The sequence below is a fragment of the Rhodococcus sp. AZ1 genome (genome assembly GCF_054979605.1).
Genome location: NZ_JBUEQF010000001.1, coordinates 337,887 through 394,238, shown reverse-complemented (window position 1 = coordinate 394,238; position 56,352 = coordinate 337,887). Strand labels below are relative to the sequence as shown.

Sequence of the window (56,352 nt, the reverse complement as noted above, 5' to 3'; positions counted from 1 at the left end):
ATGATCGTCATCAACTCGTCGGTCTCGGCGGGGGTGAGCACCGCGGTCGGCTCGTCGAGCACCAGGATCTCGGCGTCACGGGAGAGCGCCTTGATGATCTCCACTCGCTGTTGCACACCGACGGGCAGATCCTCGACGAGGGCATCCGGGTCGATGTCGAATCCGAACCGAGCCGAGACCTGCCGCACGAGTGCGCGTGCGGCGTCGAGGTCGAGTCGTCCACCGGCTCTGGTCTTCTCGTTGCCCAGGACGATGTTCTCGGCGACGGTGAACACCGGGATCAGCATGAAGTGCTGGTGCACCATGCCGATCCCGGCACTCATGGCCTCGCCGGGACCGGCGAAGCTCACCGGCTCACCGTCGAGAACGATCTCGCCCGCATCGGGTCGGTAGAGCCCGCTGAGCACGTTCATCAGCGTCGACTTCCCGGCACCGTTCTCACCGAGAAGGGCGTGGATCTGACCCCCGTCCACCCTCAGATCGATGGCGTCGTTGGCCACCAGAGAGCCGAAACGCTTGGTGATTGCGCGTAGTTCGAGGTTCATCGGGCTGCGAACCTCATCGAGATGCGGTCGAGCACTACTTCGGCTGCGAGGGCGAGGTGACCGTGATCGTCTTGGCGACGATGCCCTTGCTGATCGTGTCGATCTCGCTCTGCAGCGCGGGATCGACCTTGGAGGAGAAGTCGTGGAACGGGGCGATCCCGACACCGCCGTTGCCCAGCGTGCCGACATAGGGGGTGTTGTCGAACTTGCCGGCACCCGCTGCGGCCACCACCTCGCTCGTGCTCTGCTTGAGCCCCTTGGTCACCGAGGTCAGGAGCAGGTCACCCACGCTCGGGTCGGAGAGGAAGACGTCGGCATCGGCGCCGATGAGGGCAATCGGCTTCTTCGAGTCGCGGATGGCCTGCGCGGCGGACTGATAGATGGGACCGCCCACGGGGAACACCACGTCCGCGTTCTGATCGATCAGGCCCTGCGCGGTGTTCTTGGCCACCTCGTTCGCCTCGAAACCGCCGGTGAACGAACCGTTCTGCGCACCGACGTCCCAACCGATCACGCGAACGGACTTGCCCTTCTGCTGGTTGAAGTAGTTGACGCCGTCGGCGAACCCGTCCATGAAGATCGTGACGGTGGGCAGTTGCATGCCGCCGAACGTTCCCACCACCCCGGTCTTGCTGTAACTCGCGGCGGCGTAACCGGCGAGGAACGCCGACTCGGCGGTGTTGTAGGTCAGGGGCTTGACGTTGGGGGCGGTGATGGACGAGTCGTCGATGATCGCGAAGTTCACGTCCGAGTGCTGCGCCGCACCGGCCTTGGTGGCGTCGGCGAGGTTGAAGCCGACGGTCACGATCAGCTTGCAGCCCTGATCGACGAGGTTGTTGATGTTCGGCTCGTAGTCGGTGGGCGAATTGGACTGCACCGTAATCGGTTTGACGTTGAGCTTCGTCGCCGCGTCCTGCAGCCCCTCGAAGCCGAGCTGGTTGAAGGACTTGTCGTCGAACCCGCCGGTATCGGAGATCATGCAGGGCAGAAAACCCGACGAACTCGAACCCGACGAGCTGGGGTTGTCCGGAGCCGAGCCGCACGCGACCACGAGGTTGGCGGCCCCGACCACCGCGACACCGGTGGTCAGGAAGGAGCGAGAGGATGTGCGGACATTCATGAGGGAGGAACCACCTTCACCGGTCGACATGATTGCCGATGACGGTACCCCGGCGGGCGGGTTCGTGAACGCTGAGCGAGCGAAATTGCTCGACCCACCAACTACACGACCCACCCACTGCACGACCCACCCACCACACGACCCACCAACGACTCGTGGGCCGCCTGCCGGAGCAGACGACCCACGAGTGGTGATCCGGTGAAACCGGATCGGGCGATCAGACGGCGCGAACTCCGCTGGCCTGCGGGCCCTTGGCGCCCGCGGTGACCTCGAACTCGACGCGCTGGTTCTCTTCGAGGCTCTTGAAGCCGGTGCCCTGGATCTCGGAGTAGTGAACGAACACGTCGGGTCCGCCCTCCTGCGCGATGAATCCGAAGCCCTTCTCGGCGTTGAACCACTTGACGGTTCCCTGAGTCATGATCAATCTCCCTACCGCTGAGGTGCACGGGGTCCACACCGTGTGGAATCCCGGGTCGGTACTGAACGCGACCACTTTCGAGTTACCTCGAGGCAGGAAGCGCGCTCGCAACTACAAGTTCCCAGCGAGCGTGCATGAAACACGAACACACAAAAACTACGACCTAGTCAGCGCTGACGAGCGTACCCGACTCGCGGGGCTTCTACGGCAACGGGCCCGCCGGTGTCACCCGCTGGGATCGGTCCGCGACGCGGTAGCTCGCGGCGAGGTAGACCCCCGACCGCGGGTCCTCCTTGGCGTCGAGGAACCAGTAGTCCATCTGGGCGCCGGTGCGCGAGACGTCGAACACCCCGAAACCGTGCGAGTCGAGCTCGACGTACTTCACGTGGTGGTTCAAGGTGGTGAACGCCGCCTCGGCGACCCTGCCGACGGTGTGCTCCGGAGTCCGGGTCAGGTCGTCGACGTTGGCCGAGCTGACACTGGTGACCACCAGTTCCGTCGCCACGGTGCCTGCGCCGGGGTAGTTCGCGGCGTCCACCGGCAGGTCACAGGCCCACGACGAGTGGATGTCGCCGGTGATGAAGACGGTGTTGTCGATCTTGTTCTGCCGCACGGTATCCAGCAGACGAGCCCGGTCGGCGCGGTAGCCGTCCCACGCGTCGGTGTTGTACGTCAGCCCGTCCTCGGGGACACCCAGCAGACCGGTCAGCGCCCGGGTCGTGGCCGGTTCGAGCGGCGGGATCAGCGTGGGGGTGATCATCACCGGGTTGCCGACAATCTTCCACTGCGTGGGCGAGGTGACGATACCGCCGGTGAGCCAGTCCATCTGATCGCGTCCGGTGATGGTGCGCGACGGCGAGTCGATGGCGCGGCCGTCGAGCGCGGAGGCCTGTTTGGTGCGGTAGGTGCGCAGATCGAGCATCGACAGTTCCATCAGCGTGCCGAAGCGGAAGCGGCGGTAGAGGTGTCGGTTGTCGGGAGTTCCCGCCGCCCGCACCGGCATCCACTCGTAGTAGGCCTGCACCGAGTTGGCCTTGCGGACACTCCACGGGCCTTCGGTGGCGGGCTGGTGGTTCTCGGCACCGCCGTCGTAGGCGTCGTTGGCGGATTCGTGGTCGTCCCACGTGCAGATCCACGGCACCGCCTGGTGCGCCGCCTGCAGGTCCGGATCACTCTTGTACTGCGCGTGCCGGCGCCGGTAGTCCGAGAGCGAGACGATCTCGGTGACCGGATCATGCACGCGCACAACACCGTTCTTGCCGGCGAACCCGCCGGTTCGGTACTCGTAGATGTAGTCGCCGAGGTGGACGATGGCGAAGAGGTCCTTGCGGTAGGACAGATGCCGGTACGCGCCGAAGTAGCCGGACTCCCAGTTCGAGCACGACACCACTCCGAACCGGATAGCGTCGATGTTCGCGTCGGCGGCCGGTGCCGTGTGCGTGCTGCCCACCGGTGACCTCGACCCCTTCGCTGCGAAGCCGTAGAAGTAGGACGTGCCGGCCTCGAGGCCGGTGACGTCGACCTTGACCGTGAAGTCGGACGCGGCCCGTGCGGTGACCGTGCCCGATTGCACGACGTCGCGCAGCGCGGAGTCGGTGGCGAGTGTCCAGGTGACAGCGGTGTCCGGCCCCACGCCCGAGCCGGGGGTGGCCTCCGGGGTCGGGGTCACGCGCGTCCAGAGGATCAGCGAGTCCGGTGCCGGATCGCCCGAGGCCACACCGTGGGAGAACACTGCGGGGTCCGCATCGGCGGACGCGGTGCCGGGCAGGGCCGCGGACACCAGTGTGGTGGTGGCGAGAGTGCCTGCGGCGGCGAGGGAGGAGGTGCGGAGGAAGTCACGGCGATCGATGCTCACACCGGTCAGTGCAGTGCACCGCGGCTCGAAGGTCAAGACACCGCCCGGTGCGTCCGGTACGTCCGAATCCGCTCCTGGCGTTCGCAGACCTCCGGTTTGTTTCGTCCGGCACAAGCGGACCCGACGATGCACACTGGAAGGAGAGGACAGTTTTTTTCGTAGACGAACGCCCGGCGCGGGCGGACACCACGGGGGGTGTTCGATGATCGACGCACACGACCACAACCAGGCCATCTTCGACGACGAGCGGGTGGCCACGAGTTACGAGCGCCTGAGGGCGAATGCGACGTCCTTCCTGGACGGCGGCGAACAGGCGGCGCTCGTCGCCGTGGCATCGCATTGCCGGGGCACCGCGATTCTCGACGTCGGTGTCGGCGCGGGCCGAACCACAGCACTGCTCCGCCTGATCAGCGATCGCTACAAGGCGGTGGACTACTCCCCGCGCATGGTCGAGGCGTTCCGCCACAACTACCCGACCATCGAGTGCACGGTCGGTGATGCTCGGGACCTCGCCGGCGAACCGGACGATCAATACGGGCTGGTCCTGTTCAGCAACAACGCGCTCGACGGCCTGGACCGCGACGACCGCTCGAGGGCGCTGCGAGAGTTCCGGCGCGTCGCCACCAGCGACGGGTTCATCGTGTTCTCGACGCTGAACAAGAACGGCCCGTCGTTCGGCGAGAGCCCATTCCAGCTGCATCGGCCGCATCGAGCCTTCTCCTGGCGGGAGTTGGCCATTCGCCTGGCTCGGTCGATCCTCGACCCGTACGGGGTGGTGAAGGCGGTGCGCAACTACCGCGTTCACCGGCACCTGGTGGTCGATCACGGATCGTGGGCGATCGGCCCCCTGGCAGCGCACTACTACGCGCCGATCTGCTACTTCACCTCGATTCCCGATCTGGTGGAGACGGTGGAGCGGGCCGAGTTGTCGGTGGAGCTGATCTTCGACGACACCGGCGCGGAGGTGGACCGCCACTCGGACACCTCGGTGGCGGACTACTTCACGGTGGTCGCCCGACCCGCCTGAGGCCGCCGTACAGCCCCATCCGTAACACCCGCAACTAGACCATTGACAAATGGCACGGTGGCGGGTGACGCTGTGGTCATGACCACACAGTCCGGCCTCCGCCTCCCCGGGATCCTGTCCCGCCGCGGCTCCAAGGCCTCCCACAACACCAGAGCCATCGTCACCGGCGCGGGCAGCGGAATCGGGCGCGCGTTCGCCCTCGCCCTCGCCGCGCGCGGTGGTGAGGTGATCTGCGCGGACATCTCGGGCGAACGCGCCCAGGAGACCGCCGACCTGATCAGCCGTATCGGCGCCACCGCGCACCCCTACTTCTGCGACGTCTCGGTCCGCGACGACCTGCTCGCCCTCGCCGACTTCGCCCACACAACCTTCGGCGGCGCCCCGACCCTGGTGATCAACAACGCCGGGGTGGGCATCGGCGGACAGGACGTCGGGTCGATCGGCTTCGAGGACTGGGACTGGGCACTCGGGATCAACCTCATGGGTGTGGTCAACGGCTGCGAGATCTTCACACCCGCCCTGCGGGCAGCGCGGTCGGGCGGGATCATCAACGTCGCGTCCGCGGCCGGGTTCGCCGCCGCACCGCGCATGGGCGCCTACAACGTGGGCAAGGCCGCGGTGGTGGCGCTGTCGGAGACGATGTACGCCGAACTGCGCGGCACCGGCGTGCGGGTGACCGTGCTCTGCCCGACGTTCGTCGACACCAACGTGGTGCGCGACGGGCGGATCAGCGGCGGCGCCGACAAGGTGGCCAGCGCTCTGATGGCCGGAACTGCATTGAACGCCAACCGAATTGCCGAGATCACCCTCGATGCCTACGACCGCGGCAAGCTCTACGTCGTCCCGCAACTCGACGCGAAGGCAGTGTGGCTGGCCAAGCGCCTGACCCCGGTGACCTACGCGCGCACCATCGGCTTCCTGGCCCGATTCCTCCCCCGCGACCGTGATGCCGCGACAAAGGCCGAGACCACCACCACCTCAGCGAACGGAGCATGACCATGGCATTCGACTTCGAGGCGATGCTGCAGAAGATCAAGGACAAGCAGTGGTCCCTGGCCGATATCGACTGGGACGCACCGGGTGCCGAAACCATGACCCCGGAGATCAAGGCGCGCCTGAAGCCGTTCCTGTCGGACCTGATGTGGATCGAGAACGTCGGCGCCCGCGGGTTCGCCGCCATGGCCACCAAGGCACCCACGCCGACCCTGCGGGAGATCTACCGCTACTTCCACGCCGAGGAACAGAAGCACGCCAACGCCGAGCTTGCCCTGATGCGCCGCTGGGACATGCTCGACGGCGACGAGATCCCCGAGCCCAACATCAACGTCAAGCTGGTGATCGACTGGCTCGACCGGCACTCCGACGCCACCCCGCTGACGGTGCTCGGCACCGTGATCCCCATGCTCGAGGTGGCCCTGGACGGAGCGCTGGTGAAGTTCATCGTCGACGAGATCGAGGACCCGGTGTGCCAGGAGGTGTTCCGCAACATCAACTCCGACGAGTCCCGCCATCTGGCCGTGGACTTCCAGGTGCTCGACCTGCTCGGCCACGCGCGCATGCGTCGTATCCTCATCGACACCGCCGGTGCGTGGATGACGCCGTCGCTGATCATCGGGACCCTGCGCTACCTGCCGCTGCTGAACAAGATGCGTGACAACGTCGTGTCCATGGGCATCGACGAGCAGAAGCTCTACACGGCCATGGGACGCTTCCGCAACGTGGGCGAGCGCAGCAGCCACACCCGCCGGCTGCCGATGTACCGCCTCATCAGCTGGCACGCGGGCGTGGTGGTCGATCGGACCCGGCGCTACCACTACCTGGCCGATGCCCTGGTCCGGATCACCGCTCACTACCCGTCGCGGCTGCTGCGCTCGGAGCCGAGCTGGTCCAAGGAACTGACCTACGAGCCCGTCGCATGAGCACACACGACGTGCTCGACGTGGCGGTGATCGGCGCCGGATTCGCCGGCATCGGCACCGCAATTCGTCTGCGGCAGAGTGGAATCGAGAACTTCGCCGTGTTCGAGCGGGCCGCCGAGGTGGGTGGCACGTGGCGAGACAACACCTATCCCGGCGCCGCGTGCGACATCCCGTCGCGGCTGTACTCCTACAGCTTCGCCCCCAACCCCGACTGGTCGCAGACCTACTCGGGCAGCCGAGAGATCCTCGGCTACATCCGAAAGATGGTCGACGACTTCGGTATCGGTGTACACCTGCGCTTCGACCACACGGTCGAGGGCCTGGTGTGGGACGAGTCAGCCGATCTGTGGGAGGTTTCCTTCGCGGGACGGCCGAGCGTGTACGCGCGCGCCGTGGTGCTCGCGTCCGGGCCGCTGGCCAATGCGAGCCTTCCGAAGATCACCGGCATCGACACCTACGAGGGCATCAAGATCCACAGCGCCCGGTGGGATCACGACTACGACTTCCGGGGCAAGAAGGTGGCGGTCATCGGTACCGGGGCCAGCGCCGTGCAAATTGTGCCGGAACTGGTGAAGGTGGCCGAGTCGGTCAAGGTCTACCAGCGCACCGCCGGGTGGGTGTTGCCGCGCACCAATTTCCGCACACGCGGCATCACGAGAGCCGTCTACCGCACGGTCCCCGGCGCGCAGGCGCTGGCTCGTCGTGCGTGGTTCTGGGGGCACGAGTCGGTGGCGCTCGGCGTGGTGTGGGAGTCACCGCTCACCCGCGTTGTCGAGGCGGTCGGCAAGGCCCACCTGCGCCGTCAGGTCAAGGACCCGTGGCTGCGCCGGCAACTGACCCCCGACTTCCGCGCCGGGTGCAAGAGGTTGCTGATGACCAGCCAGTACTACCCGGCTCTGCAAAGGGACAACTGCACACTGGTCACCTGGCCCATCGCCCGGTTGTCGCCGAAGGGCGTGCGGACGGTCGAGGGGATCGAGCACCAGGCCGACGTGATCGTGTTCGCCACGGGCTTCGACGTCTCCAAAACCGGGACCCCGATACCGATCCAGGGTCTCGGCGGACGACGGTTGGCCGACGAGTGGAGTACGGGCGCGGCGGCGTACCGGTCCGTCGCGGTGTCGGGATACCCCAACCTGTTCTTCACGTTCGGCCCGAACTCCGGGCCCGGACACAGCTCGGCGCTGGTGTACATGGAGGCACAGATCGACTATCTGGTCGACGCCATCGGCACCGCCCTGAGCCGCGATGCGGTGCTGGACGTCAAGGCCGACGTGCAGCAGACCTACAACGCCGACATCCAGCGGCGGCTGGCGCGCACCACCTGGAACTCCGGCTGCTCGAGCTGGTACCTCACCGACGACGGGTTCAACGCCACGATGTTCCCGGGCTTCGCCACGCAGTACGTGCGTCAACTCGATCGCGTTCGCCTCGAGGATTTCGTGGTGACGGCGCGCGCCGCGGGTCGACACGAGTCCGAGATGCTCACCGCGCCACCGCGCACTGGCACTAACGTGTAGGGGGACGGCGGCTGGGATCACGGGATGACGGGAAAATCGACCATGACGGTGGAGTACCGCATCGACGATCTCGCGCGCGCCGCGGGCACCACCACGCGCAACGTTCGGGCCTACCAGGAGCGCGGTCTGCTCCCCCCGCCGGAGAAGCGTGGTCGGGTGGGCATCTACCACTCGTCGCATCTCGAGCGGTTGCGGCTGATCGACCTGCTGCTCCAGCGCGGGTTCACCACCACGCACATCTCCGATTTCATTCACGGTTGGGAGAACGGCAAGGACCTCGCCGAGGTGCTCGGTCTCCAGCATGCCGTCTCCCGCCAGTGGTCCGACCCAGACGACGAGGTGAGTGTGCCGGTGGCCCTCGCCGCGGAGATGATCGGCGGGGGTCCGAACGCGCTCGACCGACTGGTGCGCATGGGCCTGGCCCGCATCGACGGCGACACCTGCGTGTTCACCGACCGGCAGCTGCTCGAAGGGTTCGCCGAGGTGGTCGAGTACGGGTACTCGCTCGACGCCCTGCTCGACGTGCAGGAGCGAATCCACGCCACCGTGGACACCCTGGCCCGCGACATGATCGTCGCCGTCAAACGCCAGATCGAGGCCGATCACGGCGAGGGCTGGTTGCCCGACGGCGACGAGGTGGCCCGCACCACCGACATGCTCAACCACCTGCGCGAACTCGCGGCCCGCTCGGTGCACACCATGCTCGACCGCGCGCTCGACGACAACCTGGTACGAGAATTGGGCGACTACCTCACTACCGCCATCGGGCACTCCGGGCCCGGCAGCGCCAGCGCCAGTTGACAGGGACCAGCGGATAGGGACCAATCGTGCACATCACCCCGCCCGGTCCGCACACCCAGTTTCGCCGCATCCTGGGCGCACGGCTGATCGACACCGCCGGGACCGCAATACTTCTCGTGCCCAGCCTCCTGCTGGCCACCACGCTGTGGGGCAGCAGTTCCGGCGGCGGACTCATGGCCTCGGCCAGTTCGGGAGCGGCGGTGGTTGTCGGTCTCTGGGGTGGGGTGATCGGCGATCGCTTCCCACGCCGCACGGTGATGACGGCATCCATGGGAGTGCTCGCGCTGTGCTCCATCGCGGTGGCGATCATCGCTCATTCCGCCGACGGCCGCGATCGTCAGGCCTTCGCGATCCTCATCGCCATCGTGCTGGTGGAGGGCGCGGCCACCGCAGCGTTCCTCCCGGCGTTCCGAGCAGCGTGGCGCTCGATCTCCGAGCCGGATCAGATCCCGTCGCGCCTGTCGACGATCCAGAGCGCAACCGGGCTCATCAATCTGGCGGGTCCGGTGGTGGGCGGCGTTCTCTACCAGGTCGATCGCGCGCTGCCGTTCCTCGTCGATGCCGTCAGTTTCCTCGCCGCGATGCTCATCATGGCCACCATCGGGCGCCTGCCCCGCACCCGTACGGCCGACTCCACCGGATTGCTCGACGACCTCCGCAGCGGGTGGCAGTACGTCCGATCACGACGCACCCTGATGACGCTCTACCTGCTGGGCCCACTGTTCGCGATCGGTACCAGTGGCGTCACCTTCGTGCTGCTTCTGGAGGTCGCGCGGCAGGACCGCAGTCCCCTGGCCATCGGCCTGATCCAAACCGCCTCGGTTGCGGGCCTGATCATCGGCGCACTCGCGGCACCCACACTGCTCCAACGCATCCCCATCGGGCGCCTCGGCGGGGCCACCGCGCTGCTCGTCGTGCCCGCTGTGGTGGCATTGGCGTTCACCATCGACGCACCGTACTTGGCCTATGTCGTTGTGCCGGTGACAGTTCTCGCGCCGATCATCGTCATCGCCTACGACACCTTCGAAACACGTTCGGTGCCCGACGAATACCAGGCCCGCGTAGGCAGCGTCGGCATCTTTCTCCAGCAGGCCTTCGAGCCCATCACACCTCTGCTGGCTGCAGCGGTGATCAGCGTCGCCAGCGGCACGGTGAGTGTGCTGGTGTTCGGGGCCTTCCTCGCGGCTGCCGCGGTGGCCGTCAACAGCTCATCGACGTTGCGCAACATCCCGCTCGCCTCGTCCATAACCGCACAACCGCCGAACGAGCGCCGGACACGCCCGGCCGACAAGTAGGTTCTACGGGACTGCTCCCGGTTTGGTTGACATCTGATCTGTGAGGCTCGTTCCTCACGGCGGAAGGAGGTTCCCCATGCCGAAGGCATTCCCCGAGGAGCTGACAGACATCACCGGGCACCGTACCGCTTGGATTCCAGCCGACGACGGCAAGCTCTGTACCTATCCCATAGGTTCGCCACGCGCCGGGTCCGGACCTATCCGGCTGATGACCATTCATCGGGTCGGCCGATGTTCCGAAAGGCGGGTGCCAGCACAAGCGGTGCGATACTCAACAATAGGAAGACCGAGCCGAGAAGCGCAGCCAAGGGAGCACCTATCGTATGAAGCGCAAGACCTCCGAGAGGTGGCGCGGCCGGTGCCAGGCCAACCGAGAGCACCCTTCCCGCAGCGTTCACCCGAGCTTGCATGTCGATCGGTGTTGCAGCTGCGACGTATGCCGATATTCCGGCATTATTCGCTGGTAGGAGAACAATGCCAACTGCTAGTAGCAATATCACGATAACGACATTCGTGGTTGTCCCGAGTGGGCCGGTTATTATGCTGAATGCAACGCCCGTCGCTATAGCCAGATAGCCAGTTCTCAATCGTGGCAGAATGCGGCTCGCAACGAAGGCTCCCAACAGACCCCCTAACGCGACGAAGGTGTCAACCAATCCAATCGCTAGCGGACTGACGCCCGCTTGCACCAGGTTGAGCGTGACGACTGTGACGACGTACGCCATTGCAAAGTTGAACAGTGCGCCCCACACTGTTGCTGCTCGCACAGCCTCTGATCGCCAGATGTACTGGAAACCTTCGCGCGCATCGTGAAGGTAGCTTCCGTTGCTGCTGTTTCCCGAACCAAGTTCAGGGAGCATTCGTCTGACAATCACAGCGTAGATGACGTAAGTTACAGAGTCCACCACAAAGGGAATGATTCGTCCAAGGGAGTACAGTAAGCCGCCTAGCGGAGGTCCGACCAAGTTCACAAAATGTTCGCGGATTTCCAGCCGAGTGTACGCAAACGATATCTGCTTGGCTGGGACCACTTGTCGAACCGCCGACGACACCGCTGGACTCAGGAAAGATTCCGATATTCCAACTACAAGGCCCACGGCGATAAGCTGTTCAATAAGTACGTTACTCAACACTGCAGAGACTGCCACATTCGAGAGGGCCACAGAAGCAGCGACGTTCGCCCATACGATGGTGGTTCGCTTCGACCATCGATCCACCAGCGGCCCAGACACGAGCCCGCCAATGAACTGGCCCAGCAAGACTCCTGACGCGGCAAGTCCCGCGAGAAATGTCGACCCAGTTAATGCGTACCCGTACAGGGGGAACACGAGTGTGCTCATGGCCGATCCCACGCCCGACACAGCGCTCCCGACCCAGAGGACTGTGAATTCCCGATTTTGCTGCAGCGGAAGGTCGGAGTCACCGTTGCTTGCGTGCATCTCTCAGTCCTCCGTATGAATCAGGTTGCAGTTACGCGTGGTCGTCCGAAGACGCCATCTGTCCGCGAGCACACCGCCCGCCGGACCGAAGGTCAGGACCGGCAACACGGCGCACATCGTGATCCCGGTGACGGCCAGCGGCCCCCAGCTCTGCCCGTCCGCTACGCGGGTCGCGATCCACAGGACGACCGTCACGTCGAAAACGACGTCCCCGGCTACGGATATCGCCGATCCGGCCCAGAGACGACGCCAATTGGGAATTCGCCAGACGGAGTCGGTCATCTACCGGAAATTACAAGAGCTAACCACCTTTGGCGCGGCAGTCAAGTAAAATCAACTCGGGTCGCTTCCCCGAATGGCGTTGAGCCACACTCCCACCGCGGCGGCGACGGCGAATGCCCCGGCGAACGCCACCACGGAACCGCCCGCCACGTAGACCCACAGCAGCGCGACCACCGGGGCGGGAACGGCGTACACCCCGTCCAGAACCAGCCGGCGCCGCAGGGCGGAGGCGGTGGTGGCGCGCTCGAGCGCATCCGGACCGGGGCGAGAGGTGTTGTCGTGCAACGTTCCCTCCGGCTCGGCCGCTCGCACCGCACCCGACCGGTAGAAGCGATGACCGTCGACGGTGATGCTGGGCGAGAGCGGTGTGCCGCCGATGATCGCCGGGACCGGCGACGGCATCGAGATCAGTGATGGATCGAAGAACACCGGCACCCACCGCCCCACGGTGCGGCCCTCGATCTCGATCCAGCTTCTGCTGGACAGGCCACGTTGGACGCGCACCCGCCGCACCTCGACGGTACGACCGGTGACATCACGCGGGCTCAGCGCCCGCACCACGACGAACACGGTGGTCACCACGACACCCACGGCCACCAGAACGAGGACGGCGAGCTGATCGGCGGCCACCGCAGCTCGCCCGAACGCCGGATCCGGTTGCGGCGCTGCGGGATCAGCGCCCCGAGCCAGTGCGTCGTCCCCGGCGCCGATCGCCAGGATGCAGAACACCGACAGCACCCCGACGATCAGGAGAACAGTACTGCCCGCGGCCAGGGGGTACCGCAGGGCCGCGGGCAGTGCTGCAACGCCGGGTGAGCGGGAGTTCTCCCCCGCTCCCCGGCCGGGTGTCACTTGGTGAAGCCCACGATCGTCCAGTCGGTGCTGGCGAGGCCGAAGGCGCCGTAGTTGGCCAGCTTCGGGTTCTGCGCGACGTTGCCAGGAGACTGCTGGAGCGGAACGTTGAACCCGATCTCCCAGAGCTTCTTGTCGATCTCGTTGGCTTCGTCCCGTGCCTTCTGCGGATCGAGCTCGCCGTTGACCTTTTCGATCATGGCATTGATCTCGGGCGAGCCGATGCGGCCGTAGTTGCCCTGGGTGTTGTCGTCGGTCAGCGAGTAGATCTGGTTCAACGCGGACAGCGGCGCCGCGCCGCCCTGCCACGAGAACTGCGCAATATCGAAGTTGCCCGGGATGACGAAGTTGGAGAAGTACCCGGTGGCCGGTTGGGCGTCGATGGTGAGCTTCACGCCGATCTGAGCAAGGTTCTGCTGTGCAATCTGCGCAATCTTGAGCGTCGAGGCCGAGTCGAAGACCACGTCACGAACCTCGAGCGGCTTGCCGTCCTTCATGCGGACATCGCCATTCATCACCCACCCGAGCGCGTCGAGCTCCTTCTTCGCTTCCTCGGGGTCGTACTTGCCGTAGTCACCAGCATTGTCCTGGTTGCCGATCTGGCCCTGGAGATAGACACGGTTGTTCGTCGGCTTGGGATCGGTGGCCAGGCCGTTCAGAGCGGCGGTGACGATGCCCTGACGGTCGATTCCCTTGGTGATCGCCACCCGAAGCTTCGGATCGGCCAGAATCGAACCCGGTGCTCCGTTGTAGGTGAGGTGGTACCAGCGAGGCAACGGAGCCGCGCGCACCACGACGTTCTGAGCACCCCTCGCGGTAGTCAACTCATCGAGGTCCTGCAACTCGGTGAAGTCGATTTCGTTGTTCTGCAGACCCGCAAGCTGGGCCTTCTCGTCCAGGGCGGAGTACACGATCGAGTCGAGCACCGGCTTGGCGCCCCACCACTTGTCGTTGCGATTCAAGGTGATGCGGTTCTGCGCCTTGTCGTACTTGGTGATGATGAACGGGCCACCTGATACCGGCGAGCCGTCGATCAATGACTTGTTGAACGAATCCGGTGTTGCCGTGACCTCTTTCGGGTAGAGCGGCGAGAAGAGTGTCTGCCACTCTGCGAACTTCCGGTCGAACGTCACCACGGCCTGACGGTCGTCGGTGCCACGCGTGACGTCCTTGATTCGCTCGTAGCCCGAGGACGAGGCAACCTCGAAGTCCTTGTTCTTGCCGTTCAGCGCGTTGAACTCGGAGGCAAGATCCTCCCAGGTGATCGGGGCGCCGGTCGACCACACCGCCTTCGGGTTGATCGTGAAGGTGACCACCTGCGGGTCGGTGCTCGTGAGCTCGATACTGGTGTAGAAGTCCGTGTTGGTGGTCAGGACACCCGAAGCATCCGCCTTCGCACTGCTGGGGAGCGTGGCATCGAGAACCGTGTTGGTGTCCACATCGTTACCGTCATTGGTGAGGGTGTTGAAGTTCGACGGGTACCCGTTGATCGGTAGCCGCAACGTGCCACCCTGCTGCAGGTTCGAGACGTCCTGCGGGTTGATGTCGCTGGTGGTTCCGATCGTTCCCGCTCCACCGGCAGGTGCAGCGGTGTTCGACCCCCCACATCCTGCGACGACGAGCCCGACCACGGCGATGGGGGCCGCGACCCGCATCCAGAGGGGCAGGCGCGAAGACCCTGCCCGATCGTGTGTTCTCCGTAGCGATGTCACGTGCTGATCCCTTCGTTCGTGCTGGCGAGTGTCGCAGCGACGGTCGTGAACGGCCGACGCCTGATGGTGGGGTCCGGGATGGGGATGGCAGCGAGCAGAGCCCGGGTGTACTCGTGCTGCGGTGAGTCGAACAACGCTGTCGTGTCACCGGTTTCGACGATCTTTCCGCGGTACATCACGGCGACCCGGTGGGCAAGGTGCTTGACCACCGACAGATCGTGCGAGACGAACAGGTAGGAGAGCCCGAGATCGCGCTGCAAGTCCTGCAGCAGATTGATCACGCCCGCCTGAATCGAGACGTCGAGCGCGGAGACCGGTTCGTCCAGCACCAGCAGCTCGGGGTCGAGCGCGAGCGCGCGGGCGATGGCGATGCGCTGCTTCTGACCACCGGAGAAATCCGCGGGATAGCGGCTGGCATGCTCCGAGCGCATGCCTACGAGCTCGAGCAGTTCGAAGACGCGCGCGCGGATGCGCTCCTTGTCCCACCGCGCCAGCACCAACGGCTCGGCGAGCACATCGAAGATCGGCATACGAGGGTCCAGCGAGGCCACCGGATCCTGGAACACCACCTGCAGTCGCCCGCGAACGCCCTTGCGATCGGCGGCCGTCATGGTCGCGACGTCCTGGCCGAACAGCTCGATGGACCCGGCCTCGGGCTTGGTCAACTCGAGGATCTGGGTGATGGTGGTGGACTTGCCGCACCCGGATTCGCCCACCAGGCCCAGGGTTTCACCCTTGGTGATGGAGAAGGAGATCCCGTCGATGGCCTTGACCTCACCGATCCGCCGCTTGAACACCACACCCTTGGTCAGCGCGTAGGTCTTCTCGAGGTCGGTGACCCGCAGAACCGTGGGGCCTGCCTTCTTGATGTCGACCAGTGCATCGTCGACGTGGTCGATCGCATAGACCTGCTCGGCTTCCTTACCTGCGACCCGGTCGACGTGGATGCAGGCTGCGGCGTGATCGGGGCCCACCGACGCCAAAGTGGGCTCGGCGGTGAGGCATTCGTCTGTGACCAGGGGACACCGCGGCGCGAAGGGGCACCCGGGCCCCAGATCCGTCATCGACGGCGGGGTGCCCGGGATGGGAACCAGGCGCCCACCGGTGGGTGCATCCAGCCGCGGGATCGACCCGAGAAGGCCGACGGTATAGGGCATTCGGGGCGCGGAGTAGAGCGTGCGGACCGGCGCGGTCTCCACGGCCCGCCCCGCGTACATCACGATGGTGCGGTCGGCGAAGTCCGCGACCACGCCCAGATCGTGGGTGATCATGATGATTCCGGCACCGGTGACGTCCTTGGCCTTCTGCAGCAGATCGAGGATCTGGGCCTGCACCGTCACGTCGAGAGCCGTGGTGGGCTCGTCGCAGATGATCAGATCGGGATCGTTGGCGATGGCGATAGCGATCACCACGCGCTGACGCATACCGCCGGAGAACTCGTGCGGGAAGCCCTTCGCCCGGGTGGCCGCGTCGGAAATGCCCACCAGTTCGAGCAGTTCGATGGCCCGCGCCTGCGCGGCAGCGCGATCGGTGTAGCGCCCGTGCACCATCAGGGCCTCGACGATCTGATCGCCGATCGTGTACACGGGCGTGAGCGCGGTCAGCGGATCCTGGAACACCATCGACACCGTCTTGCCACGGACCTTCGACAACTCCTTGTCACCGAGGCCGATCAGCTCGGTGCCCTGCAGCTTGATCGATCCGCTCACCCGCGCCTGATCGGGCAGAAGTCCCATCACCGCAAGCGAACTCACCGACTTGCCCGACCCGGACTCGCCCACGATGGCGAGCACCTCGCCCTTGGAGACGGTGTAGTCGATACCGCGGACCGCGTGCACGCGCCCGCCTTCGCCGGGGAAGCTGACCTCGAGGCCGCGCACCTCGAGCAGTGGAGCGCCCGTCACGAGCGGCCTCCTTCGGATCGAGCGGCAACGGAGTTGGGATCGAGTGCGTCACGCAGCCCATCGCCGACGACGTTGGCCGCGAGCACCGTGGCGATCAGGATGCCGCCGGCGAACAGGAACAACCACGGGAACGTCAGGGCCGAGCTGGTGCCGTCGGCGATCAGCGAGCCGAGCGAGACGTCGGGCTTCTGCACACCGAACCCGAGGAAGCTCAGACCCGTCTCGGCGAGGATGGACGCGCCCACGTTGAGTGTGGTGTCGATGATCAGCAGCGACGCCATGTTCGGGATGATGTGCCGGGCGATGATCACCCGCGTGGGCGCACCCATGTACCGCGCTGCCTGGACGAACTCGCGGTTCTTGAGCGTCAACGTCATTCCTCGGACGATGCGCGAGGTGATCATCCAGCCGAACACGGCGAGCAGGACGATGAGGATCACGATCGAGCCGGAGTCCTTGATGCGTGGGGTGAAGATCGCGATGATGATGAAGCTGGGCACCACCAGGAGCAGGTCGACGATCCACATCAGGATGCGGTCGGGCCAGCCGCCGAAGTAGCCGGCCGCAGCTCCCACCACGGCGGCGATGAGTGTCGAGAACAGGGCGACGGCCACGCCGATGATCAGCGACTTCTGCAGACCACGCAGCGTTTGCGCCAGCACGTCCTGACCGATGGCGTTGGTACCGAACGGGTGCTCGGCGCTGGGCGGCTGCAGCAGGGCGGTGTAGTCGAGCTGCTTGTAGTCGTACGCCAGAAACGGAGGCAGTGCCCACGCGGCGACGAACAGCAGGATCAGGAACACCGCCCCCGTCACAGCAATGCGGTTGCGCAGGAACCGTCGCCACACCAGCGCGCGGCGCGAGGTGCCGACCGGGGCCGATGCGGCCGTGACCTCGGGGGTGGACTCGGTGCTCATGAGGCACGCACCCGAGGATCGAGGGCTGCGTAGAGAACGTCGGAGAGCAGCCCGGAGAGAAGGATGATCAGCCCGGTGAAGGTGGTTAGCGCGGCCACGATGTTGGTGTCCTGGGTGTTGATGCCGATGACCAACCACTCGCCGACCCCGTGCCAGCCGAAGATGGTCTCGGTGAACACCGCGCCGGTCACCAGGGCACCGAACCCGTACGCGAAGATGGTGGCCATCGGGATCAGCGCCGTGCGCAGACCATGTTTGAGCAGCGCTTTTCGACGGGTGAGGCCCTTGGCCCTGGCGGTGCGAATGAAGTCGTTACCCAGCACGTCGAGCATCGCGTTGCGCTGGTAGCGGCTGTAGCTGGCAATCGAGATCAGGGCGAGGGAGAGCGTGGGCAGCACCAGGTGCTGAACGCGATCGACGAAGTGGGTCCAGAAACCGCCCTGCAGCCCGGCCGACGTCTCGCCGGTATAGAGGAAGATCTGGGCCCCGACAGGGAATTGATCTGCAGCGCGCCGTATTTGAGCAGTGTCGCCACCAGGAACACCGGGGTGCTGAGCAGCACCAGGGAGACCACCGTGGAGAAGTAGTCACTGAACTTGTACTGCCGGATCGCCCCGGCCGCGCCGATGAGCACGCCGAGCACGGTGCCGATCACCGATCCGATGATGAGCAGCCGGAGCGAGACCAGGATGCGGCGCCCCAATTCGTCCGTCACCGGTTGGCCACCGACGGTGTTGCCGAAGTCGCCCTTGGTGACCACATCCGACAACCACATGCCGTACCGAACGGTGATGGGCTTGTCCAGGCGCAGATCCTCGGCCTTGGCGTCGATGGTCGACTGCGGTGGCCGGGGGTTGCGCTGCATGAGGGAATCGAGCGGCCTGAAGGTCAGCGACGCGAGGCTGAACGTGAGAAACGACGCGATGAGCAGCAGCACCACGTAGTTGGCTGCCCGTCGCAGAAGAAAGCCGGTCATGCACTGCCTCTCGCTGAGTGGCGGGCGCTTCTGACGCCGCCGCTCGGTACTCGGGCGCTGGTGTTCAGCACCTTCCGAACCTGATCCTGCCGCCGACGGGTTACCCCGCCGTTACGTTGAAACCCGTACGTGTTACGCGCCGGTAAGTAAATTACACATGAACCGGCCAAATTCGACAGTTTCCAAAAACTTGCCCTGAACTGTTCTTTTTCCCCGATTCACGGCCTATTGTGGCCGACCTGTCCTACAGCCTTACAGCTTCCGGCAGGGTACTCCACGGGAAGTCGATCCACGCGTCGGTGGTCTTCCAGGAGAAGTCGGGGGCGAGGACCGACGACGGTTTGGTGTAGAGGACCGCGGTCTGCACGCGATCGGTGTGGGCGGCCAGCAACTCGCCGACCACCTCGAGGGTGCGGCCGGTGTCGGCGACGTCGTCCACCAGCAACACGCGCTTGCCGTCGATGGCTCCGGTGTCCAGATGCGGCTCGAGCACCACCGGATCGGGCAGGGTGATGCCCTCACCGCTGTAGAACTCGACGTTGATGGTGCCCACCGCCTTGATGCCGAGCGCGTACGCCAGCGCCCCGCCGGGAAGCAGACCACCGCGCGCGACCGACACCACCACCTCGGGCGCCGAGCCGTCCGCAGCGATGGACGCGGCGAGCGCACGGGTGGCCACACCGAACATCTCCCAGCTGAGCACCTCACGCATGTTGAGAAACTACAGCGAATTCACGGCATCTCCACCCGCTGCGCCCGTTCGATGTCCGTCACCGCCATGATGACGAACTGACCGGGCTCGGCCTGCAGGCGCTCGAGCAGGGCCGTCAGCAGAAGCGTTGCGGCCACGATTTTCTCGTCGTCGGAATACTGCGGGGGCGCCGGGCTCTCCTGGCCGTCGTCACCGTGGATGCCGGCCACCACCAGCGGATCGAGGTCTATGCCCAGCGCCCCGAGCAGCACCGCGGTCAGCAGCAGACGATCGACCTCGACCAGCGGCTGCGCCGAGGACTCGACATCGCGCAGGGCACACGAGATCAGCACGTCCTCCACGAGGAGGTCGACGTGCTCGGCGGTGAGGCCGTCGGGATGGGTGCGCTCGAGCACGATGCGCAGCACCGCTGCCTGCAGATCGAGCGCGACACCGTGCGGCAGTGCCGCCAACTCCTCCGTGGTGGCGGCGATCAGCCGACCATCGTCACGCCGGACCGCGTCGATGGCAGCGCAGACGGTGCGGGCAACGGTTCGGGCCTCGGTGGGCCAATGACTGGGCCATGTGGTCATCGGTCGAGAGTGGCACACGGGTCCGACAGGCAGGGTGCGGACCGGCGACAGGGCCGCTGTGGTCATCGATGCGTGCACCTGCTGTGAGCAGGGCCTCCTGTCACTCCCGTATGTGAGCATCGCCACGAGCACCACAGCCGAAGGCGGGCCCGACAGCCTGTGGTCACGGGGATTTGCTTGTTACTCTGTGTACCGCGACTCTCGCCTACCAGGCCGAGGGTCGAATTGGTACATTCAACCCGGTACCCAGCCCGAAAACCAACTCACGGACGGGAAGCAACGCTGTGACTCAATCACTGGTCGGTTCCGACGTTGTCGGCGGACGCGAGGACGTCGCCGCCCGTTTGCTGGAGTCCACGGCGCTGATGTCGTTCGATCCCGAGACCGATATCGACTGGGACGCCCCGCTCGATCCCGATCTCTACGGGCTCAACCCGGAGTGGAGCACGCTCTACGGCACCGCGATGTGGGACGAGATGTCGCACGCCCAGCGTGTGCTGCTGACCCGCCACGAGGTGGCGTCGGTCATGTGCACCGCAATCTGGTTCGAGGTGATCCTGCAGCAGATGGTTCTGCGGGACCAGTACTGCAAGGACCCGACCGGCACCGAGTTCCAGTACGCGCTCACCGAGATCGCCGACGAGTGCCGCCACTCCACCATGTTCGCCCGCGCCTGCGAGGCGATGGGCATCCCCGGCTACGTCCCCAACATCGGCAGCCGTGAGCTGGGGCGCTTCTTCAAGGCGCTCGCGTACGGAGAGCTGGCCTACGGCGCCATCCTGGTCGCCGAAGAGGTCTTCGACATGATGCAGCGCGACTGGATGCGCGGCGAGAACGTGCTGCCCCTGGTGCGCATGACCAGCAAGATCCACGTCGTCGAAGAGTCGCGGCACATGACCTTCGCGCGCGACATGCTCAAGAAGCGGATCGCCAACAAGACGATCCAGCAGAAGGACATCTACGGCTTCATCATCTCCATCGCGGCGAACGTGATCGTGAAGAACCTGGTGCACAAGCGGGTTTACGCCGCCGCCGGTCTGGACACCAAGAGGGCCGTGCGTGAGGCCAAGAACAACCAGCACCATCACGCGATGATGCGGTCGAGCAGCGAGAACCTCATGGCGTTCATCCGTGAGGCCGGTTTGATGAGCCCTGCGTCGGCAGCGATCTACCGCCGTCTGCACATGCTCTGAGCGAGGATCGCCCCCACTCTCGCCCGAGACCCGGGAGTCTTACCCGATGGCGTTCGCTATCACCCAGAACTGCTGTAACGACGCGTCGTGCCTGGCGGTCTGTCCCGTCAACTGCATCCACCCCACGCCGGACGAACCCGATTTCGGCAAGACGGACCTGCTACACATCGACCCACGCGCCTGCATCGACTGCGGTGCCTGCGCCGACGCGTGCCCGGTGGACGCGATCGTGCGCGTGAACCTGCTCGCCCCGGATCAGAGGATCTACGCGCAGATCAACGCCGACTACTACGAGGGCGTCTCCGCCGAGCACCCGTGGAAGCCGCCGAAGTTCCCGCCCACGCTGGTCAACAGCCTCCCGAGCTTCTCGGTGGGCATCGTCGGCACCGGACCGGCCGCGTGCTATGCCGCGCAGGCGCTGCTTCGGCTCGGCGACACCCGCGTGACGTTCTACGAGAAGCTGCGCAAGCCCGGTGGGCTCGCCCGCTACGGCGTCGCACCCGATCACGTGGGGACCCGCAGGATCAACACACACTTCAAGCTGTTGTTCATCGCCCCGCGCGTGAAGACCCGCAAGCGCGTGACGGTGGGCCGTGACATCTTCCACACCGGCCTGACCAGCAAACACGATGTGGTGGTCTACGCGACCGGGGCCGCTGCCGATCGGCCCATCGACATTCCCGGCACCCGGCTGCCGGGATTCATGAGCGCCCGCACCGTGGTCGGGTGGTACACCGGACACCCCGAGGTGGCGAAGGACGCGGTGGACCTGCACGGCGTGGACCGCGTGGTGCTGATCGGCAACGGCAACGTCGCCCTTGACGTCGCACGCATCCTCACCGCCGACCTCGGCGACCTGGTGGGCACCGACATCTCCAAGCACGCGCTCAAGGCATTGAAGAACTCGCGGGTGCGCGAAGTGGTGATCGCTGCCCGCCGCGGACCCGAACACGCAGCCTTCACACGGTCGGAGTGCCAGGCGCTGGTGGATCGCACCTCGGTGGAGGTGGTCGTCACCGGCGACGACCTCGAACGTCTCGACGCCCTGCCGTCCTCGGCGGCAGCCGCCCCGCTCGCCGACGTTCCCCGCGTCGCGCTCGGTGACCTGCCGACGCGTCCGCGCATCGTCTTCGCCTTCGACCGGCCACCCGTCGCCATGCACGGCACCCATCACGTCGAGTCGATCGAGTTCGACAGCGCCGACGGCCCCGTCACCGTGCCGGCACAGCGGGTGCTGCTGGCCATCGGGTACCGCGGGGAACCGGTTGCCGGGCTTCCCTACGACGACGAACGCGGCACCATCCGCAACGAGGGTGGCCGGGTGGTGAACGCCGACGGCACCCGTGTGGAGCGCACCTACGTGGTGGGGTGGGCCAAGCGCGGCGCCACCGGCGGCATCGGCGACAACAAGGTGGACTCCGAGGCCACCGTCGACGCCATCCTCGAGGATATGGTTGCCCGCACCGCGAGGCCCTGACCAAGGCTAAGGTTGAGCAGTGCCGAACATAGCGGTGGTGACCACGGGCGGAACCATTTCCAGCACGTACGACGCCGACGGCGTGAGCACCCCCACCGTCTCCGGCGTCGACACCCTTGCCGTGGCCGGCAGCCCGCGGCCCGACGCCGACATCGACGTGGTCGACATCATGTCCATCGACAGTGCGGCTATGGGTCTGCGCGACTTCGATCGGGTTCGCGAGGCCGTGGCCGCCGCGCTCGCCGACGGGCGCACGGACGGTGTGGTGGTGCTGCACGGCACCGACACCCTCGAGGAATCAGCTCTGCTGGTCGATCTGATGCACGACGACCCACGCCCGGTGGTCTTCACCGGCGCCCAGCGCACCGCGGACCACCCGGACGCCGACGGCCCCGCCAACCTCGCCCACGCCATCGACGTCGCTCTCGACCCTGCGAGCCGCGGCCGCGGAGCGCTCATCGTGTTCGCGGGATCGGTCTTCGGTGTCCGCGCCACCATCAAGCTCAACACCGACGCTGCCGCCGCATTCGGTACCCGACCCACCCCCACCGGCGTCGGCCGTCGCACCACCATCGAGCCGGTTCGGATAGCGGGCGTGCGCGTGGACATCGTGGCGCTGTACCCCGGGTGCGACCGTGTGCAATTGGACGCCGTAGTCGCCGCGGGAGCGCGCGGGGTGGTACTGGAAGCACTCGGATCGGGAAACACCAACGAGCACATGGTCTCTGCCGTGCACGCCGCCTGTAGCGCCGGAGTGGTGGTGGCCGTCTCGACCCGCGTGCCGCACGGTCCGGTGATCACCTCCTACGGCGGCGGTGGCGGTGGAGCGGACCTCATCGAGGCAGGCGCACTGGGCACCGGCTACTACCGTGCCGGGCAGGCCCGCATCCTGCTGGCCGCGCTCATCGCCGGCGGCCATGACGTGCCGACCGCCTTCACAGCCCTCTGCGCCGAGACGGTGGCCGGGCAGATCGACTGACCCCTCTCAGAGGAGGGCGGCAACATCGCCGGGTAGCTGATCGGTCGGCACTGCAGTGACGCCGCCGCCCGGCACCACGCGCAGCGGCGCCGTCGAGGGGGCAAGAAGATAGAGGTTGCCATCGGCTCCCCACACCACCCCTGACCCGTATTTCGCACTGGGCGTGATGGTTCCGGTGTACACGCTCGCTCCGGTGGAGTCGGTGACCGTGACGGTGGACCCGCTCACCGACGCGGTGAACCCGCCGCTGCTCTGCGCCGATCCCTCGGCCACGAACCGCGGTGACACCGAGGGCTCCGATGTGGTGGGAAGCGCGGTCGTGGTGGTGGCGGGCGGCGTCGTAGTGGTGGGCGGTTCGGTCGTAGTGGTGGGCGGCGTGGTGGTGGTCGTGGGCGGCACCGTCGTGGTGGTGGTGGGCGGCGCGGTCGTCGTGGTGGGCGGCGCGGTCGTGGTGGTGGTCGTGGTGGTGGGCGGCGCGGTCGTGGTGGTGGTGGTGGTGGTGGGCGGCGCGGTCGTGGTGGTGGGCGCGGTCGTGGTGGTGGGCGTTGTCGTCGTGGCGACGCGGGCCGATTGGGCGGCCAGGGAGGTGGTGGTGCCGCTGGTGACGCAACTCGACAGCACACCGAGACCGATGAGGGACGTGACGCTGATCGTGCGGCTCAGACCTGTAGCGGACACGAAGTTCGACGACCGCGAGAACAGGGTGACCGTCCACTGCGTGAAGAGGTTCAGGATTGCGCTCGGCGGTCCCGCCGACGTGGCGCCCGGCGGGAGGTCCTGGGTGACCGAACCACCGAGCGTGCTGGTGTAGACCAGTCGATAGCCGTACGCAGGGTTCGAGCCCACCCAGGTCAGGGACGCGGCAGTGAGCAGGAAGCCCGTCGTGGTGCAGGTGAAGCTCGTCGGGCGGGTCAGGGTAGCGGCGCTGACCGTGGCACGGGCCTGGGCGGTATCGGTCAGTGCCGCCGCGGTGATCTCGGATCGCGATAGGCCGGCACCGACCGTTGCGGCGGTGAGGGCAACGGCGACAACGGCACTCGTCATCACCACCGGCCGTCGGGTGTGGCGGCCCGACTCCGGTTGGCGGCGATGGCGACCTGGCTGCGAGGGGCGTCCGGGCTGCGAGCGGCGTCCGCCGGTCGGTCCCGCAGCGCCGTCGGGTCGGAGCGCGATCCTGATGAGCAGCAGTGACGCCAACGCTCCCAGCGCAATTGCGTAGGGGCTGCTCAGCCAGGACACCACGTAGCCGGCGTAGGGCACGCTCGCGATCACCCGTACCACCGAGTCGACGACGTAGGGCTGGGGGTCCGGCGACGAGTTGGCATCACCGGCCAGAGTCATGGAGACCGAGTTCCCCACAGGTGGAGCGAGCGCGACCACGCGGTGGGTGATGCGGCTGCCGTCGTCACGCCGCACGCTGACGATGTCGCCGACCGTCACACTGGTGGCCGGCTCCTCGTGGCCGATCGCCAACGATCCGGTGGGGATGCTCGGCCCCATCGACCCCGACCGAAAAACCAGGGGCGTGATCCCGAAGGCAATGGTGCACAGGGCAAGTGCGATGCAGACCAGACCGGCGACGGCGCCGAGGGTCAGTGCGGTCTCGCGGATCCACCGCCGTGTCCGCGGCGGTGGGATGCAGGGCCCGGTGTCGGTCATGGCTCTACACCGACGTCGCAGTGAAGGTGAGTACCACGTTGCCTGTCGCGCCCTGCAGAGAATTGGCTGCGGTGGTGGGCAATTGGAACTGCAGGCACAGGGTCTCGGTGCCGGAGGTCGCTGCGAGGGGTCCGCGGGTTCCCCCGACCGGCTGTGCCGTGGCCAGCGAACCCGGCGCGGGAGTGAGAGCCGTGCCGCCCGTGCAGGCATTGCCCACCACGCTCACCGCACCTGATCTCGCGGTCAAGGTCAGGGCGGATCCCAGCGCGTCCGAGCCCACCGCAGAAATGGTGTACGTGAACGGCAGACTCCCCGAGTTCTGCACCGGCAGGGTTGCCGCGGTGCTCTGGCCCGGCAACAGGGCGAGCGGCGAGGTGAAGACGACCTGATACGGCGTGGGGGTGCCCTGGTTGCCGTCGAGCCTGATGTCGACGGTACCGGTGGAGAAGACACCGGAGGTGGTGGTGGTCGAGGTGGACCAGGCCGCGAGGGTACCGACGGCGCCGAGCCCGAGAACCATGCCCAGCGACATCAGCGCCCGTGCCCGGGCGCTGATGAGGACACGCAGGACAGCGCTCATGGGCCGGCGTGCTCCCAGTGCTGCTCGGAAGCGGTCCGATCCCGTCGAATCCTCTCGCGCGCTGCGGATCCGAACTGCCACAGGGCATAGAGCGCCAACGCACCCGCGGCCAGGTAGATGCCCCACGCACGGGTGCTGCCACTGAACCAGTTGTTGACGTAACCCAGGTAGGGAACGGAGTACCAGAGCGTGCCGCGAACCTGCACCGGCTTGACCGGTGTGGGATCGGGTGCCGAGTTGCGGTCGCCCTGCATGGTGTAGACGCGTTTGCCGTCCTTGTCGAAGCCGATACCGACGACACGATGGGTGATCACCTCGGGCTCACCCGAGCGAATTTGATAGGTGACCACCGTGCCGAGGGCAATGGAGTTCGAATCCGTCGGGCGCACCACCACCAACGTCCCCGGCGGATAGTTCGGCTCCATCGACGAGGTGAGAATGGTGTACGGCTGCGCCCCGGCGATCTTGGGAATCACCACCGCGATCAACAGAACGGCCACGAGGAAGAACAGCGCCAGGAACGACAGGACCCGACCCGCCCACCACAGGGGTCCGGTGTGCTGATCGACGGGGGCGTTGGTGGCGTGAGTCATGTCGAGACCGCTCCGAACGAGAAGACGATGGTGAACGTGGACTGGGCGGACGCGGTCGCCGTCGCGAGAGTGCTACGGATGCACCAGATCTCGCTGGCCCCCACAGCCAACGGGCGGGAGGTCGACGTTGCCGCCGCACTGGTCGAACCCGAGGTGAAGGTGGTGAAGGCCGTGGCACCGACCGGGGTGTTGGTGTCGGTGCACCCGGCGGCGGACGCGACGACGGTACCGGCGAGGGTCACCGTCACCGCGGGCCCTGCCGAGACCGACGGACCGGCCGCGGTGAGCGAGTAGGCGAGCGGGGCGCTGCCGGTGTTGGTGATGGTCAACGGCTTCTGTACGAAGTCGCCGGTGATGATGCCGGTCTTGGCCAGGGCGGTGAAGGTGTAGTTCGGGTTCGATCCGGCGCCGGTCGAGAGCGAGAGGGTGCCGGCCGTGATCGTGCCCAGCGGTGTGCTGGCCGTGTCGCGCCACAGCGCACCGGTGGACTGCACCGATCCGAGGATCAGTGCAGCCACCGCTGCCACCGTCGCGCCGAACAGGACTCGCCGATCCAGACCCCTGCCCCGCGTGGGAGATACGCTCACGGACCCGCTGTCAGGCCCGCGTCTGGTTGACCGCTACCTGGAACGCCGAGAGATTGACCGTTCCACCCTGGCCGACCTGGTTGGGCGTCGCGCGGTCGAAGGTCAACCGGACCACCACATCCACGGTCTTGCCGGTGTCCGCACTGGTGAGGGTGTTGTTGGCCACCGGGACCCCGCCGATGGTGGCGGAGGTGGTGATGGCGGCGTTGGTGGCCGTCAGCCCGCCGGTGTACGTGACCGAGCTCGGGACCGCGCTGATGGTGGCCGTCAGGTTCTTGCCGGTGGCGGTGATGGTGAACGTGGCGTTGTATTCGAGCACGTCGCCGGGCACCATGCGGAAGGTGCCCGCAGGATCGATGGCGACGCGGGTCTGATCGGGCGATGCGTCGAACCACTGCCCGGTACCGGTGAGCGCGATGTCGAGGACACCGGCCGTGACCGTTCCCGCGGTGACCGACTCGCTGTCGCTCCACAGGGCGTAACTGCCCGCCCCGCCCAGGAGCAGCATCGCGGCGGCGCCCGCGGCGAGTGCGCCCTTGGTGGCTCTGTTCATGTGTGAACTCCCAATTGTTTCCGACCCGACCCGGTGAACGCCCGTTCAGTGGTGGCGTGAGCCACAGCGTGACAGCCATTAGCGACCATTGTTTACCCCGTTCCAATTCTGTTATGAAAAAGAAACAATTGCGGTGTCAGCCATTGTGGTGCAGGGTTTTTGGGTAGTCGTGTAAGTGTCTGCCGAACGTGCGATCAACCCACGAGTAACGTTCGAAAAAATGGACACTTCAGGGCGATCGACAGGTTTCGGGTCGCCACGGACCGGGTATGGACCGGTATCAGTGCCCGCTACAGCCCGCCCAGCGAGACGCCGGAGAACATCATGGTCGACAGAGCAACATCGATCCCCGATCGGACACGCCAGATGGTCGTCGTCTTTGGCGCCGTCATCGCCGTCGTGGGTTCACTCGTCGGATCGGGCGCGGTGATCGGCACACCGATCGCTCAGGTCGCCGGCGGCGCCCTCAGCGCCACGTCGACACTCGTCGCGCCCGCCGGGCCCGCCTTCTCGATCTGGTCGGTGATCTACCTGGGTCTGATCGCGTACACGATCTACCAGGCTCGCCCGTCTCAGACCACGTCCGCGCGCCAACGCAGACTCGGCATCCCCATCGCCGTATCGATGACCCTCAACGGGGCGTGGATTCTCTCGGTGCAGCTCGGCGCAATTTGGCTGAGCGTTCTGGTGATCGTCGCGCTGCTGGTGACGCTGGTGTACACGTTCACCCTCGTCACCACCGATCCCGCACCCACCCTGGCCGACCGGTTGATCGTCGACGGCACCGTAGGCCTCTACCTCGGCTGGGTGTCGGTGGCGACCCTGGCCAACGTCTCGGCGTGGCTCGCAGATCTGGGTGTGACCGCCGGTGCGACGGCGTGGTCGGTGGTGGTGCTGGCAGCAGCGATCGGGGTCGCAGCACTGATCGCCATGGCAGGCGGCGGCAGGCTGGCACCGATGCTCTCGATCGCGTGGGGCCTGGCCTGGATCGCGCAGGGACGACTGGCCGGACCGCGGACCGATTCGGTGACGGGCGTCGCCGCGGTGGCCGCAGCCATGGCGGTCGTGGCGATCACTCTGGTGGTTCGAGCCAAGTCCACACGAACCATCCACACACCCCGCCGCGTGATCGGCGTCGCCTGACCACGCGGCGCAGATGGGCCTGACGGACGAACCTCAGGCGGGGCTGATCATCTCGTGCTCACGCAGGACACCGGAGATCACCCGCAGGTGGTCGTCGGCGCCGCCGAAGGCATGCTCGATGGCCAACAACCGACTGGCGTAGTGACCGACCGGATACTCGTAGGTGACGCCGATACCGCCGTGCAGCTGAATCGACTCCTGCGCAACCACTCTCGCCGACCGGCCCACCTGGAGCTTGACCCGGGAAGCGACAACCGGATCAGCGCCGTCCGCCAGCGACATAGCTGCGTAGATGGCCATGCTCCGAGCCAACTCGACCTGAATGTACATATCCGCCGCACGGAAGGTCAGGGCCTGGAACTTCGAGAGCGTGACCCCGAACTGCTTGCGCTGCTTGAGGTAACCGGTCGTCAGTGCCAGCGCCTGCTCCATCGCACCGATGGCCTCGGCTGCCAGGGCCGCCTGTGCGGTGACCTCGGCTTCGGTGATCGCGGCGTCCGCGTCACCCTCGGCCAGGGGCTCGGCCACCACGCCGGTCAACTGGATCGACGCACCCCGGAGGCCATCATGAGTGGCGTAAGGCGTGCGCGCCACCCCCTCGGCCGACGCGTCGACCAGGAACAGCCCGCGCCCACCGCCGTCGACGGCAGCGCTGACCACGAACAGATCAGCGCAGTCACCGTGCAGCACAGGGTTCTTGACCCCGGTGAGCGTCCACCTGCCGTCGGTCTCGGTGGCGGTGGTGCGCAGATCCCGGCTCGGCCATCGCAGGCCCGGCTCGGAATGCGCGAACGCCAGCAGCGAGTGCCCCTCGGCGACCGGGCCCAGAACACGAGCGCGCTGCGCGGCGGAGCCCGCCGCAGTGACCAGGGCGCCGGGAACGATCACACAGTCCAGCAGCGGTTCCGGGGCCAGCGCCCGACCGATCTCGACCATGACCGCATACATCTCCGCCGAGCCGGCACCGGTGCCGCCGTCCTCCTCCGCGAAGGTCAGACCCAGTAGACCCAACTCCGCGAACTGCTTCCACACCGACTCGTTCCAGCCGCGTTCGGTCTCGAGCGCCGCCTTCCGCTTGTCCAGGTCGTAGCTCCTGGTCAGCAGGTCACGCACGGTGTCCCGAAGCAGCTTCTGCTCGTCGTCGAGGTCGAACTTCACAGCCCCTTACCTTTCCCGAGTCGAACTCGTGTGATCACAGCCCGAGAATCCCGGACGCGATGATGGTGCGCTGTACCTCGTTGGAACCGCCGTAGATCGAGGTCTTGCGGTAGTTGAGGTACGTGGGCGCGGTGCGCTGTGCCCAGAACGAGGTGGGGATGTTCGGTCCGGCCTCGTACGGCAGCGAATCGACACCCGCGATGTCCGCCGCGATCTCGGTGACGGCCTGCTGCAACTCGGTTCCGCGCAGCTTCAGAACCGACGACGCCGGGTTCTCCTTACCAGCCGCGTAGTCGGAGACGATGCGCAGCTGAGTGAGCTCGAGGGTGAGGATCTGGTTCTCGAGCTCGGCGAAGCGGGCGGCGAACACCGGGTCGTCGAGCAGCGTGCCGTCGGCTGTGCGTGTCTCGGCGGCCTTGCGCTTGGCCTCGGCGAGACGGGTCTTGGTCACGCCGATGCGGGTGATCGAGGTGCGCTCGTTGCTGAGCAGGAACTTCGCGTACGTCCAGCCCGCGTTCTCCTCGCCGACGAGGTTGTCCACCGGTACCCGAACGTTGTCGAAGAACACCTCGTTGACCTCGTAGCTGCCGTCGATCAACTTGATCGGACGCATCTCGATTCCCGGCGTGGTGAGGTCGACGAGAATGAACGAGATACCCGCCTGCTTCTTCGGGGCATCAGGATTGGTACGCGCGAGCAGGAAGATCCAATCGGCGTGCTGGCCGAGAGTGGTCCAGGTCTTCTGGCCGTTGATCACGTACTCGTCGCCGTCGCGAATGGCGGTGGTGCGCAGCGACGCCAGATCCGATCCCGCCTCGGGTTCGGAGAAGCCCTGGCACCACCAGATGTCGCAATTGGCCGTCGGCGGCAGGAACCGCTTCTTCTGTTCCTCCGATCCGAAGGTGGCGATGACGGGCCCGACCATCGAGACGTTGAAGGTGAGCGGCTCGGGCACCGACGCGAGCTGCAGCTCGTCGAGGTACAGGTGGTGCTGCATGGCGGTCCAGTTCTTGCCGCCCCACTCCACCGGCCAGTGCGGTGTGGCAAGTCCGTGCTCGTTGAGGATCCGCAGACTGGTGACAGCGTCCTCTTTGCTGATGTTCTCGTCGGCGGCATTGCGCTCGCGAATCTCGAGGGGAATCTTCTCGCGGAAGAAGGTCCGCATCTCCTCGCGGAACGCCTGCTCCTCATCGGTCAGTGCCAGATGCATGAACGCCTCTCCCTCTCGAGTGGACACTCGTTACCGCTCCGACGGTACCCGCTCGCTAGTCTGGTCCCGATCATGACTTTTCTTGCGCTGGTGCGACACGGCGAGACCGACTGGAACATCCACGGGCGCCTGCAGGGGTCCTCCGACATCGAACTCAACGACACCGGCCGCGCACAGGCCCGCCGCGCCGCCGAGGAACTGAACTCACCGTCGTTCGCCGTGCAGTTCAACTCGCCGTCGCTCGCCGTGCGAGGCTGGAGCACCCTGATCACCTCCCCGCTGCAACGAGCCGCCGAAACCGCCCGCATCATCGGTACGGAACTGGGCCTGCCGGACCCGATCGAGCACGAGGATCTGGTCGAGCGCGGATTCGGCGCCGCCGAGGGAATGACCGACTTCGAGGCCTTCCACACCTGGCCGCACGGGCAGTACCCCGGGATGGAATCGCGCCGGGATCTTCTGCGGCGTGCCCGGCGGCGCATCGACGCCATCGCGGCAGAGCACCCCGAGTCGGCGGTGATCGTGGTGGCGCACGGCGGAGTGATCCGCGCTGTGATCGGGTCCATCCTCGGAAGCCCGTCCCCGCGAATTCGCAACGCGGGCATCACAACCCTCGAACACGACGGCACCGACTGGACCGTGCACACCATCAACTCCACGCCCGTCGAGCAGTACGGGAGCTGGGACTGGTACTAGCTAGCGCCGCGGCGGACCGGTGTCGGGCTGCAGCTGGATCAACTGACCGCTGATCCTGGTGCGGCGCAACGCTTCCAAGGTCTCGCGCGAGAGGTTCGCCGGGAGTTCGACGAGACTGTGATCCGGCCGGATGCTGATGTGCCCGAAGTCGCTGCGCCGCAGTCCACCCTCGTTGGCGATGGCACCGACGATCGCGCCCGGCACCACACGATGACGTTTACCGACCGCGATGCGGTACGTGGCCAGTTCCTGATCGCCGCGCCGACTCTTGCGCGGACCGCGATCGTCGAACTGCTTGGCGGGCCGCTCACGGCGCGCGCCCTTCTCCACCCGCTCACGCTCGGCGGGTGGCGGCTCCGGCGCCATCAGGAACGCCTCACCGTCGCGGGACTGGGTGGCCAGAGCTGCGGCGATATCGGCGAGCGGGACGTCGTGGGTGCGCTCGTAGTCCTCGATCAGACGGCGGAACAGCGCGACCGACGGCGAGGCCAGGCTGGCGGTGATCGAGTCGGCGAACTTGGCCACGCGCTGCGCGTTGACGTCGTCGACGCTCGGCAGCGCCATCTCGGTGAGCGGCTGGCGCGTGGCCTTCTCGATGGCCTTGAGCAGATGGCGTTCGCGTGGGGCGACGAACAGCAGGGCCTGACCGGTGCGCCCCGCCCGACCGGTGCGGCCGATGCGGTGCACGTACGACTCGGTGTCGTGCGGGATGTCGTAGTTGACCACGTGGGAGATGCGATCGACGTCGAGCCCGCGCGCGGCGACGTCGGTGGCCACCAACACGTCGAGCTGACCGTTCTTGAGCTGGCCGATGGTGCGCTCGCGCTGCGCCTGCACGATGTCGCCGTTGATCGCCGCCGCCGAGTATCCGCGCGCCCGGAGCTTCTCGGCCAGTTCTTCGGTGGCCTGCTTGGTGCGCACGAAGATGATCATCGCCTCGAAATCCTCGACCTCGAAGATCCGGGTGAGTGCGTCGAGCTTGCGCTGATGCGAGACCTGGACGTAGCGCTGCGTGATGTTCGGGGCGGTGGAGGTGCGGGTCTTGACGGTGATCTCCACCGGATCGTGCATGTACTGCTTGGAGATCTTGCGGATACTCGCGGGCATGGTCGCCGAGAACAGCGCCACCTGCTTGTACTCGGGGGTGTCGGCCAGGATGCGCTCGACGTCCTCCTGGAAGCCCATCTTGAGCATCTCGTCGGCCTCGTCGAGCACCAGGTAGTCCAGACCCGACAGATCGAGCGTTCCCTTGGCGAGATGGTCGATCACCCGTCCCGGCGTGCCGACGATGATCTGCGCTCCGCGCCGCAGACCCGACAGTTGCACCCCGTACGCCTGGCCGCCGTAGATGGGCAGCACGTGCAGGCCGGGAATGTGCACCGAGTACTTGCCGAAGGCCTCGGCCACCTGCAGCGCCAGCTCCCGCGTCGGCGCCAGCACCAGGGCCTGCGGGGCGCGGCGTTCGACGTCGAGTCTCGACAGGATCGGCACCGCGAACGCCGCCGTCTTGCCCGTTCCGGTCTGGGCCAACCCGACGACGTCGCTGCCCGCCATCAACGGCGGAATGGTTGCTGCCTGAATGGGCGACGGGCTCTCGTAGCCCACGTCGGACAGCGCACGCAGCACCCGGTCGTCGATACCGAGATCGGCGAAGGTGACCGAATCGCTGTCGCCGGCGATCCCGGCGTTCGGGTCGTCTGACGGCTCGGAAGTACTCATATGCAGGGCAGTCTAGTGCAGAGACCCACCCACGACGCCCGGTGCGAGGTGCGTGGCCCTAAGGGTGCCGACCCTTCGCAAAACGGTCGAACCGGACGGGACCCGGAATCACTGGCACAATTGGGCTGTGATGCAATGCACATCACATCCGCCCTCACCAGGAAGGCCACACCACAGTGCGCGAATACTCGGTGCCCGCCACCTACACCGTCGACGACAACGTCTCCATGGCCGACACGATCTTCCGCTACCAGAAGGAAAGCCCCAACTGGGTGGCGTTCGAACTTCGCGACCCCAAGACCAAGGCATGGCGCAAGATCACCGCCGGCCAGTTCGTCGAGCAGGTCTCGGGTGTGGCCAAGGGCCTGATGGCATCGGGCATCGAGTTCGGCGACCGCGTCGCCATTCTGGCCGCGACCCGCTACGAGTGGGTGGTGCTGGACTACGCCATCTGGACCGCGGGCGGATGCACCGTCTGCATCTACGAGACCTCCGCACCGGACCAGGCCCAGTGGATCCTCGAGGACTCCGCCACCAAGCTGCTGGTGGTCGAGAACACCGATCACCGTGACCGCCTCAAGGAGGTCACCGAGGGTGCGCCCGCGCTGCGCGAGACCCTGGTGATCGACGGCGGCGCCATCGACGAGCTGATCACCCGCGGCGCGTCGATCACCGACGAGCAGCTGCACGAGCGTCGCCACATGGTCACCGGCGAGTCCGTGGCCACCCTGGTCTACACCTCGGGCACCACCGGTCGGCCCAAGGGCGTGCAGATGAAGCACCGCAACATCTCCGCCGAGACCGAGGCCGCGCGCATCGCCCTCGGACATGCGATGTACGAGGGTCAGCGCACCCTGCTCTTCATCCCCCTCGCGCACGTGTTCGCGCGGGCAGTGTCCTTCGGGTCCATCGAGAACAAGGTGACCGTGGCCCACACCTCGGACACCACCACGTTGCTCGAGCAGTTCGCCGAGTTCAAGCCCGATTTCATCCTCTCGGTGCCGCGCGTGTTCGAGAAGGTCTACAACTCGGCCAAGCAGAAGGCGCACGACGGCGGCAAGGGCAAGATCTTCGATGCCGCCGTCGAGGTGGCGATCGAGTACAGCAAGGCGACCGAGAAGGGCAAGCCCGGTCTGGTGCTCACGGTCAAGCACGCGGTGTTCGACAAGCTGGTGTTCTCCAAGCTCCGAGCGGCACTCGGTGGGAACTGCACCAAGGCGGTCTCCGGTGGAGCGCCCCTCGGCGCGCGTCTGGGCCACTTCTTCCGCGGCGCGGGCGTGCCGGTCTACGAGGGCTACGGCCTCACCGAGACCACCGCCGCCGTCACGGTCAACACCGTGGAGAACCAGCGGGTGGGCACCGTGGGCCGCCCGGTCGAGGGCGCCACGATCAAGGTCGCCGACGACGGCGAGCTGCTGCTCAGGGGTCCGATGGTCTTCGACGGCTACTGGAAGAACGACGCAGCGACCGCCGATGCCATCAAGGACGGCTGGTTCCACTCCGGCGACATCGGCACCATCGACGAGGACGGGTACGTCTCCATCACCGGCCGCAAGAAGGAGCTCATCGTCACCGCCGGTGGAAAGAACGTGGCCCCGGCCGGGCTCGAGGACTCGATTCGCGCGCACCCGCTGGTCAGCCAGTGCCTGGTGGTCGGCGACGCCAAGCCGTTCATCGGTGCCCTCCTCACCCTCGACCCCGAAGCTCTGCCGGGCTGGATCGAGCGGCACAACCTGCCCGCCGGCACCACGATCGCGCAGCTGAAGAAGAACCCCGACCTCATCGCCGAGATCGACGAGGCGGTGGCGGCCGCGAACGCGAAGGTCTCGTCCGCCGAGGCCATCAAGAAGTACACGATCCTGGAGACGGACTTCAGCATCGAGGGCGGCGAGCTGACCCCCACGCTCAAGCTCAAGCGGAACGTCATCCACGCCGAGTACGCCGACGCCATCGCCGACATCTATTCAGGCGGCAGATGAGTCATCGGTAGGAAGTCGATGACCTCGTCGGTCACGGCCCGGTGCACCTTCTCGTGCAGCAGGTCGTGACCGGCGTCGTCGAAGGCCACCACCTCGATGGGCCCGAGCACCGCGCGGGCAGACTCGATGGGAACGATGCGGTCGTCGGTGCCGTGCAGCGCCAGCATCGGCCGATCCGGTCGGGTCACCGCGTTCACGGCCTCCGCGGTCACAAGTCGGGGCGGGGTGGCACAGAGCACCACCGACGCGAAGCCCGGAGCCTGCGGTGCCGCGAGAACCCGCACCGCGGTGGCCGCTCCGAGCGAGTGGCCCATCAGCGAGACCGGCACATCGCCGTGCTCGGCGACAACCATGGCAGCAAGCGATGCCGCGTCCTCGGCCATCCCCACCAGCAGTTCCTCGAGGTCGAAGTCGGTGCCGTCGGACTCGGCGTCGACGTCACCCTCGGACAGTCCGTGGCCGTAGTGGTCCACGGCCCACAGCGTCACACCCGCATCGCCGAGCCGGCCGGCAAAGCGGTGGTAGTGGCCGGTGTGCTGGCCGCGTCCGTGCAGGAACACCAGGGCGGCCCGGGGGTCGTCGGCGTCCCACCGCCGGTAGTGGACGCGTCCGCGGGCTCCCTGGAAGAACGGCATGGCGACAGTCTCCCCCAGATCTGTCGGTCCGCGAACGTAAAGTCCGCGTCGTGTTCTTCCTGAACGGCGCCACGGCCGCCGGCCCCAGCACCCTGGTGCACAGCGCGGCCGATCTCACCGCGGCGTCGTCGTGCGAGTTCTCGCTGCTCCGCAACCTCGATGTCCATCTCGGTCGCATACAGGCGGACCCGGTCGCGGATCCGATGCTCGAGCGCCTGTCCCGGTTGGGCACCGCGCACGAGCGGGGAGTGTTTTGGGATTTCCGTAGCCAGTTCGGCGACGGCGTGGTGAGGATCGGGCGGCCGGGCTCGCTGCGGATCGAATCCGAGATCCGGGCGAGCGCGGACGCAACCCTGGCCGCCGTGGCGCGGCGTGCACCGGTGATCTACCAGGGCACCATCTTCACCCGCGAGGCCGACACGGCATTCCTCGGCTTCAGCGACTTCCTGGTTCTCGATCCACACACCGATCGGTACGCGGTGATCGACACCAAACTCGCACGGCACGAACAGGTGTCGTCGATCCTGCAGATCGCCGCCTACGCCGATGCCCTCGAGGCCGTCGGCGTCCCGGTGGCCGACACCGCGCGTCTGATCCTCGGCGACGGGTCCACCGTCGTGGTCGACGTCGCCGACGTGCGGCCGGTGTATCGGCGCGCCCGCGACGGTGTCGTACGCCTGCTGCGCGAGCATCGACGCTCCGATTCGCCGGCGTCGTGGGAGCTCACCGGCGTGCGATGCTGCGGTCGCTGCGACGCCTGCACACCCGAGGTCGAGCGAACGCGGGATCTGCTGCTGGTGGCCGGGATGCGATCAGTGCAGCGTGAGCGACTGATCGACGGCGGCATCGCCACCATCGACCAGTTGGCCGCCGCCACCACGCCCCCGCCGGGCGTCGCGCGGCGCACGTTCGACTCGCTCAGGGCGCAGGCGTCCGCGCAGGTCCGTCAGGAGAACTCGGGGCAGCCCGTCGCGGAGTTCGTCGCGCCCGAAGCGCTCGCCGCGCTGCCCGCTCCCGTCGCGGGCGACATCTTCTTCGACTTCGAGGGCGATCCGCTGTGGTCGCAGGGCGGCGACCCCGACTGGGGGCTCGAGTACCTGTTCGGGGTGCTCGAGAACGACGGTGACGAGCCGGTGTTCCGCCCGTTCCTCGCCCACGACCGCGCGCAGGAGCGGCGCGCGTTCGCGCAGTTCCTCGACTATCTCGACGCCAGGCGCGCGCGATACCCGTCGATGCACGTCTACCACTACGCGCCGTACGAGCGAACGGCACTGCTGCGTCTGGCCGGGCGTCACGGGATCGGCGAAACCGCGATCGACGACCTGCTGCGCAAGCGCGTGCTGGTCGACCTGTTCCCGATCGTGCGGGCGTCGCTGCGCGTGGGTGCACGCTCGTACTCGCTGAAGAAGCTCGAGCCCCTGTACATGGCGGGCGCACGCGACGGCGACGTCACCGACGCGGCCGCGTCGATCACCGAGTACGCCAGGTACACCGACCTGCTCGATCGCGGCGCCACCGACGAGGCCGAGGCGGTGCTGCGAGAGATCACGGAGTACAACCGCTACGACTGCCGCTCCACCCTCGAGCTGCGGGACTGGCTGCTGCGGGCAGCGCATGAGCACGGCGTGCAACCTCTCGACACCGAGCCGACGCCACCGGAACCGGACGAGCGCACCGACCTCGAGCTCGCGCTGACGGAGTTCGCTGGCGCGGACACCGAATTCGCAGGTGCGGGAACCGAATTCGCTGGTTCGGGGCGGACGGACGATCAGCGGGCCGTGGCGATGCTCGCCGCGGCGATCGGCTATCACCGCCGTGAGGACAAACCCTTCTGGTGGGGCCACTTCGACAGGCTGAGCAGCCCCATCGACGAGTGGGCCGACACCAAGGGCACGTTCGTGGTCACCGAGGCGCAGTGCGAGCCCTGGCAGCCGAAGGTGGGTAACCGCCTACCCCGCCGCACCACTCGACTGGTCGGCGAGGCGGTGGACGGCGGCCTCGGACACGACGTGTACGTGCTCTACGAGCCCCCCGCCCCCGACTGGTCGGAGGAGGTCCTCGATCCGACTGCCCGCTGGACCATGAAGGCAACGGTGGTCGATCTCTCGCCCGACCGCACCGAGGCTGTCGTCGAGGAGAGGCTCACCAGGGTCGCCGCCGAGTACGATGCGCGACCGGTCGCCCTGGCACCCACGGCCGGGCCGTCGAGCAAACCCCTCACCGACTCCATCACCCGCACGGCCACCGAGCAGCTGGCGGCGCTGACGGCCACCGGGGCGCTGATCGACGGGCCTGCGATCGACATCCTGCGGCGCCGCCCGCCGCGCACACACTCCGGTGCGCCGCTGCCGCGTGCGAGCACTCCCGCCGAGTCGATGGTGGCGGCTCTCCTCGATTCCGACCACAGCTACACGGCCGTCCAGGGCCCGCCGGGCACCGGGAAGACCCACACCGGCTCGGCGGTGATCGCCGAGTTGGTTCAGCGTCATCACTGGCGGGTGGGCGTGGTGGCGCAGTCGCACGCAGCCGTGGAGAACATGCTGACTGCGGTGGCGCGCGCCGGTATCGGCCCCGATCGCCTGGCCAAGAAGGGCGGTTCGGCCAGTGCCGCGTGGACCTCGGTGGGCACCGACACCGGGCGGTTCCTCACCGATCACCCCGACGGGTGCGTGCTGGGCGGAACCGCGTGGGCCTTCGCCAAGGACGACGACTTCACCGAGCCGTTGGACCTGCTGGTGATCGAGGAGGCCGGGCAGTTCTCCCTGGCCAACACCATCGCCGCCGCACGCAATGCTCGGCGGCTGCTGCTACTGGGCGATCCGCAGCAGTTGCCGCAGGTCAGCGTCGGGCGCCATCACGAACCCGTCGACCAGTCGGCACTGGGGTGGCTCTGCGCCGGCCACGACACCCTCCCCGCCCACCTCGGCTACTTCCTCGACCGCACATGGAGGATGCACCCGGCGGTGTGCGATGCGGTGTCGACTCTCGCCTACGAGGGTCGACTCACCTCGGTGGCACCGGAACGCTCGCTGGTGGGTGTCGAACCCGGGATCCACACCGTCCTCGTCGACCACGAGGGCCACTCGGTGGAGTCCGGCGAGGAAGCGCAGAGAATCTCCGAGCTGGTGCACTCGCTCGTCGGGCGCACCTGGGTGGACGCCGGCAGCACCCCGCGCCCCCTGGCGGCGGACGACGTGCTGGTGGTCGCGCCGTACAACGCGCAGGTGGCGCTCCTGCGAGCCACGCTGGACGCTGCCGGGCTGACCGAGACACCGGTTGGGACCGTCGATCGGTTCCAGGGTCGGGAGGCGCCGGTGGTGATCGTGTCGATGACGGCCTCGGCCGTGGACGAGATTCCGCGCGGGATGAGCTTCCTGCTCTCGCGCAACCGGCTCAACGTGGCCCTCTCGCGTGGGCAGTGGGCGGCGTACATCGTGCGCTCCCCGCAGCTGACCGATCACCTGCCGACCACACCGGCGGGGCTCCCCCAGCTCGGCGCTTTCCTGCGACTGAGCCCGGACAGCTGAGTTGCCGTCCAACCTCGTTATGCAACCGTGTCCTCCGTTTCGGATGTGATTGATTACTCTAACTTCTGGAAGTGTGATCGAACCCAACCCGGGGAATGCACAGCGGGCCCGTCGAAAAACGGCGGACCGGTTGCCCGCGGGCGTCACCGTTCTCCCCCGAACTCATCTGTCGGCAAGGCACACCTTCCGCTCATGCTCGAACGTTCAGAGAAAAGAGCACTTACATGCGTTTTCCGCACTCCACTCGTGTTCGTACCGTCGCCACTTCGATGGCCGTCGCAGGCGTCGCCGCCACCGCCCTCGTGATCGGTGCCCCACCCGCGCTGGCCGACGTCCCGACGGCCATCGTGTCCACCCCCGGCGCAGCCCGGTCGCTGTACGTCACGGGAACCAACAAGGACGGCAGCTCGTACGGCGCGTGCCTGGACTACTTCTTCGACGGGGTGTACGACGCGCCGGCAGACCGGGTGCTCTACAAGTTCCCGAACCTCAAGGTAGGCACCGAACTCACGGCCATCGCCCAGAAGGACGGTGAGTGCCACGGAGTAATCCTCGGCTACAAGGTCGTCACCCTGACCGCCGACACCCCGAACATCATCGACCTGTAGCGCTGCGACCCGTCTCGATGGTCTGCGCGAGAATCGCCCACACTGGCGGCGCGCAGGCCATCGAGACGGTCGGCTCGCGCTGCCGGTTCACCTCCGAACCCTGTGATCTGCGTCCCGAAGCGGGTTCGAGTGCACGAGGTGAATCGGAGCGTCCCTAGACTTCGCGTCATGACATCCGTACCTGCCGGACACACATACGACATCGACACCGACATCCCCGTACTCGTGACCGGCGCCACCGGCTTCGTCGCCGGGTGGATCGTCAAGGACCTCCTCGATGCCGGGGTCACCGTGCACGCCGCGGTTCGCGACCCCGCCAACCCGGCCAAGGTCGGCCACCTCACCGCTCTCGCCGACACTGCGCCCGGCACGCTTAAGCTCTTCGCCGCCGACCTGTTGAAGGACGGCTCGTACGACGAGGCCATGGCGGGAGTCGGCATCGTCTTCCACACCGCCTCGCCCTTCACCACCTCGGTCAAGGACCCGCAGCGCGAACTCGTCGACCCCGCGGTGGACGGCACCCGAACGGTGCTCGAATCCGCCAACCGCACGCCGTCGGTGACCCGTGTGGTGCTCACCAGTTCCGTCGCCGCCATCGCCTCCGACGCCGGGGACACCGCCGAGGCACCGGGCGGGCGCATCACCGAGCAGGTGTGGAACACCAGCGCGAGCCTGACCTACGAGCCCTACAGCCTGTCGAAGACCCTCGCCGAGAAGAAGGCGTGGGAGATCGCCGACGCCCAGGACCGCTGGAAGCTGGTCGTGGTGAACCCCTCGCTGGTGGTGGGCCCGTCGCTCGGACCGAAGCCGACGTCGGAGAGCTTCAACATCGTCAGCCAATTCGGCAACGGGGTGCTGCGGTTGGGCGCCCCCCGGGTGGGCTTCGGAGTGGTGGACGTGCGGGACGTCGCAGATGCGCACCTCGCCGCCGCGTACCTACCCGACGCCGAGGGTCGCCACATCATCTCCGGGCACGAGAGCAGCATCCTCGATCTCGCGCTGGAACTGCGCCCGAAGTACGGCAGCAAGTACCCGATCCCCCGCAACGGACTGCCGAAGTTCATCGTGAAGACGGCCGCACCGTTCCTCGGACAGAACCGCACCTTCATCGAGCGCAGCATGGACCACCCGTGGCGCGCCGACAACAGCAAGAGCCGCGAGAAGCTGGGCGTGACCTACCGTCCGCTGCGCGAGTCGCTCGAGGAGATGTTCGCCTTCATGATCGAGGACGGGTCGCTGCCCCGGAAGTAGTGGCCGACCGAAACGTCGCACCACCGAGAACGTCGGCGACGGTGGCCTGGAAGACGGGGCAGGTCCTGATGTCGTGGGCGTCGCACTCGAATGCATGCACTGCCATCGCCCTCGCCATCTCCATCTGGTGGATGCGAGCATCCAGTTCGGCAATGTGCTCGGTCAGCACGGTATGTCGGGCGTGCATGGGGCCGCCGCGGAGCAGTACGCCGATGCGATCGAGGCTCATGCCCGCCGCCCTGCCTCGCACGATGACCGCGATCGAAACCAGGTCGGCGTCGCCGTACACCCGTCGGCCACCGGCGTCTCGCGCCGGTTGGAGCAGTGCCCTCTCTTCCCAGAACCGCAGCACGTGCGTCTCGAGACCGAACGCAGCAGCCGCGGCGCCGATCGATCGTGGGGCGTTGGGCGTATCGCTTGACTTCATGTCGACATGAACTCACACACTGGTGTTCGCATCAACCACCAGGAGGCAAACTTGTTCGACGCCATCGTCATCGGGGGCGGACCCGCCGGGTTGCAGGCTGCACTGACCCTCGGCCGACTGCACCGCTCGGTCCTGGTCTTCGACTCGGGAAGCTACCGAAACGCGACCGTCCACAACGCCCACAACTATCTCACTCACGATGGGATAGACCCGGCAGAGTTCCGCCGACTCGCACGCCGTGACGTCTCCGCCTACGCCACGGTCACCGTGCGTGAGGCCACCGTCGATCACGTGACGGCGGTCGGCGACCAATTCGTCGTGACCAGCGGAGAAACCACCTCACGAGCCGCGGCGGTAGTGCTGGCCACCGGTGTGCGTGATCAGCTACCCGATACCCCGGGCCTCGCGTCGGCCTGGGGTCGAGAGGTCGCACACTGCCCGTTCTGCCACGGGCACGAGTTCGCGGGCGGAACCGTGGCCCTCGATGTCGCCGAGGATCACGTGGCCCGGTTGACAGCGATGCTCACCCCGATCGGTATTCGGGTACTGGAGGTCGGTGGGCGCGTGCGTTCGATCGTCCGTCGCGACGGGGGCCTCGACCTAGAGCTGGACGCGCAGGCCGAGTCGCCAGGGTCGCGCGAGAAAGTGCACGTCGACGGGATGTTCGTGACGCCCGCGTTCACTCAGTCGGCGCCCTTCGCCGAGCAGTTGGGGCTCGAGTTGAACGAATCGGGGTGTATCCGAGTCGATGCGTGGCAGCGGACATCGACGCCGGGGGTCCTCGCCGCCGGCGACGCCGCACACCACAGCGAACTCCCGATGCCTATGTCCTCGATCGTGACCTCCCAGGCCAGCGGGATGATTGCCGGCGCGGCGGCGCTGCACTACGTGCTCGGGCGCTCCTGAGCAGCTACACCACCAACACCGGCAGGCCCGCGGTGGTCGGGGCCGGGACCTGCACAACCCGGTCCCCGATCGAGCCCCGACGATCACCCGCCCGCGTCACCGTCGTGATCAGCGCGAGCGGGGCAACGTCGTCGGCGCCGACGAGAACCTGGGTGACGGCGGGGTCGGCTGCGGACTCGGCGAACGCGTGACCGCCCGGCGCGCACACGAACTCCGGCTCGCCCACGGCGTCGACGACGGCGTCGAGCACTGCCCGTCGGCGCAGCGCCGACGCGCCGACGACGCGTGAGCGCACCCACCCGCGAACACCGGGGCCGTGGGCGATCCGCTCGGCGGCGGTGTCGACGAGCAGAAGCGAACGCGGCCGGCACCCGAGCCGTCGAGCGCGCTGAGCGAAGCCCGCAACCTGGCGAGGGTCGCGCAGTCGCCCCCGCCGGGCCACCGGGCCCACGTCGACAGCCAGGCACACCCGCGGCGCCAGGGTGCCGACGCTGCGCAGGAGCGACAGATGCTCAGGATGCTCCACCGTGAACGTCACCCGACCCGAGAGAATCCGGTCGGTGAGCACCTCGGTGATCGCGGCGACGTCCATGCTCGGTTCGGTGACGAGGACATCCTCGACGCCCGCCCGCGCCACGGCGATGGCGTCGGCCGCCGATGTCGTTGCGGCACAGGAGAACAGGCCCGATGTGTGCGCGAGAATCTCGTCGCGAACGGCAGCGGTACCGGCGGCGGAGACATCCACCCGCATCGGGGTGCCGAGGCTGCGGCGCCACAACTGATCGAGTCGGGCGAGCAGTGCGACGCGGTCGAGCGCGAGGACCGGTGTGCTCATACCCGCCGTGCCGTCGAGTAGCCGCTGCGCGTCGGGAGTGGGCATGGGCAGCAACTGTAACCGCGCACCGGCCGATGCCGCCTATCGTGGATGTGGTGACCGAGTCTTCCACCGCTGCCCGCGCGCTGGCGGGCGTCGTCTCCGCCGGCGTCGTGCTGGGAGTCGGCCAGCTGGCCTCCGGGGTGATCGGGCCCGAGACCTCACCGTGGTTCGCCGTCGGCTCGGCGGTGGTCGACGCGGTTCCCACACCCATTCGCGAGTGGGCCATCGACACATTCGGCACCGCCGACAAGACCGCACTGTTCGTCGGGATGGGTCTGGTGATCGCGGCGCTGACAGCCGGCGCGGGAATCCTCGAACGCATACGCAGGCCCGTCGGCTCGGTGCTGTTCGGTGTCCTGGGCGTGATCGGGGTGATCTCCGCGAGCACCCGGGTCGACGCTTCCGCCATCGCTCCGCTTCCGACGGTGCTGGGTGTGGGCGCGGGAATTCTTATGCTGCGCATGCTGATTCGGCGTCTGGAACCGACACCGGTGACCGGCGACATCGATCGGCGCCGCTTCCTCACCCTCGCCGGCTCGGGGGTGGTGGCGGCCGGAGCTGCGGCAGCGGGTGGGTGGACACTCGGGTCGAGCATCCGTGACGTCGCAGCCGACCGGGCCGCGTTCACCGTCCCCACCCCGGTCTCGCCTGCGCCACCGGTTCCGCCCGGCGCCAACCTCGGCGTCCCCGGCCTGGCCTCCTACGTCACCGCCAACGACGACTTCTACCGTATCGACACCGCGCTGACCCCGGTGCGCCTGACCGCCACCGAGTGGAGCCTGCGCATCCACGGGATGGTGGCGAACGAGATGACGCTGACCTGGGCGGACCTGGTGCAGCGCGGCGCGATCGAGCGCATGATCACCCTCACCTGCGTCTCGAACGAGATCGGCGGTGACCTGGTGGGCAACGCCATGTGGACCGGGTACCCCATCAAGGACATCCTCGCCGAGGTCCAACCCCTGCCCGGAGCCGACATGGCCCTCTCCCGCAGCCGCGACGCCTTCACCGCCGGCACCCCGCTCGACGTGCTCACCGACGGGCGCGACGCGATCCTCGCGGTCGCCATGAACGGCCAACCCCTACCCGTCGAGCACGGGTACCCGGTGCGGATGGTGGTGCCGGGGCTCTACGGATACGTCTCGGCCACAAAGTGGGTCACCGACATCGAGATCACGCAGTTCTCGAAAGCCACCGCCTACTGGACCGATCGGGGATGGTCGGAGAAGGGCCCGATCAAGACCGCCACACGCATCGACACACCACGCAGCGGGCGGGTGCGGGCCGGGTCGGTCGCCATCGCCGGGGTGGCGTGGGCTCAGCACACCGGGATCTCCGCGGTGGAGGTGCGTATCGACGGCGGTGCGTGGCAGGCGGCCACGCTCTCGGTGGAGTACTCCCGCGACACCTGGCGGCAGTGGACGCTGCCGTGGGAGGCGACGGCGGGCGAGCACACCATCGAGGCGCGGGCCACCGACGCCACCGGCGCGGTGCAGACTGCGGACCTCGCCGACACCGTTCCCGACGGGGCCACCGGCTACGCGATCACCACCGTTCGAGTCGACGGCTGAGCCGCACTCGACCGCCCGGCTCGTCACCTGCCCCGGTCTTTCACCTACCGCTGTAGCGCGCCTTGCCGGGGCCGTTGTCGAGGAAGCTCTGCACGCCCCCGATGAGGTCCTCGGTGGCGAAGAGTGCACCGGAGACGCGCGGGGTGATCTGGTCCGCGTGGGCCACACCGCCCGATCGCCAGGCAGCGATGATCTCCTTGGTGGCCGCGTGCGCGCGGGTGGGGCCATCGGCCAGGCGCGAGGCGAGAGCGCGGGCGGCGGCATCGACGTCGTCGTGCACGGCGTTGACCACGCCCCAGTCCAGCATGGTCTGTGCGTCGTAGAGATCGCCCGTCATGACGAATTCGCGCGCGCGTCCGGAACCGGCGCGCTCGGCCATGCGCTGCGGGCCACCCATCGACGGTGTCAGCCCCACCACGATCTCCACCAACCCGAACTTCGCGCGCGGGGAGGCGAGGATGATGTCGCAGCTCAGCGCAATTTCGAGGGCCGCAGTGAGGGTGAGGCCGTGGCTGGCGTAGATCACCGGGCACGGCATGGCCTCGAGTGGGTGCGCGATGCGCTCGAAGAGGTCGGCCCACATCTGCTCGCCCTGCGCGGGGGTCAACCCGTGGAAGACGTGGACGTCGACGCCGCCCGAGTTGACCTTGCCCTCCGCCCGCAGCAGCACTGCGCGAGGCGGGGCGGCGGTGAGTTCGGCGACGTGAGCCGCCACCGAGTCCAGCATCGCGCGATCGAAGAGGTTGAGGTTGCCGTCGGAGAAGGTCAGGACGGCCACCTCGGCGCCGAGATCGGTGGTGAACCGCTCGAGCCGTGTGGGTCGGGTGCTCATGTGCCCTACCTTGCCACGCGGGTGAGGAACTGATCGAAGGTCTCGGTGGTCTGGGTGAACTCACCGCGCGGGAGCAACGCACCCGTGGCCATGGCTCGGCCGACGGCGCCGGGGATGGGCACCGGGACAACCCACCGCCGCACACCCCGAGCCGTGGCGGTGCGGCGGGCGATGTCCACCATCTGCTCCTCGCGGGGTCCGGCGAGTTCCACTGCCCGGCGCAGCGCAGGTCCGCGGGCCACGGTGAGCAGGTACTGGGCGGCGTCGCGGGCGGCGACGGGCCGCGAGAGCATCGGCGGTACGGGCAGCAGCGGGCCGTAGGCCAGGGCGTCGGGGAACTCGAAGAACTGGGTGCTGCGGACGATGGTCCATGGCACGCCCCCGGCCGTGACCACGGCCTCCTGGGCGCGTTTGCCGAGGTAGTGGCCGAAGTCGACGATGTCGGAACCCACCACGGACAGCGTCACCAGGTGCTCGATCCCCGCTCGCTGGGCGGCGGCGACGAGCGCGGACGCCGCCCGGGTGAAGAAGGTGACCGCCGGGCGGGTCGTGAGGGTCTGCTTGTGACAGGTGTCGATCACGGTGGTGCACCCGGACAGGGCCTCGTCGAGCCCGTGACCGGTGAGCAGGTCCACTCCCGTCGACCGGGCCAGCACCACCGTGTCGATGCCCGCGGCCCGCGCCGCGTCGACCACGAGGGATCCCACGGCGCCCGTGCCGCCCACCACCGCGAGCCGCATCAGGCGATGGTCTCCTTCGCGGCCGCGACGGGGGGTTCGACGGGAGCGGCGGCCGCCGGGCCCCCGAAGGCGGGACGGGCATAGAACAGGCAGGCGATGCCACCGAGAACCACCACGATCGCCGGCAGGTACATCGACTCGCCCAGCGCCCGCGAGAAGTCCCCCGCCACGGGCGCCGGTACGACTCCGTTGCCCACGCCGCCGGAACCGGCGCCCGGCAGCGCCGCCTCGAGGCGGTTCTGCATCAGCACCCCCACCCCCGCGGCGCCGAGCACCGAGCCGAACATCCGAATGGTGTTGTACACGCCCGCGCCCGCACCGGCGCGCGAGTGCGGCAGGTTGCGCGTCGCCGTCGCCGCGAGGGGCGCCCAGATCAGCGCGTTGGCCACACCCATCGCCGAGATGGGCAGCAGTAGTTGCCAGATCGGGGCGGTGGGTGTCATCACCTGCACCAGCCACACCAGCGAGATCGCCAACAGGAACAATCCCGTCCCGGCTATGTAGCGGGGGTGGGCCTTGTCGACCTGCTTGCCGACGGCCGGGGCCAACACACCGGTGAACACGGCCATGGGCGCCGAGACCAGCGCCGCCCTCGTCGGGGAGAGCCCCGTTGCGCTCTGCAGGAAGAACATCATCGGCAGCATCAGACCCGACATCGCGAAACCCATCGTGCCGATCGCGAAGTTCGAGATGGCGAAGTTACGGTCGCGGAACAGTGCCAGCGGCATCAGCGGCTCACGGGTGTTCAGCGCCTGCCAGCGCACGAACGCGGCGATCGTCACCAGTCCGAGAACGATGGAGGTGATCACCCAGCCGTTCCAGTCGTAGCGCTGGCCCTCCTGGATGCCGAAGACCAGGAGGAACAACCCCACTGCGCTCAGGGCCACGCCGAGCATGTCGAAGGTGTGCTCGTTGGTGGGCAGAGCGGGCACGAACCGGACCGCGAGTGCGATCGCCACGGCGCCGACGGGCACGTTGATCAGGAAGATCCATTCCCAGCCGAGGTTGTCGACGAGCACGCCGCCGACCAGCGGACCCACCAGGCTCGCGACACCGGCCACCGCCCCCCACAGGCCCATCGCGGTGCCGCGCTTGTCCGCGGGGAAGATGCGGGTGATCACGGCCATCGTCTGCGGGGTGATCATCGCCGCGCCCAGGCCCTGCACCACGCGCGCCGCGATCAGCATCTCGATGGTCCCCGACAACGCGCACCACAGCGATGCGGCGGTGAACACGGCCAGACCGACAATGTAGAGGTTCTTCGGGCCGTACCTGTCGCCGAGTCGACCGGTCACCAACAGGGGAACCGCGTAGGCGAGCAGGTAGGCGCTGGTGACCCAGATGACGTTGTCGATCGAGGTGTTCAGCGCGGTCAGGATGGCGGGCTGCGCCACGGCGACGATCGTGGTGTCGAGCAGGATCATGAAGAACCCCAGGCACAGCGTCGCCAGGGCCACCCAGGGATTGATGTCCTGTTTGCCCGGCGCGGCGGGGTGAGCGTTCATCGTCGGTTCCTTCGGTGCTGACCTGCGCGGGCGAAACGGATGCTGAGCAACGCTACGCTCTTCCGGCGCCCGCCCGCACGTGACCTAGCGTGGAGGAGTGAACTCGCACCAACTCGACATCGTCCGGCTCGCCTGGTCTCGGCGACTGGGTCTGCCGGACGACGCCGTGTTCGGTGACGGTGCAACCCGCCTCCTGGCCGTCGACGACGATGCCGCAGCCGTGGACGTGGTGGTTCTCGACGGCGTCACGATGATCGCCGGACCCGAGTGGGCGCTCGAGCTCGCCGCGGACATCCCCACCGACGTTCTGGCGACCCGCGCCGGACTGCGCGCCGCGCTCGGGGTGCGAGCGGGGCGCTGCCGCGGCGAGATCACCCTCGCCTACGCCGACGACACCGCCCTGACCACCGGCATCCGCGACAACCCGCTTCTCTCACGCGATCGTGCGCACGCCGCGGCCGTGGAGGCAGCAGTGCCACCCGACGATGCCGCGGAAGCTGCGGTGACGGCCCGGACCGCCTGGTTCACCGTGCTCGACGACACCGACGGGGAGCCCGTTCCCGCTGCGACCGCCGGTCACCGCGAGTGGCAGGGCCTGCTCGGCGACGTGGGCGCACTCACCGTGACCGACCGGCGACGCACACGCTTCGGGGCCACGGCCGCCCGCCTGGCCACCAACGATGCTCTCGACGCCGGCCTGATCCCACAGTGGCAGTGCCACCGGGACAATTCGGCAGGCCGACTGCTCGCCGCGCACCTGGGATACGTGGAGCAGGGTCTGCGGATCGGCGTCGAGGTGCTCTCGCAGGAGGATGCGTTGTGATCGATCTGGTGGCGACCATCGCCCTCTTCGTGGTGGCCGCACTACCGCTGCCGATGCTGCCCTTCATTGCCCTCACATCGGTGATGATCGGCGACGACGGCGCCAGCACCACCCGCACCCGCGCGGTGGCGATCGTGGCGCTGGGTGTTCCGATGGTGGTTCTGACCGTTCTGGCCGCGGCCGTGATCTGGGCGCTGCGCACCGACGGGATCACCTTCTACATACCCGTCGTGGCACTGGTGGCCGAGCTGGTGGCCGGGGCCGCGGTGATCGCCGTCGCGCTGCGAGTTCACGCGCGCGGTCGCCCGGACACGGCCCGCCCCGACTGAGCCCCGCGAATCGACCTATCGTTCGCTAACACATGAGCTCACGGGCCGGGATCCGGCAGGGCGAGCGGTGGGTCAGCCGCTGTAGGGGTACTGCTGCTGACCTGGGTACTGCTGCTGACCTGGGTACTGCTGCTGACCTGGGTACTGCTGCTGACCGGGGGCCGGGTATTGCTGGGCGAATCCCTGCTGGGGGGCCGACGCGGCGAGTTGCTCGGCGTACTCCTTGGGCACCGTGGACGTCGCGCCGCAGAACGTGCAGGTGACGTAGCGCTTGAACCTCACCGGGAAGATCGGCAGGAAGAACAGCGTGAACCACGTCGAGCGTTGAACGACGTGGTGAGCAGCCGGGTTGTGGCAGTTGCCGCACACCAGCGTCAATGTCGCCAGGATCTTCGACATGGTGCGCGAACCGAAAATGATCACTGCGATCGAACCCCTCAGCTGCCGGACTTGGTGTCTGATAATTGTTCTGTGAAAGTACCCGGAGAACCTTCACGAGGCCAGGCGGAGCATGAGCGGCGAATTCACCCGAGACAGCAACTACATCACCACCCGCATCACCGCCGACGGCTCGTCCGGCTTCCTCGTCGAGGCGGGGCGGTATCGCCTTGTCGTGGCGCGGGCGTGCCCGTGGGCCCACCGCTCCACCATCGTCCGGCGCCTCCTCGGCCTCGAGGACGCGATCTCCATGGGCGTGTGCGGGCCGACCCATGACGAGCGCAGTTGGACCTTCGACCTCGACCCCGGCGGGCTCGACCCGGTGCTGGGTATCCCCCGCATCCAGGACGCCTACCTCGCGCGCGACCCGCAGTACCCGCGCGGGATCACCGTGCCCGCGATCGTCGACGTGACCACCGGCACGGTGGTCACTAACGACTACCCGCAGATCACCCTCGACTTCTCCACCGAGTGGGCGGCCTTCCACCGCCCCGGCGCACCGGATCTGTACCCGCTCGCCCTGCGGGAGGAGATCGACGCGGTGGCCGCGGACATCTTCCGCGACGTCAACAACGGCGTGTACCGCTGCGGGTTCGCCTCCTCCCAGCAGGCATACGAGTCGGCCTACCACGCCCTGTTCGCCCGACTGGACCAGCTCGGCGACCACCTGACGAACCGGCGCTACCTGGTGGGCGAGTCCATCACCGAGGCGGACGTGCGGCTGTTCACCACGCTCGTGCGCTTCGACGCGGTCTACCACGGGCATTTCAAGTGCAATCGCAGCAAGCTCACCGAGATGCCGGTGCTGTGGGCGTACGCGCGTGATCTGTTCCAGACCCCCGGTTTCGGGGACACCACCGATTTCCAGCAGATCAAGGACCACTACTACAAGGTGCACACCGGCATCAATCCCACCGGCGTGGTCCCGGTGGGCCCGGACACCTCCGGCTGGACCACCGCGCACGGCCGGGAAGCGTTGGGCGGCAGCCCCTTCGGAGCCGGGACCGCGCCGGGCCCGATCTAGGGGCGAGGTGTGAGGATGCGCGGGCCGTCGGCGGTGACCGCCACCGTGTGCTCCCAGTGCGCGGCGCGCGAGCCGTCGACGGTGACCACGGTCCAGTCGTCGTCGAGGATGCGGGTCTCGCGGGTGCCGAGGGTGAGCATCGGCTCGATGGCCAGGGTGGACCCGACGGCCAACTCCGGCCCACGACCGGGGGCGCCCTCGTTGGCCAGGAACGGCTCCATGTGCATCTGACGGCCGATGCCGTGCCCGCCGTAACCGTCGACGATGCCGTAGTCGCGGCCGTGCTCGCGCGCGGCGGCGAGGGTGCCCTGCTCGATGGCGTGGGAGACGTCGGTGAGGCGGTTGCCCGGCAGCATCGCCGCGATGCCGGCCTCCATGGACAGGCGCGTGGCCTCGGACAGTTGCCGATCGGCCTCCGACAGCTCACCCACTCCGAACGTCCACGCCGAATCCCCGTGCCACCCGTCGAAGATGGCACCGCAGTCGATCGACACCAGATCACCCTCGGCGAGGATGTCGGTGGCACTCGGAATGCCGTGCACCACACGGTCGTTCACGGAGCTGCAGATGCTGCCGGTGAAGCCGTGGTACCCCAGGAACGACGGGACGGCACCGGCGTCGCGAATCACGGACTCGGCGACGGCATCGAGCTCGAGGGTAGACACACCCGGCTTGGCGGCCTCACGAACGGCCACCAACGCCCGCCCGACGATCGCACCGGCCTCGGCCATGGCATCGAGCTCGCCGTTCGAGTGGAACGGAACGATCTTCTTCTTGCGCCCGAGAATCATCGCCGTGAACCGGTCAGGACGCGCCGATGGCTGCGACGACCGTCGCGTTCACGGTGTCGACATCGCCGTCGGCGGCCACGGTGACCAGCGCGTCGCGGCTGCCGTAGTAGTCGAGCAGAGGCGCGGTCTCGTCGCGGTAGACCTTGAGGCGGTTGCGGATCACGGCCTCGGTGTCGTCGGCACGCCCGCGGGCGAGCATGCGCGCCACCACCACGTCCTCGTCGATCACGAAGGACACCACGGCGTCGAGGGAGTGCCCCGACTCGGCCAGGATCTGCACCAGCGCGTCGGCCTGCTCGGTGGAGCGGGGAAACCCGTCGAGGATGAACCCGCCGGTGGCGTCGGGCTCGGCGAGGCGGCTGCGCACCATGTCCACGGTCAGATCGCTCGGAACGAGATCACCGGCGTCGAGGTACTTCTTCGCCTCGATACCCAGCGGCGTCTGCTGGCCGATGTTGGCGCGGAAGAGATCACCCGTCGACACGTGCGGGATGCCGAACTTCTCCGACAGGAGCGCGGCCTGCGTGCCCTTGCCGGCACCGGGCGGCCCGAGGAGGACCAGTCTCACTTGAGGAACCCTTCGTAGTTGCGCTGCATCAGCTGGCTCTCGATCTGCTTGACCGTGTCCAGGCCCACGCTCACCATGATCAGCACCGCTGTGCCACCGAACGGCAGGTTCTGCACGCCACCGGAGTTACCGATGTCCAGGAACAGGTTCGGGAGCACCGCGATGACACCGAGGTAGATGGCGCCGGGCAGCGTGATGCGGCTGAGAACGAAATTGAGGTAATCGGCAGTGGGGCGGCCGGGCCGGATACCCGGGATGAAGCCACCGAACTTCTTCATCTCGTCGGCGCGCTCTTCGGGGTTGAAGGTGATCGCGACGTAGAAGTAGGTGAAGAAGACGATCAAGCCGAAGTAGATGGCGATGTACACCGGGTTGGCCGGGTTCACCAGATACGTGTTGAGGATCTTCTGCCACCACGAGGTGCCGTTGGAACTGGACGCCGTGAGCTGGGAGATCAGGTTCGGCAGATACAGCAGCGACGACGCGAAGATCACCGGGATCACGCCGGCCTGGTTGACCTTGAGCGGCAGATAGGTCGACGAACCGCCGTACATCTTGCGACCGACCATGCGCTTGGCGTACTGCACGGGGATGCGCCGCTGACCCTGCTCGACGAACACCACGCCCGCGATGATGGCCAGCGCGGCCACGACCACCAGGGCGAACACCAGTCCACCGCGGCTGTCGAGAATGTTCTTACCCTCGGACGGGATGCGCGAGGCGATACCGGCGAAGATGAGCAGCGACATGCCGTTGCCGACACCGCGCTCGGTGATGATCTCGCCGAACCACATCACCACGGCGGCACCGGCGGTCATCACCAGCACGATCACCACGAGCCCGAAGATGGACTTGTCGGGGATGATCTCCACCGAGCACCCGCGCAGCAGACCGCCCTGCGACGCCAGCGCCACCAGACCGGTTCCCTGCAGGATCGCCAGCGCCACCGAGAGGTAGCGGGTGTACTGGGTCATCTTGGCCTGGCCGGACTGGCCCTCCTTGCGCAGCTCCTCGAAGCGCGGGATCACCACGGTGAGAAGCTGCACGATGATCGACGCCGTGATGTACGGCATGATGCCGATCGCGAACACCGACAGCTGCAGCAATGCCCCGCCGGAGAACAGGTTGATCAGCGAGTAGATCCCGGCGGACGACCCACCGGAGACCTCGTCGATGCACTGACGGACGTTCCCGTAGTTCACACCGGGCGACGGCAGCGTGGCGCCGAAGCGGTAGAGGGCGATCAAGCCCAGGGTGAAGAGAATCTTCTTCCTCAGGTCCGGGGTCCTGAAGGCCGAGACGACGGCGGAGAGCAAGACGGATCCTCCTGGAAAGAAAATGTGCGATACGGAAAACGGGTGGCCACGTGGTGACCGGGTGGTGCGGGCGCGCGAGGCGCCACGGCGAACTCTACAGCGGCGACAGTGAGCCCTTTCACGGGCTCGATCAGCGATGGCCGCACCGCGACGCAATCGGTCGTGGTGCGGCCATCGCTGTCAGGACGTGATGTCGACGCCGGGGACGGTCACAGCTCGGTCGCTGTCCCGCCTGCCGCGCTGATCTTCTCCTTGGCGGAGCCGGTGAACTTGTCCGCGGTGATGGACACCTTCACCGTCAGATCACCGTCGCCGAGGATCTTCACGAGGCGGTTCTTGCGCACCGCACCCTTGGCCACGAGATCGTCCTTGGTGATCTCGCCACCGGTGGGGAACAGCCGCTCGATGTCGACCAGGTTCACCACCTGGTACTCCACGCGGTTGCGGTTGGTGAAGCCCTTCAGCTTGGGAAGCCGCATGTGCAGCGGCATCTGTCCACCCTCGAAGCCGGCGGGGACGTTCTTGCGAGCGCCCGTGCCCTTGGTGCCGCGTCCGGCGGTCTTGCCGCGCTTACCGCCCTCACCGCGTCCGACGCGGACCTTGGCGCTCTTCGACCCGGGAGCGGGACGAAGGTGATGCAACTTGATGGTCACTTGCTGACCTCCTCAACGACGACGAGGTGGCGCACCACGTTGATCAGACCCCGGGTCTCGGGGGTGTCCGGGCGAATCACCGTCTGGCGGATCTTCTTCAGACCCAGCGTGCGCAGGCTGTCACGCTGGTTCTGCTTCTGACCGATGGTGCTCTTGATCTGGGTCACCTTCAGCTCAGCCATGTGCTGCACTCCCCACTGCTGCCTGGGCGCGCGAGCGCAGCATGCCGGCGGGAGCGACGTCCTCGATCGGCAGACCGCGACGAGCGGCAACTTCCTCCGGACGCTGCAGCGACTTCAGGGCTGCAACGGTGGCGTGGACGACGTTGATCGCGTTGTCGCTTCCGAGCGACTTGGCGAGAATGTCGTGCACACCGGCACATTCGAGCACGGCACGCACCGCGCCACCGGCGATCACACCGGTACCGGGGCTGGCCGGGCGGAGCATGACCACGCCGGCCGCGGCCTCACCCTGAACGGGGTGGGTGATGGTGCTGCCGATCAGCGGGACGCGGAAGAAGCCCTTGCGGGCCTCCTCGACACCCTTCTGGATGGCGGCGGGAACTTCCTTGGCCTTGCCGTAGCCGACGCCCACCAGACCGTTGCCGTCACCGACGACGACGAGTGCGGTGAAGCTGAAGCGTCGACCACCTTTGACCACCTTGGAGACGCGGTTGATGGTGACCACGCGCTCGAGGTTGTTCTTCTCGGGGGCGTTGCCGCCCCGGCCACCGTCGCGGCGATCGCGACCGCCGCGGTTGTCGCCGCCGCGGTTGTCTCCACCGGTGTTGGGTCCATTCTGTCCGGCGGGACCACTTCCGCCGTCACGCCGTTGACGTCCCGGCATCAGGCTGTCCTTCCAGTCGTACGAATCATGTTGTCGGTGGTGAGCATCAGAACTTCAACCCACCTTCACGTGCGGCATCGGCGAGAGCGGCGATGCGTCCGGCGTAGTCGTGGCCACCGCGGTCGAACACCGCGGCCTCGATGCCGGCGGCCTTGGCGCGCTCGGCGATGAGGGCACCGACCTTGGCGCCGCGGGCCTTCTTGTCGCCGTCCACGGCACGCACGTCGGCCTCGATGGACGACGCGGCGGCCAGGGTGCGGCCGGTCAGGTCGTCGATCAACTGCGCGTGCAGGTGACGCGACGAACGGTTGACCACCAGGCGGGGCCGCTCGGCGGTGCCGGAGACCTTCTTGCGCAGGCGGAAGTGGCGACGGGTCTTCGACAGGCGCCGACGCGTGGAGACGTCCTTGCCCAGCGGGATTCGCTTGTTGGTGGTTGCAGAGTTGCTCATCACTTACCTGTCTTTCCGACCTTGCGGCGGATCTGCTCACCCTCGTAGCGAACGCCCTTGCCCTTGTACGGGTCGGGGCGGCGCAGACGACGGATGTTGGCGGAGATCTGACCCACCTGCTGCTTGTCGATGCCCGACACCGAGAAACGGGTGGGGGTCTCGACGGCGAAGGTGATTCCCTCGGGAGCGGTGATCGGCACGGGGTGGCTGTACCCGAGCGCGAACTCGAGGTCGCTGCCCTTGAGGGCCACGCGGTAGCCGACGCCGTGGATCTCCATCTTCGTCGTGTAGCCGGTGGTGACGCCGGTGACGAGGTTGGCGATGAGGGTGCGGGTGAGCCCGTGCAGCGAGCGGCTGCGCCGCTCGTCGTCCGGACGGGTGACCGAGATGGAACCGTCGTCGCCCTTGGCGACGGCGATGGGCTCGGCCACGGTGAGGCTGAGGGTGCCCTTGGGTCCCTTGACTGTGACGTCCTGGCCGTCGATGGTGACATCGACGCCGGCGGGAACCGGCACGGGGAGCTTTCCGATACGCGACATGAGTGGTGGCCTCCCTTACCAGACGTATGCGAGGACTTCGCCGCCGACGCCCTGCTGGGCGGCCTGACGGTCGGTGAGCAGTCCGCTCGAGGTGGAAATGATGGCCACGCCCAGGCCGCCGAGCACCTTGGGAAGGTTGGTCGACTTGGCGTAGACGCGCAGACCGGGCTTGGACACCCGGCGGACACCGGCGAGGCTGCGCTCGCGGGACGGCCCGTACTTGAGGTCGACGATGAGGGTCTTGCCCACCTCGGCGTCCTCGGTGCGGAATTCGGAGATGTAGCCCTCACGCTTGAGGATCTC

Annotated in this window: 56 protein-coding genes and 1 pseudogene (2 of these 57 running past the window's edge); 20 read left to right on the top strand and 37 right to left on the bottom strand. The window is 67.3% G+C overall.

The genetic code is table 11. The annotated features are described in order from the left end of the window. The 4 genes from ACY48E_RS01845 to ACY48E_RS01830 form a co-directional block, all read right to left on the bottom strand. Window positions 1-545, bottom strand: the beginning of a protein-coding gene (locus ACY48E_RS01845) for an ABC transporter ATP-binding protein (RefSeq protein WP_462870343.1). It extends 979 nt beyond the left edge of the window; 545 of the gene's 1,524 nt are visible here — the first part of the coding sequence; its start codon is at window positions 543-545; its stop codon lies off the left edge, out of view. A gap of 34 nt (window positions 546-579) precedes the next feature. Then, entirely contained in the window at window positions 580-1,665 is a 1,086-nt protein-coding gene (locus ACY48E_RS01840; protein ID WP_462870342.1) for a BMP family lipoprotein, read from the bottom strand. Window positions 1,666-1,882: 217 nt separating this feature from the next. Next, window positions 1,883-2,083, bottom strand: coding sequence for a cold-shock protein (locus ACY48E_RS01835; RefSeq protein WP_462870340.1), 201 nt, complete (start codon window positions 2,081-2,083; stop codon window positions 1,883-1,885). A gap of 202 nt (window positions 2,084-2,285) precedes the next feature. Beyond that, window positions 2,286-3,938, bottom strand: a complete 1,653-nt coding sequence (locus ACY48E_RS01830; RefSeq protein ID WP_462870338.1) for an alkaline phosphatase D family protein — start codon at window positions 3,936-3,938, stop codon at window positions 2,286-2,288. Window positions 3,939-4,140: 202 nt separating this feature from the next. On the opposite strand from ACY48E_RS01830, the gene ACY48E_RS01825 reads away from it, so the two are divergent. The 6 genes from ACY48E_RS01825 to ACY48E_RS01800 all read left to right on the top strand — a co-directional run bounded on the left by ACY48E_RS01825 (window position 4,141) and on the right by ACY48E_RS01800 (window position 10,500). Beyond that, a complete protein-coding gene (locus ACY48E_RS01825) occupies window positions 4,141-4,965 on the top strand; it encodes a class I SAM-dependent methyltransferase (protein ID WP_462870337.1) in 825 nt (274 codons plus the stop codon). Between the two features lie 78 nt (window positions 4,966-5,043). Further along, a complete protein-coding gene (locus ACY48E_RS01820; RefSeq protein WP_462870336.1) occupies window positions 5,044-5,961 on the top strand; it encodes an SDR family NAD(P)-dependent oxidoreductase in 918 nt (305 codons plus the stop codon). Window positions 5,962-5,963: 2 nt separating this feature from the next. Beyond that, window positions 5,964-6,884 carry a ferritin-like domain-containing protein gene (locus tag ACY48E_RS01815; RefSeq protein ID WP_462870335.1) on the top strand — a complete coding sequence of 307 codons (921 nt, stop codon included), beginning with the start codon at window positions 5,964-5,966 and terminating at the stop codon, window positions 6,882-6,884. Beyond that, window positions 6,881-8,404: a flavin-containing monooxygenase gene (locus tag ACY48E_RS01810; RefSeq protein WP_462870334.1), complete on the top strand. Its 1,524-nt coding sequence runs from the start codon at window positions 6,881-6,883 to the stop codon at window positions 8,402-8,404. Before ACY48E_RS01815 ends, ACY48E_RS01810 begins: the two co-directional genes overlap by 4 nt. 24 nt (window positions 8,405-8,428) lie before the next feature. Continuing rightward, window positions 8,429-9,205, top strand: coding sequence for a MerR family transcriptional regulator (locus tag ACY48E_RS01805; RefSeq protein WP_462870333.1), 777 nt, complete (start codon window positions 8,429-8,431; stop codon window positions 9,203-9,205). A gap of 26 nt (window positions 9,206-9,231) precedes the next feature. Next, complete coding sequence (locus tag ACY48E_RS01800; protein WP_462870332.1) at window positions 9,232-10,500, top strand: MFS transporter; 1,269 nt, start codon at window positions 9,232-9,234, stop codon at window positions 10,498-10,500. Window positions 10,501-10,697: 197 nt separating this feature from the next. Here ACY48E_RS01800 and ACY48E_RS01795 read toward each other — a convergent pair whose 3' ends face one another. The 9 genes and pseudogenes from ACY48E_RS01795 to ACY48E_RS01755 all read right to left on the bottom strand — a co-directional run bounded on the left by ACY48E_RS01795 (window position 10,698) and on the right by ACY48E_RS01755 (window position 19,866). Beyond that, complete coding sequence (locus ACY48E_RS01795) at window positions 10,698-11,939, bottom strand: MFS transporter (protein ID WP_462870331.1); 1,242 nt, start codon at window positions 11,937-11,939, stop codon at window positions 10,698-10,700. A gap of 3 nt (window positions 11,940-11,942) precedes the next feature. Further along, on the bottom strand, window positions 11,943-12,221 hold the full coding sequence (locus tag ACY48E_RS01790; protein WP_462870330.1) for a hypothetical protein: 279 nt from the start codon (window positions 12,219-12,221) through the stop codon (window positions 11,943-11,945). Window positions 12,222-12,272: 51 nt separating this feature from the next. Next, a complete protein-coding gene (locus ACY48E_RS01785; RefSeq protein ID WP_462870329.1) occupies window positions 12,273-13,073 on the bottom strand; it encodes a hypothetical protein in 801 nt (266 codons plus the stop codon). Continuing rightward, a complete protein-coding gene (locus tag ACY48E_RS01780) occupies window positions 13,070-14,728 on the bottom strand; it encodes an ABC transporter family substrate-binding protein (protein WP_462870499.1) in 1,659 nt (552 codons plus the stop codon). Before ACY48E_RS01780 ends, ACY48E_RS01785 begins: the two co-directional genes overlap by 4 nt. Window positions 14,729-14,781: 53 nt before the next feature. Beyond that, window positions 14,782-16,689: an ABC transporter ATP-binding protein gene (locus tag ACY48E_RS01775; protein WP_462870328.1), complete on the bottom strand. Its 1,908-nt coding sequence runs from the start codon at window positions 16,687-16,689 to the stop codon at window positions 14,782-14,784. Then, window positions 16,686-17,606 carry an ABC transporter permease gene (locus tag ACY48E_RS01770; RefSeq protein ID WP_462870327.1) on the bottom strand — a complete coding sequence of 307 codons (921 nt, stop codon included), beginning with the start codon at window positions 17,604-17,606 and terminating at the stop codon, window positions 16,686-16,688. Before ACY48E_RS01770 ends, ACY48E_RS01775 begins: the two co-directional genes overlap by 4 nt. Next, a pseudogene (locus tag ACY48E_RS01765) lies at window positions 17,603-18,582 on the bottom strand (ABC transporter permease). Before ACY48E_RS01765 ends, ACY48E_RS01770 begins: the two are co-directional and overlap by 4 nt. A 244-nt stretch (window positions 18,583-18,826) precedes the next feature. Beyond that, window positions 18,827-19,294 carry a phosphoribosyltransferase gene (locus tag ACY48E_RS01760; RefSeq protein WP_462870326.1) on the bottom strand — a complete coding sequence of 156 codons (468 nt, stop codon included), beginning with the start codon at window positions 19,292-19,294 and terminating at the stop codon, window positions 18,827-18,829. Between the two features lie 20 nt (window positions 19,295-19,314). Further along, on the bottom strand, window positions 19,315-19,866 hold the full coding sequence (locus ACY48E_RS01755; protein WP_462870325.1) for a hypothetical protein: 552 nt from the start codon (window positions 19,864-19,866) through the stop codon (window positions 19,315-19,317). A gap of 284 nt (window positions 19,867-20,150) precedes the next feature. On the opposite strand from ACY48E_RS01755, the gene ACY48E_RS01750 reads away from it, so the two are divergent. From ACY48E_RS01750 to ACY48E_RS01740, 3 genes are read left to right on the top strand one after another with little or no spacing between them, the layout of a single operon-like run. Further along, entirely contained in the window at window positions 20,151-21,059 is a 909-nt protein-coding gene (locus ACY48E_RS01750; RefSeq protein ID WP_462870324.1) for an AurF N-oxygenase family protein, read from the top strand. 46 nt (window positions 21,060-21,105) lie between these two features. Further along, on the top strand, window positions 21,106-22,536 hold the full coding sequence (locus tag ACY48E_RS01745) for an FAD-dependent oxidoreductase (RefSeq protein ID WP_462870323.1): 1,431 nt from the start codon (window positions 21,106-21,108) through the stop codon (window positions 22,534-22,536). A gap of 19 nt (window positions 22,537-22,555) precedes the next feature. Continuing rightward, entirely contained in the window at window positions 22,556-23,515 is a 960-nt protein-coding gene (locus ACY48E_RS01740; protein WP_462870322.1) for an asparaginase, read from the top strand. Window positions 23,516-23,521: 6 nt separating this feature from the next. Here the strand turns inward: ACY48E_RS01740 and ACY48E_RS01735 are convergent, their stop codons facing one another. From ACY48E_RS01735 to ACY48E_RS01715, 5 genes are all read right to left on the bottom strand, one after another. Continuing rightward, entirely contained in the window at window positions 23,522-25,174 is a 1,653-nt protein-coding gene (locus ACY48E_RS01735) for a signal peptidase I (RefSeq protein ID WP_462870321.1), read from the bottom strand. Window positions 25,175-25,178: 4 nt separating this feature from the next. Next, window positions 25,179-25,754, bottom strand: coding sequence for a SipW-dependent-type signal peptide-containing protein (locus ACY48E_RS01730; RefSeq protein WP_462870320.1), 576 nt, complete (start codon window positions 25,752-25,754; stop codon window positions 25,179-25,181). Then, window positions 25,751-26,347 carry a signal peptidase I gene (locus ACY48E_RS01725; protein WP_462870319.1) on the bottom strand — a complete coding sequence of 199 codons (597 nt, stop codon included), beginning with the start codon at window positions 26,345-26,347 and terminating at the stop codon, window positions 25,751-25,753. Before ACY48E_RS01725 ends, ACY48E_RS01730 begins: the two co-directional genes overlap by 4 nt. Further along, complete coding sequence (locus ACY48E_RS01720; protein WP_462870318.1) at window positions 26,344-26,865, bottom strand: hypothetical protein; 522 nt, start codon at window positions 26,863-26,865, stop codon at window positions 26,344-26,346. The genes ACY48E_RS01725 and ACY48E_RS01720 overlap by 4 nt, the downstream gene beginning before the upstream one ends. Window positions 26,866-26,944: 79 nt before the next feature. Beyond that, window positions 26,945-27,487 (bottom strand): alternate-type signal peptide domain-containing protein, encoded by a 543-nt coding sequence (locus ACY48E_RS01715; RefSeq protein WP_462870317.1) that lies wholly within the window; start codon window positions 27,485-27,487, stop codon window positions 26,945-26,947. 324 nt (window positions 27,488-27,811) lie between these two features. Between ACY48E_RS01715 and ACY48E_RS01710 the strand changes: the two genes are divergently transcribed. Beyond that, on the top strand, window positions 27,812-28,630 hold the full coding sequence (locus ACY48E_RS01710; RefSeq protein ID WP_462870316.1) for a TspO/MBR family protein: 819 nt from the start codon (window positions 27,812-27,814) through the stop codon (window positions 28,628-28,630). A 33-nt stretch (window positions 28,631-28,663) separates the two neighbouring features. On the opposite strand, the gene ACY48E_RS01705 is transcribed toward ACY48E_RS01710, so the two are convergent. Beyond that, the gene (locus tag ACY48E_RS01705) at window positions 28,664-29,788 is read right to left on the bottom strand and encodes an acyl-CoA dehydrogenase family protein (protein WP_462870315.1); all 1,125 of its coding nucleotides are present in this window, start codon (window positions 29,786-29,788) and stop codon (window positions 28,664-28,666) included. A 34-nt stretch (window positions 29,789-29,822) separates the two neighbouring features. Further along, a complete protein-coding gene (locus ACY48E_RS01700) occupies window positions 29,823-30,998 on the bottom strand; it encodes an acyl-CoA dehydrogenase family protein (RefSeq protein WP_462870314.1) in 1,176 nt (391 codons plus the stop codon). Between the two features lie 72 nt (window positions 30,999-31,070). On the opposite strand from ACY48E_RS01700, the gene ACY48E_RS01695 reads away from it, so the two are divergent. Then, entirely contained in the window at window positions 31,071-31,694 is a 624-nt protein-coding gene (locus tag ACY48E_RS01695; RefSeq protein ID WP_462870313.1) for a histidine phosphatase family protein, read from the top strand. Here the strand turns inward: ACY48E_RS01695 and ACY48E_RS01690 are convergent, their stop codons facing one another. Further along, complete coding sequence (locus ACY48E_RS01690) at window positions 31,695-33,413, bottom strand: DEAD/DEAH box helicase (protein ID WP_462870312.1); 1,719 nt, start codon at window positions 33,411-33,413, stop codon at window positions 31,695-31,697. 176 nt (window positions 33,414-33,589) lie between these two features. Between ACY48E_RS01690 and ACY48E_RS01685 the strand changes: the two genes are divergently transcribed. After that, the gene (locus ACY48E_RS01685) at window positions 33,590-35,392 is read left to right on the top strand and encodes an AMP-dependent synthetase/ligase (protein ID WP_462870311.1); all 1,803 of its coding nucleotides are present in this window, start codon (window positions 33,590-33,592) and stop codon (window positions 35,390-35,392) included. On the opposite strand, the gene ACY48E_RS01680 is transcribed toward ACY48E_RS01685, so the two are convergent. Continuing rightward, a complete protein-coding gene (locus ACY48E_RS01680) occupies window positions 35,374-36,027 on the bottom strand; it encodes an alpha/beta hydrolase (protein ID WP_462870310.1) in 654 nt (217 codons plus the stop codon). The genes ACY48E_RS01685 and ACY48E_RS01680 overlap by 19 nt on opposite strands. 50 nt (window positions 36,028-36,077) lie before the next feature. On the opposite strand from ACY48E_RS01680, the gene ACY48E_RS01675 reads away from it, so the two are divergent. The 3 genes from ACY48E_RS01675 (at window position 36,078) to ACY48E_RS01665 (ending at window position 41,413) form a co-directional block, all read left to right on the top strand. Then, window positions 36,078-39,554, top strand: coding sequence for a TM0106 family RecB-like putative nuclease (locus ACY48E_RS01675; RefSeq protein ID WP_462870309.1), 3,477 nt, complete (start codon window positions 36,078-36,080; stop codon window positions 39,552-39,554). Between the two features lie 269 nt (window positions 39,555-39,823). Then, a complete protein-coding gene (locus ACY48E_RS01670; RefSeq protein WP_462870308.1) occupies window positions 39,824-40,162 on the top strand; it encodes a hypothetical protein in 339 nt (112 codons plus the stop codon). A 168-nt stretch (window positions 40,163-40,330) separates the two neighbouring features. Further along, window positions 40,331-41,413: an NAD-dependent epimerase/dehydratase family protein gene (locus tag ACY48E_RS01665; protein WP_462870307.1), complete on the top strand. Its 1,083-nt coding sequence runs from the start codon at window positions 40,331-40,333 to the stop codon at window positions 41,411-41,413. On the opposite strand, the gene ACY48E_RS01660 is transcribed toward ACY48E_RS01665, so the two are convergent. Then, window positions 41,379-41,840 carry a MerR family transcriptional regulator gene (locus ACY48E_RS01660; RefSeq protein WP_462870306.1) on the bottom strand — a complete coding sequence of 154 codons (462 nt, stop codon included), beginning with the start codon at window positions 41,838-41,840 and terminating at the stop codon, window positions 41,379-41,381. The two genes, ACY48E_RS01665 and ACY48E_RS01660, sit on opposite strands and share 35 nt — an antisense overlap. A 6-nt stretch (window positions 41,841-41,846) precedes the next feature. Here ACY48E_RS01660 and ACY48E_RS01655 point away from each other — a divergent pair, with 6 nt between their 5' ends. Further along, window positions 41,847-42,746, top strand: coding sequence for an NAD(P)/FAD-dependent oxidoreductase (locus ACY48E_RS01655; protein ID WP_462870305.1), 900 nt, complete (start codon window positions 41,847-41,849; stop codon window positions 42,744-42,746). A 4-nt stretch (window positions 42,747-42,750) separates the two neighbouring features. Here the strand turns inward: ACY48E_RS01655 and ACY48E_RS01650 are convergent, their stop codons facing one another. Then, window positions 42,751-43,626 carry a type III PLP-dependent enzyme domain-containing protein gene (locus ACY48E_RS01650; RefSeq protein ID WP_462870304.1) on the bottom strand — a complete coding sequence of 292 codons (876 nt, stop codon included), beginning with the start codon at window positions 43,624-43,626 and terminating at the stop codon, window positions 42,751-42,753. A 50-nt stretch (window positions 43,627-43,676) separates the two neighbouring features. Between ACY48E_RS01650 and ACY48E_RS01645 the strand changes: the two genes are divergently transcribed. After that, on the top strand, window positions 43,677-45,194 hold the full coding sequence (locus ACY48E_RS01645; RefSeq protein WP_462870303.1) for a molybdopterin-dependent oxidoreductase: 1,518 nt from the start codon (window positions 43,677-43,679) through the stop codon (window positions 45,192-45,194). Between the two features lie 40 nt (window positions 45,195-45,234). Here the strand turns inward: ACY48E_RS01645 and ACY48E_RS01640 are convergent, their stop codons facing one another. Genes ACY48E_RS01640 through ACY48E_RS01630 form a run of 3 tightly spaced genes read right to left on the bottom strand, consistent with a single transcriptional unit; the run spans window position 45,235 to window position 48,271 of the window. Continuing rightward, window positions 45,235-46,026, bottom strand: coding sequence for an enoyl-CoA hydratase/isomerase family protein (locus ACY48E_RS01640; RefSeq protein WP_462870302.1), 792 nt, complete (start codon window positions 46,024-46,026; stop codon window positions 45,235-45,237). Between the two features lie 5 nt (window positions 46,027-46,031). Continuing rightward, the gene (locus tag ACY48E_RS01635; protein ID WP_462870301.1) at window positions 46,032-46,766 is read right to left on the bottom strand and encodes an SDR family oxidoreductase; all 735 of its coding nucleotides are present in this window, start codon (window positions 46,764-46,766) and stop codon (window positions 46,032-46,034) included. Further along, entirely contained in the window at window positions 46,766-48,271 is a 1,506-nt protein-coding gene (locus ACY48E_RS01630; RefSeq protein WP_462870300.1) for a DHA2 family efflux MFS transporter permease subunit, read from the bottom strand. Before ACY48E_RS01630 ends, ACY48E_RS01635 begins: the two co-directional genes overlap by 1 nt. A gap of 97 nt (window positions 48,272-48,368) precedes the next feature. On the opposite strand from ACY48E_RS01630, the gene ACY48E_RS01625 reads away from it, so the two are divergent. Then, window positions 48,369-49,094: a GNAT family N-acetyltransferase gene (locus ACY48E_RS01625; RefSeq protein ID WP_462870299.1), complete on the top strand. Its 726-nt coding sequence runs from the start codon at window positions 48,369-48,371 to the stop codon at window positions 49,092-49,094. Further along, the gene (locus ACY48E_RS01620; RefSeq protein ID WP_462870298.1) at window positions 49,091-49,423 is read left to right on the top strand and encodes a hypothetical protein; all 333 of its coding nucleotides are present in this window, start codon (window positions 49,091-49,093) and stop codon (window positions 49,421-49,423) included. Before ACY48E_RS01625 ends, ACY48E_RS01620 begins: the two co-directional genes overlap by 4 nt. Before the next feature lie 72 nt (window positions 49,424-49,495). On the opposite strand, the gene ACY48E_RS01615 is transcribed toward ACY48E_RS01620, so the two are convergent. Further along, complete coding sequence (locus ACY48E_RS01615; RefSeq protein ID WP_462870297.1) at window positions 49,496-49,846, bottom strand: zinc-ribbon domain-containing protein; 351 nt, start codon at window positions 49,844-49,846, stop codon at window positions 49,496-49,498. Between the two features lie 88 nt (window positions 49,847-49,934). On the opposite strand from ACY48E_RS01615, the gene ACY48E_RS01610 reads away from it, so the two are divergent. Beyond that, a complete protein-coding gene (locus ACY48E_RS01610; RefSeq protein WP_462870296.1) occupies window positions 49,935-50,885 on the top strand; it encodes a glutathione S-transferase family protein in 951 nt (316 codons plus the stop codon). Here the strand turns inward: ACY48E_RS01610 and map are convergent. From map to rpsH, 9 genes are all read right to left on the bottom strand, one after another. After that, window positions 50,882-51,676: a type I methionyl aminopeptidase gene (gene map, locus ACY48E_RS01605; RefSeq protein ID WP_462870295.1), complete on the bottom strand. Its 795-nt coding sequence runs from the start codon at window positions 51,674-51,676 to the stop codon at window positions 50,882-50,884. The genes ACY48E_RS01610 and map overlap by 4 nt on opposite strands. A gap of 13 nt (window positions 51,677-51,689) precedes the next feature. Next, window positions 51,690-52,244, bottom strand: coding sequence for an adenylate kinase (locus ACY48E_RS01600; RefSeq protein WP_462870294.1), 555 nt, complete (start codon window positions 52,242-52,244; stop codon window positions 51,690-51,692). After that, window positions 52,241-53,560 (bottom strand): preprotein translocase subunit SecY, encoded by a 1,320-nt coding sequence (gene secY, locus ACY48E_RS01595; RefSeq protein WP_462870293.1) that lies wholly within the window; start codon window positions 53,558-53,560, stop codon window positions 52,241-52,243. Before secY ends, ACY48E_RS01600 begins: the two co-directional genes overlap by 4 nt. A 209-nt stretch (window positions 53,561-53,769) precedes the next feature. Next, a complete protein-coding gene (gene rplO, locus ACY48E_RS01590; protein WP_462870292.1) occupies window positions 53,770-54,213 on the bottom strand; it encodes a 50S ribosomal protein L15 in 444 nt (147 codons plus the stop codon). Continuing rightward, window positions 54,210-54,395, bottom strand: coding sequence for a 50S ribosomal protein L30 (gene rpmD, locus ACY48E_RS01585; protein ID WP_462870291.1), 186 nt, complete (start codon window positions 54,393-54,395; stop codon window positions 54,210-54,212). The genes rplO and rpmD overlap by 4 nt, the downstream gene beginning before the upstream one ends. Beyond that, window positions 54,388-55,059, bottom strand: coding sequence for a 30S ribosomal protein S5 (gene rpsE / locus ACY48E_RS01580; RefSeq protein ID WP_462870290.1), 672 nt, complete (start codon window positions 55,057-55,059; stop codon window positions 54,388-54,390). The genes rpmD and rpsE overlap by 8 nt, the downstream gene beginning before the upstream one ends. Window positions 55,060-55,105: 46 nt before the next feature. Next, window positions 55,106-55,510, bottom strand: a complete 405-nt coding sequence (gene rplR, locus ACY48E_RS01575; protein ID WP_462870289.1) for a 50S ribosomal protein L18 — start codon at window positions 55,508-55,510, stop codon at window positions 55,106-55,108. After that, entirely contained in the window at window positions 55,510-56,049 is a 540-nt protein-coding gene (rplF, locus tag ACY48E_RS01570; protein ID WP_462870288.1) for a 50S ribosomal protein L6, read from the bottom strand. Before rplF ends, rplR begins: the two co-directional genes overlap by 1 nt. A 15-nt stretch (window positions 56,050-56,064) precedes the next feature. Then, a protein-coding gene (gene rpsH, locus ACY48E_RS01565; RefSeq protein ID WP_462870498.1) for a 30S ribosomal protein S8 crosses the window boundary here: on the bottom strand, window positions 56,065-56,352 show its 3' portion. It continues 111 nt past the right edge of the window; the window shows 288 of its 399 coding nt (coding positions 112-399); the start codon falls outside the window, past its right edge; the stop codon is at window positions 56,065-56,067.

Excerpts from the sequence above, each read along its gene's own strand:
- ACY48E_RS01790 (WP_462870330.1), bottom strand. The coding sequence starts at position 12,221 with ATGACCGACTCCGTCTGGCGAATTCCCAATTGGCGTCGTCTCTGGGCC.
- ACY48E_RS01795 (WP_462870331.1), bottom strand. The coding sequence starts at position 11,939 with ATGCACGCAAGCAACGGTGACTCCGACCTTCCGCTGCAGCAAAATCGG.
- ACY48E_RS01610 (WP_462870296.1), top strand. The coding sequence starts at position 49,935 with ATGAGCGGCGAATTCACCCGAGACAGCAACTACATCACCACCCGCATC.
- ACY48E_RS01710 (WP_462870316.1), top strand. The coding sequence starts at position 27,812 with ATGGTCGACAGAGCAACATCGATCCCCGATCGGACACGCCAGATGGTC.
- ACY48E_RS01640 (WP_462870302.1), bottom strand. The coding sequence starts at position 46,026 with ATGAGCACCCGACCCACACGGCTCGAGCGGTTCACCACCGATCTCGGC.
- ACY48E_RS01630 (WP_462870300.1), bottom strand. The coding sequence starts at position 48,271 with ATGAACGCTCACCCCGCCGCGCCGGGCAAACAGGACATCAATCCCTGG.
- ACY48E_RS01730 (WP_462870320.1), bottom strand. The coding sequence starts at position 25,754 with ATGAGCGCTGTCCTGCGTGTCCTCATCAGCGCCCGGGCACGGGCGCTG.
- ACY48E_RS01700 (WP_462870314.1), bottom strand. The coding sequence starts at position 30,998 with ATGCATCTGGCACTGACCGATGAGGAGCAGGCGTTCCGCGAGGAGATG.
- ACY48E_RS01635 (WP_462870301.1), bottom strand. The coding sequence starts at position 46,766 with ATGCGGCTCGCGGTGGTGGGCGGCACGGGCGCCGTGGGATCCCTCGTG.
- ACY48E_RS01650 (WP_462870304.1), bottom strand. The coding sequence starts at position 43,626 with ATGCCCACTCCCGACGCGCAGCGGCTACTCGACGGCACGGCGGGTATG.
- ACY48E_RS01840 (WP_462870342.1), bottom strand. The coding sequence starts at position 1,665 with ATGAATGTCCGCACATCCTCTCGCTCCTTCCTGACCACCGGTGTCGCG.
- rpsE (WP_462870290.1), bottom strand. The coding sequence starts at position 55,059 with ATGCCGGGACGTCAACGGCGTGACGGCGGAAGTGGTCCCGCCGGACAG.
- ACY48E_RS01735 (WP_462870321.1), bottom strand. The coding sequence starts at position 25,174 with ATGACCGACACCGGGCCCTGCATCCCACCGCCGCGGACACGGCGGTGG.
- ACY48E_RS01715 (WP_462870317.1), bottom strand. The coding sequence starts at position 27,487 with ATGAACAGAGCCACCAAGGGCGCACTCGCCGCGGGCGCCGCCGCGATG.
- ACY48E_RS01810 (WP_462870334.1), top strand. The coding sequence starts at position 6,881 with ATGAGCACACACGACGTGCTCGACGTGGCGGTGATCGGCGCCGGATTC.
- ACY48E_RS01745 (WP_462870323.1), top strand. The coding sequence starts at position 21,106 with ATGGCGTTCGCTATCACCCAGAACTGCTGTAACGACGCGTCGTGCCTG.
- map (WP_462870295.1), bottom strand. The coding sequence starts at position 51,676 with ATGATTCTCGGGCGCAAGAAGAAGATCGTTCCGTTCCACTCGAACGGC.
- ACY48E_RS01760 (WP_462870326.1), bottom strand. The coding sequence starts at position 19,294 with ATGCGTGAGGTGCTCAGCTGGGAGATGTTCGGTGTGGCCACCCGTGCG.
- ACY48E_RS01805 (WP_462870333.1), top strand. The coding sequence starts at position 8,429 with ATGACGGGAAAATCGACCATGACGGTGGAGTACCGCATCGACGATCTC.
- ACY48E_RS01680 (WP_462870310.1), bottom strand. The coding sequence starts at position 36,027 with ATGCCGTTCTTCCAGGGAGCCCGCGGACGCGTCCACTACCGGCGGTGG.
- ACY48E_RS01695 (WP_462870313.1), top strand. The coding sequence starts at position 31,071 with ATGACTTTTCTTGCGCTGGTGCGACACGGCGAGACCGACTGGAACATC.
- ACY48E_RS01770 (WP_462870327.1), bottom strand. The coding sequence starts at position 17,606 with ATGAGCACCGAGTCCACCCCCGAGGTCACGGCCGCATCGGCCCCGGTC.
- ACY48E_RS01665 (WP_462870307.1), top strand. The coding sequence starts at position 40,331 with ATGACATCCGTACCTGCCGGACACACATACGACATCGACACCGACATC.
- ACY48E_RS01755 (WP_462870325.1), bottom strand. The coding sequence starts at position 19,866 with ATGACCACATGGCCCAGTCATTGGCCCACCGAGGCCCGAACCGTTGCC.
- ACY48E_RS01835 (WP_462870340.1), bottom strand. The coding sequence starts at position 2,083 with ATGACTCAGGGAACCGTCAAGTGGTTCAACGCCGAGAAGGGCTTCGGA.
- ACY48E_RS01820 (WP_462870336.1), top strand. The coding sequence starts at position 5,044 with ATGACCACACAGTCCGGCCTCCGCCTCCCCGGGATCCTGTCCCGCCGC.
- ACY48E_RS01825 (WP_462870337.1), top strand. The coding sequence starts at position 4,141 with ATGATCGACGCACACGACCACAACCAGGCCATCTTCGACGACGAGCGG.
- ACY48E_RS01690 (WP_462870312.1), bottom strand. The coding sequence starts at position 33,413 with ATGAGTACTTCCGAGCCGTCAGACGACCCGAACGCCGGGATCGCCGGC.
- ACY48E_RS01670 (WP_462870308.1), top strand. The coding sequence starts at position 39,824 with ATGGCCGTCGCAGGCGTCGCCGCCACCGCCCTCGTGATCGGTGCCCCA.
- ACY48E_RS01725 (WP_462870319.1), bottom strand. The coding sequence starts at position 26,347 with ATGACTCACGCCACCAACGCCCCCGTCGATCAGCACACCGGACCCCTG.
- rpmD (WP_462870291.1), bottom strand. The coding sequence starts at position 54,395 with ATGGCTGAGCTGAAGGTGACCCAGATCAAGAGCACCATCGGTCAGAAG.
- rplF (WP_462870288.1), bottom strand. The coding sequence starts at position 56,049 with ATGTCGCGTATCGGAAAGCTCCCCGTGCCGGTTCCCGCCGGCGTCGAT.
- ACY48E_RS01660 (WP_462870306.1), bottom strand. The coding sequence starts at position 41,840 with ATGAAGTCAAGCGATACGCCCAACGCCCCACGATCGATCGGCGCCGCG.
- rplR (WP_462870289.1), bottom strand. The coding sequence starts at position 55,510 with ATGAGCAACTCTGCAACCACCAACAAGCGAATCCCGCTGGGCAAGGAC.
- ACY48E_RS01815 (WP_462870335.1), top strand. The coding sequence starts at position 5,964 with ATGGCATTCGACTTCGAGGCGATGCTGCAGAAGATCAAGGACAAGCAG.
- ACY48E_RS01780 (WP_462870499.1), bottom strand. The coding sequence starts at position 14,728 with ATGCGGGTCGCGGCCCCCATCGCCGTGGTCGGGCTCGTCGTCGCAGGA.
- ACY48E_RS01655 (WP_462870305.1), top strand. The coding sequence starts at position 41,847 with ATGAACTCACACACTGGTGTTCGCATCAACCACCAGGAGGCAAACTTG.